Annotated in this window: 55 protein-coding genes and 7 pseudogenes (2 of these 62 cut by a window edge); 11 read left to right on the forward strand and 51 right to left on the reverse strand. The window is 34.2% G+C overall.

Features of this window, described 5'->3' with window-relative positions; translation table 11 throughout:
- On the reverse strand, nt 1-1,026 hold the 5' portion of the coding sequence (locus tag ACLBXA_RS12995) for an MDR family MFS transporter (RefSeq protein ID WP_447617240.1). 450 nt of this gene lie to the left of the window's left edge; only the first 1,026 of its 1,476 coding nucleotides appear in the window; its start codon is at nt 1,024-1,026; the stop codon falls past the left edge of the window.
- A 141-nt stretch (nt 1,027-1,167) separates the two neighbouring features.
- Here ACLBXA_RS12995 and ACLBXA_RS13000 point away from each other — a divergent pair, with 141 nt between their 5' ends.
- Nucleotides 1,168-1,743, forward strand: a complete 576-nt coding sequence (locus ACLBXA_RS13000) for a TetR/AcrR family transcriptional regulator (RefSeq protein WP_086402440.1) — start codon at nt 1,168-1,170, stop codon at nt 1,741-1,743.
- A 293-nt stretch (nt 1,744-2,036) separates the two neighbouring features.
- Here ACLBXA_RS13000 and ACLBXA_RS13005 read toward each other — a convergent pair whose 3' ends face one another.
- A complete protein-coding gene (locus ACLBXA_RS13005; RefSeq protein ID WP_000394753.1) occupies nt 2,037-2,192 on the reverse strand; it encodes a hypothetical protein in 156 nt (51 codons plus the stop codon).
- A gap of 296 nt (nt 2,193-2,488) precedes the next feature.
- On the reverse strand, nt 2,489-3,256 hold the full coding sequence (locus ACLBXA_RS13010; protein ID WP_000348458.1) for a TSUP family transporter: 768 nt from the start codon (nt 3,254-3,256) through the stop codon (nt 2,489-2,491).
- 248 nt (nt 3,257-3,504) lie between these two features.
- Between ACLBXA_RS13010 and ACLBXA_RS13015 the strand changes: the two genes are divergently transcribed.
- Nucleotides 3,505-4,290, forward strand: coding sequence for a TrmB family transcriptional regulator (locus ACLBXA_RS13015; RefSeq protein ID WP_000384618.1), 786 nt, complete (start codon nt 3,505-3,507; stop codon nt 4,288-4,290).
- 159 nt (nt 4,291-4,449) lie between these two features.
- Here the strand turns inward: ACLBXA_RS13015 and ACLBXA_RS13020 are convergent, their stop codons facing one another.
- The 6 genes from ACLBXA_RS13020 to ACLBXA_RS13045 form a co-directional block, all read right to left on the reverse strand.
- Nucleotides 4,450-5,298, reverse strand: coding sequence for a hypothetical protein (locus tag ACLBXA_RS13020; RefSeq protein WP_000908107.1), 849 nt, complete (start codon nt 5,296-5,298; stop codon nt 4,450-4,452).
- A 115-nt stretch (nt 5,299-5,413) separates the two neighbouring features.
- Nucleotides 5,414-6,703, reverse strand: coding sequence for a replicative DNA helicase (dnaB, locus tag ACLBXA_RS13025; RefSeq protein ID WP_242297671.1), 1,290 nt, complete (start codon nt 6,701-6,703; stop codon nt 5,414-5,416).
- The gene (locus ACLBXA_RS13030) at nt 6,700-7,560 is read right to left on the reverse strand and encodes a DnaD domain-containing protein (RefSeq protein WP_000312179.1); all 861 of its coding nucleotides are present in this window, start codon (nt 7,558-7,560) and stop codon (nt 6,700-6,702) included. Before ACLBXA_RS13030 ends, dnaB begins: the two co-directional genes overlap by 4 nt.
- 197 nt (nt 7,561-7,757) lie before the next feature.
- Complete coding sequence (locus ACLBXA_RS13035) at nt 7,758-8,084, reverse strand: nucleoside triphosphate pyrophosphohydrolase (protein WP_098900000.1); 327 nt, start codon at nt 8,082-8,084, stop codon at nt 7,758-7,760.
- Between the two features lie 144 nt (nt 8,085-8,228).
- Nucleotides 8,229-9,068 carry a toll/interleukin-1 receptor domain-containing protein gene (locus tag ACLBXA_RS13040; protein WP_061660157.1) on the reverse strand — a complete coding sequence of 280 codons (840 nt, stop codon included), beginning with the start codon at nt 9,066-9,068 and terminating at the stop codon, nt 8,229-8,231.
- Nucleotides 9,069-9,100: 32 nt separating this feature from the next.
- Complete coding sequence (locus tag ACLBXA_RS13045) at nt 9,101-9,745, reverse strand: hypothetical protein (protein ID WP_061660156.1); 645 nt, start codon at nt 9,743-9,745, stop codon at nt 9,101-9,103.
- A 615-nt stretch (nt 9,746-10,360) separates the two neighbouring features.
- Between ACLBXA_RS13045 and ACLBXA_RS13050 the strand changes: the two genes are divergently transcribed.
- Entirely contained in the window at nt 10,361-10,726 is a 366-nt protein-coding gene (locus tag ACLBXA_RS13050) for a type II toxin-antitoxin system RelE/ParE family toxin (RefSeq protein WP_061660155.1), read from the forward strand.
- A gap of 148 nt (nt 10,727-10,874) precedes the next feature.
- Complete coding sequence (locus ACLBXA_RS13055) at nt 10,875-11,144, forward strand: helix-turn-helix domain-containing protein (protein ID WP_098899998.1); 270 nt, start codon at nt 10,875-10,877, stop codon at nt 11,142-11,144.
- 1,116 nt (nt 11,145-12,260) lie between these two features.
- On the opposite strand, the gene dcm is transcribed toward ACLBXA_RS13055, so the two are convergent.
- Nucleotides 12,261-13,544 carry a DNA (cytosine-5-)-methyltransferase gene (gene dcm, locus ACLBXA_RS13060; RefSeq protein ID WP_000241631.1) on the reverse strand — a complete coding sequence of 428 codons (1,284 nt, stop codon included), beginning with the start codon at nt 13,542-13,544 and terminating at the stop codon, nt 12,261-12,263.
- A 340-nt stretch (nt 13,545-13,884) separates the two neighbouring features.
- Here dcm and ACLBXA_RS13065 point away from each other — a divergent pair, with 340 nt between their 5' ends.
- Nucleotides 13,885-15,276 carry a Sau3AI family type II restriction endonuclease gene (locus tag ACLBXA_RS13065; protein WP_447617241.1) on the forward strand — a complete coding sequence of 464 codons (1,392 nt, stop codon included), beginning with the start codon at nt 13,885-13,887 and terminating at the stop codon, nt 15,274-15,276.
- A gap of 230 nt (nt 15,277-15,506) precedes the next feature.
- Here ACLBXA_RS13065 and ACLBXA_RS13070 read toward each other — a convergent pair whose 3' ends face one another.
- The 4 genes from ACLBXA_RS13070 to ACLBXA_RS13085 all read right to left on the reverse strand — a co-directional run bounded on the left by ACLBXA_RS13070 (nt 15,507) and on the right by ACLBXA_RS13085 (nt 19,565).
- The gene (locus ACLBXA_RS13070; RefSeq protein WP_061660999.1) at nt 15,507-16,175 is read right to left on the reverse strand and encodes a BglII/BstYI family type II restriction endonuclease; all 669 of its coding nucleotides are present in this window, start codon (nt 16,173-16,175) and stop codon (nt 15,507-15,509) included.
- 138 nt (nt 16,176-16,313) lie between these two features.
- Entirely contained in the window at nt 16,314-17,282 is a 969-nt protein-coding gene (locus ACLBXA_RS13075; RefSeq protein ID WP_242297673.1) for a tripartite tricarboxylate transporter substrate binding protein, read from the reverse strand.
- Nucleotides 17,279-17,956, reverse strand: a complete 678-nt coding sequence (locus tag ACLBXA_RS13080) for a response regulator (protein ID WP_000921512.1) — start codon at nt 17,954-17,956, stop codon at nt 17,279-17,281. Before ACLBXA_RS13080 ends, ACLBXA_RS13075 begins: the two co-directional genes overlap by 4 nt.
- A 19-nt stretch (nt 17,957-17,975) precedes the next feature.
- Nucleotides 17,976-19,565 carry an ATP-binding protein gene (locus ACLBXA_RS13085; protein WP_242297675.1) on the reverse strand — a complete coding sequence of 530 codons (1,590 nt, stop codon included), beginning with the start codon at nt 19,563-19,565 and terminating at the stop codon, nt 17,976-17,978.
- 224 nt (nt 19,566-19,789) lie between these two features.
- Between ACLBXA_RS13085 and ACLBXA_RS13090 the strand changes: the two genes are divergently transcribed.
- Both ACLBXA_RS13090 and ACLBXA_RS13095 read left to right on the forward strand, forming a co-directional pair.
- A complete protein-coding gene (locus ACLBXA_RS13090; RefSeq protein WP_000035834.1) occupies nt 19,790-21,112 on the forward strand; it encodes an MFS transporter in 1,323 nt (440 codons plus the stop codon).
- Between the two features lie 140 nt (nt 21,113-21,252).
- Nucleotides 21,253-21,459 (forward strand): annotated as a pseudogene (locus ACLBXA_RS13095) (tyrosine-type recombinase/integrase); the annotation flags it as partial.
- Nucleotides 21,460-21,543: 84 nt separating this feature from the next.
- Here the strand turns inward: ACLBXA_RS13095 and ACLBXA_RS13100 are convergent.
- From ACLBXA_RS13100 to ACLBXA_RS13185, 18 genes and pseudogenes are all read right to left on the reverse strand, one after another.
- Nucleotides 21,544-21,825 carry a hypothetical protein gene (locus ACLBXA_RS13100; protein ID WP_000242739.1) on the reverse strand — a complete coding sequence of 94 codons (282 nt, stop codon included), beginning with the start codon at nt 21,823-21,825 and terminating at the stop codon, nt 21,544-21,546.
- Nucleotides 21,826-21,846: 21 nt separating this feature from the next.
- Nucleotides 21,847-22,038: a DUF4176 domain-containing protein gene (locus tag ACLBXA_RS13105; RefSeq protein ID WP_000639126.1), complete on the reverse strand. Its 192-nt coding sequence runs from the start codon at nt 22,036-22,038 to the stop codon at nt 21,847-21,849.
- Nucleotides 22,039-22,142: 104 nt separating this feature from the next.
- Nucleotides 22,143-22,289, reverse strand: a complete 147-nt coding sequence (locus ACLBXA_RS13110) for a hypothetical protein (protein ID WP_000620647.1) — start codon at nt 22,287-22,289, stop codon at nt 22,143-22,145.
- A gap of 73 nt (nt 22,290-22,362) precedes the next feature.
- Nucleotides 22,363-23,013, reverse strand: a complete 651-nt coding sequence (locus ACLBXA_RS13115) for a Yip1 family protein (RefSeq protein WP_000449709.1) — start codon at nt 23,011-23,013, stop codon at nt 22,363-22,365.
- Nucleotides 23,014-23,425: 412 nt separating this feature from the next.
- Nucleotides 23,426-24,097: a hypothetical protein gene (locus ACLBXA_RS13120; RefSeq protein WP_242297677.1), complete on the reverse strand. Its 672-nt coding sequence runs from the start codon at nt 24,095-24,097 to the stop codon at nt 23,426-23,428.
- A gap of 221 nt (nt 24,098-24,318) precedes the next feature.
- On the reverse strand, nt 24,319-24,699 hold the full coding sequence (gene cdiI / locus ACLBXA_RS13125) for a ribonuclease toxin immunity protein CdiI (protein WP_098578397.1): 381 nt from the start codon (nt 24,697-24,699) through the stop codon (nt 24,319-24,321).
- Between the two features lie 27 nt (nt 24,700-24,726).
- Entirely contained in the window at nt 24,727-25,077 is a 351-nt protein-coding gene (locus ACLBXA_RS13130) for a CdiA family toxin C-terminal domain-containing protein (RefSeq protein WP_001999206.1), read from the reverse strand.
- Nucleotides 25,078-25,301: 224 nt separating this feature from the next.
- Nucleotides 25,302-25,747 (reverse strand): annotated as a pseudogene (locus ACLBXA_RS13135) (SMI1/KNR4 family protein).
- A gap of 18 nt (nt 25,748-25,765) precedes the next feature.
- Nucleotides 25,766-26,218, reverse strand: a complete 453-nt coding sequence (locus ACLBXA_RS13140; protein WP_447617242.1) for a YrhA family protein — start codon at nt 26,216-26,218, stop codon at nt 25,766-25,768.
- Nucleotides 26,197-26,322 carry a hypothetical protein gene (locus ACLBXA_RS13145; RefSeq protein ID WP_447617243.1) on the reverse strand — a complete coding sequence of 42 codons (126 nt, stop codon included), beginning with the start codon at nt 26,320-26,322 and terminating at the stop codon, nt 26,197-26,199. Before ACLBXA_RS13145 ends, ACLBXA_RS13140 begins: the two co-directional genes overlap by 22 nt.
- A 36-nt stretch (nt 26,323-26,358) precedes the next feature.
- Complete coding sequence (locus tag ACLBXA_RS13150) at nt 26,359-26,931, reverse strand: imm11 family protein (protein ID WP_000707085.1); 573 nt, start codon at nt 26,929-26,931, stop codon at nt 26,359-26,361.
- A gap of 34 nt (nt 26,932-26,965) precedes the next feature.
- Entirely contained in the window at nt 26,966-28,591 is a 1,626-nt protein-coding gene (locus tag ACLBXA_RS13155; RefSeq protein WP_447617244.1) for an AHH domain-containing protein, read from the reverse strand.
- Complete coding sequence (locus ACLBXA_RS13160) at nt 28,588-28,950, reverse strand: DUF3958 family protein (protein WP_000076127.1); 363 nt, start codon at nt 28,948-28,950, stop codon at nt 28,588-28,590. Before ACLBXA_RS13160 ends, ACLBXA_RS13155 begins: the two co-directional genes overlap by 4 nt.
- A gap of 40 nt (nt 28,951-28,990) precedes the next feature.
- A complete protein-coding gene (locus ACLBXA_RS13165) occupies nt 28,991-29,266 on the reverse strand; it encodes a TIGR04197 family type VII secretion effector (RefSeq protein ID WP_000529661.1) in 276 nt (91 codons plus the stop codon).
- 162 nt (nt 29,267-29,428) lie between these two features.
- On the reverse strand, nt 29,429-29,725 hold the full coding sequence (locus tag ACLBXA_RS13170) for a WXG100 family type VII secretion target (protein WP_086413382.1): 297 nt from the start codon (nt 29,723-29,725) through the stop codon (nt 29,429-29,431).
- 111 nt (nt 29,726-29,836) lie between these two features.
- Nucleotides 29,837-29,938: pseudogene (locus ACLBXA_RS13175) on the reverse strand (ornithine cyclodeaminase); the annotation flags it as partial.
- A gap of 26 nt (nt 29,939-29,964) precedes the next feature.
- Nucleotides 29,965-31,326: pseudogene (locus ACLBXA_RS13180) on the reverse strand (IS3 family transposase).
- Nucleotides 31,327-31,403: 77 nt separating this feature from the next.
- A complete protein-coding gene (locus ACLBXA_RS13185) occupies nt 31,404-31,733 on the reverse strand; it encodes a hypothetical protein (protein ID WP_000566275.1) in 330 nt (109 codons plus the stop codon).
- A 139-nt stretch (nt 31,734-31,872) separates the two neighbouring features.
- On the opposite strand from ACLBXA_RS13185, the pseudogene ACLBXA_RS13190 reads away from it, so the two are divergent.
- Together ACLBXA_RS13190 and ACLBXA_RS13195 are read left to right on the forward strand one after the other, a co-directional pair.
- Nucleotides 31,873-31,989 (forward strand): annotated as a pseudogene (locus tag ACLBXA_RS13190) (transposase); the annotation flags it as partial.
- A 479-nt stretch (nt 31,990-32,468) separates the two neighbouring features.
- A complete protein-coding gene (locus ACLBXA_RS13195; protein ID WP_000473828.1) occupies nt 32,469-32,618 on the forward strand; it encodes a hypothetical protein in 150 nt (49 codons plus the stop codon).
- 39 nt (nt 32,619-32,657) lie between these two features.
- Here the strand turns inward: ACLBXA_RS13195 and ACLBXA_RS13200 are convergent.
- From ACLBXA_RS13200 to ACLBXA_RS13225, 6 genes and pseudogenes are all read right to left on the reverse strand, one after another.
- Nucleotides 32,658-32,991 (reverse strand): annotated as a pseudogene (locus tag ACLBXA_RS13200) (DDE-type integrase/transposase/recombinase); the annotation flags it as partial.
- Nucleotides 32,992-33,072: 81 nt separating this feature from the next.
- A complete protein-coding gene (locus tag ACLBXA_RS13205; RefSeq protein ID WP_001005923.1) occupies nt 33,073-33,306 on the reverse strand; it encodes a hypothetical protein in 234 nt (77 codons plus the stop codon).
- A gap of 280 nt (nt 33,307-33,586) precedes the next feature.
- Nucleotides 33,587-34,066, reverse strand: coding sequence for a DinB family protein (locus ACLBXA_RS13210; RefSeq protein WP_001033111.1), 480 nt, complete (start codon nt 34,064-34,066; stop codon nt 33,587-33,589).
- A 27-nt stretch (nt 34,067-34,093) separates the two neighbouring features.
- Complete coding sequence (locus ACLBXA_RS13215) at nt 34,094-35,326, reverse strand: MFS transporter (RefSeq protein WP_000937089.1); 1,233 nt, start codon at nt 35,324-35,326, stop codon at nt 34,094-34,096.
- Between the two features lie 11 nt (nt 35,327-35,337).
- Nucleotides 35,338-36,453, reverse strand: a complete 1,116-nt coding sequence (locus ACLBXA_RS13220; RefSeq protein ID WP_000802789.1) for a HesA/MoeB/ThiF family protein — start codon at nt 36,451-36,453, stop codon at nt 35,338-35,340.
- Nucleotides 36,454-36,745: 292 nt separating this feature from the next.
- A complete protein-coding gene (locus ACLBXA_RS13225) occupies nt 36,746-37,546 on the reverse strand; it encodes an isocitrate lyase/PEP mutase family protein (protein ID WP_000394562.1) in 801 nt (266 codons plus the stop codon).
- A gap of 122 nt (nt 37,547-37,668) precedes the next feature.
- On the opposite strand from ACLBXA_RS13225, the gene ACLBXA_RS13230 reads away from it, so the two are divergent.
- Entirely contained in the window at nt 37,669-39,570 is a 1,902-nt protein-coding gene (locus ACLBXA_RS13230) for an FAD/NAD(P)-binding protein (protein ID WP_000684560.1), read from the forward strand.
- A gap of 35 nt (nt 39,571-39,605) precedes the next feature.
- Here the strand turns inward: ACLBXA_RS13230 and purB are convergent, their stop codons facing one another.
- From purB to ACLBXA_RS13295, 13 genes and pseudogenes are all read right to left on the reverse strand, one after another.
- Nucleotides 39,606-40,961: an adenylosuccinate lyase gene (gene purB / locus ACLBXA_RS13235; RefSeq protein ID WP_001089379.1), complete on the reverse strand. Its 1,356-nt coding sequence runs from the start codon at nt 40,959-40,961 to the stop codon at nt 39,606-39,608.
- 838 nt (nt 40,962-41,799) lie between these two features.
- Nucleotides 41,800-44,781, reverse strand: a pseudogene (locus ACLBXA_RS13240) (non-ribosomal peptide synthetase family protein); the annotation flags it as partial.
- Between the two features lie 1,242 nt (nt 44,782-46,023).
- Complete coding sequence (locus ACLBXA_RS13245) at nt 46,024-46,548, reverse strand: nuclear transport factor 2 family protein (protein WP_000764209.1); 525 nt, start codon at nt 46,546-46,548, stop codon at nt 46,024-46,026.
- Between the two features lie 146 nt (nt 46,549-46,694).
- Complete coding sequence (locus ACLBXA_RS13250) at nt 46,695-47,087, reverse strand: nuclear transport factor 2 family protein (protein WP_150158748.1); 393 nt, start codon at nt 47,085-47,087, stop codon at nt 46,695-46,697.
- Between the two features lie 4 nt (nt 47,088-47,091).
- Nucleotides 47,092-47,913: a cytoplasmic protein gene (locus ACLBXA_RS13255; RefSeq protein ID WP_098829679.1), complete on the reverse strand. Its 822-nt coding sequence runs from the start codon at nt 47,911-47,913 to the stop codon at nt 47,092-47,094.
- A gap of 325 nt (nt 47,914-48,238) precedes the next feature.
- Entirely contained in the window at nt 48,239-48,859 is a 621-nt protein-coding gene (locus ACLBXA_RS13260) for a DsbA family protein (RefSeq protein WP_199664997.1), read from the reverse strand.
- 607 nt (nt 48,860-49,466) lie between these two features.
- Nucleotides 49,467-50,438: an ABC transporter ATP-binding protein gene (locus ACLBXA_RS13265; protein ID WP_000544137.1), complete on the reverse strand. Its 972-nt coding sequence runs from the start codon at nt 50,436-50,438 to the stop codon at nt 49,467-49,469.
- Nucleotides 50,431-51,423: an ABC transporter ATP-binding protein gene (locus ACLBXA_RS13270; RefSeq protein WP_086402842.1), complete on the reverse strand. Its 993-nt coding sequence runs from the start codon at nt 51,421-51,423 to the stop codon at nt 50,431-50,433. The genes ACLBXA_RS13265 and ACLBXA_RS13270 overlap by 8 nt, the downstream gene beginning before the upstream one ends.
- Nucleotides 51,424-51,449: 26 nt before the next feature.
- Nucleotides 51,450-52,301 carry an ABC transporter permease gene (locus ACLBXA_RS13275; RefSeq protein ID WP_001065307.1) on the reverse strand — a complete coding sequence of 284 codons (852 nt, stop codon included), beginning with the start codon at nt 52,299-52,301 and terminating at the stop codon, nt 51,450-51,452.
- Nucleotides 52,302-52,307: 6 nt separating this feature from the next.
- Entirely contained in the window at nt 52,308-53,258 is a 951-nt protein-coding gene (locus ACLBXA_RS13280; RefSeq protein WP_098286263.1) for an ABC transporter permease, read from the reverse strand.
- 101 nt (nt 53,259-53,359) lie between these two features.
- A complete protein-coding gene (locus ACLBXA_RS13285) occupies nt 53,360-54,946 on the reverse strand; it encodes an ABC transporter substrate-binding protein (protein WP_000823570.1) in 1,587 nt (528 codons plus the stop codon).
- A 202-nt stretch (nt 54,947-55,148) separates the two neighbouring features.
- On the reverse strand, nt 55,149-56,126 hold the full coding sequence (locus tag ACLBXA_RS13290; RefSeq protein WP_086391008.1) for an ornithine cyclodeaminase family protein: 978 nt from the start codon (nt 56,124-56,126) through the stop codon (nt 55,149-55,151).
- 163 nt (nt 56,127-56,289) lie between these two features.
- Nucleotides 56,290-57,294 (reverse strand): proline racemase family protein, encoded by a 1,005-nt coding sequence (locus ACLBXA_RS13295; protein ID WP_447617245.1) that lies wholly within the window; start codon nt 57,292-57,294, stop codon nt 56,290-56,292.
- A 208-nt stretch (nt 57,295-57,502) separates the two neighbouring features.
- On the opposite strand from ACLBXA_RS13295, the gene ACLBXA_RS13300 reads away from it, so the two are divergent.
- Nucleotides 57,503-57,671 carry the 5' portion of a YflJ family protein gene (locus ACLBXA_RS13300; RefSeq protein WP_242297927.1) on the forward strand. Its footprint extends 62 nt past the window's final position, so 169 of the gene's 231 nt are visible here — the first part of the coding sequence; the start codon lies at nt 57,503-57,505; its stop codon lies off the right edge, out of view.

The raw sequence follows: 57,671 nt of genomic DNA on the forward strand, positions 1-57,671 counted from the left end.
AATAACTTTCGGACTAAATTTATCAAATAGTTTACCTGCGATTGGTCCCATTATGGCGCTAATAACACTTCCCGGAAGCATGATAATTCCTGATTTAAAAGCTGTAACGAGTAAAACGGTTTGCAGGAACATCGGTAATAAAGTCATCGTTGAAAATAGCGACATCATCACAATGACAATTAATCCAACTGATAATGTAAACATCGGAACTTTAAATGCTCGTAATTCTAAAATTGGATTCTCAATTTTCAATTGTCGAACGGCAAAAATACATAATGAGATAAGCCCAACAATTAAAGTGCCATACACTTTTGCATCGGACCATCCTAAATCACCCGATGCACTAAAGCTATACACAAACCCGCCAAATCCTAACGTCGATAAAAGGATAGATGGATAATCTACTTTTGGCCTTGTTAACTCTGAAACATTTTGAATGTACTTCATCCCAATCATAATGGAAATGATCACGATCGGAATAACAATATAGAATAACCAGCGCCAATTGAGTGAGTCTACGATTACTCCAGATAATGTAGGACCAATTGCTGGAGCTGCCATCATGACAAGTGCGATTAATCCCATTGTGGCACCACGTTTTTCAGGCGGACAAATAAGTAAAATCGTATTCATTAATAACGGTGAGATTAACCCCGTCGCTACAGCTTGGACGATACGGCCGATTAATAAAACGGAAAATGTCGGTGCGAATCCCGCAATTAATGTACCAGCTAAAAACGTTACCATAGCGATCAAAAACATTTGTCTCGTTGTGAGCCATTGCTGAAGTAACGCTGTAATTGGGACTAAAACCCCAACCACCAACATGTAAGCTGTAGAAAGCCATTGAATCGTTGAAGCTGTTACATCAAATTCTTTCATTAATACCGTTAACGCATTACCAAGTAATGTTTCATTTAATAATGCAACCATTGCCCCTAAAAGTAATGCAATTAAAATAGGGGTATGTTTCATATTAGAAGTATCAACTTTGCCACTTGCTGGGCTCTTAGTTGTCATATTCATTTGCAAATTCTCCTCCTGTTTCTTACTAAAAAACTTTAAATACACCAGAACACATGTAATATAATATACATATGTAGATTAAAAAGGGAGAATCAATTTTCAGCCACTGTATATTTAATCTACAAAAAAGGAGAATTGTAGATGAACGATAATGAAAAACAAATTGATTTACGTATTAGACGTACACATAAATTACTATGGGATTCCTTATTTGAATTAATGACACAATCAAAACAGAAATATAGTACGATCACAATTAACCAAATATGTGACCGCGCGATGGTACACCGAACAACCTTTTATAAACACTTTGAAGATAAAGATGCTTTATTAGCATTTGGATTTAAACGATACAGCAAGATGATTGCTGAAATACCCGTTTCAGATCGATTAAGTAAACCATTTCAAGTAATGGAACAATTTCTACACCATGAAGAAATCGGTAAAATATTAGAAACGCAAATGTCTGATGAACAATTTATTAACCGGACACAGTATTTAAGTCACGAAACGAGAAAACAAGAAATAGAAGCGTTACATCAACTGCGCAAAAATCATACGATGCCAAATGATCTAATCATTGAATTTTATTCAGGGGCAATTACCTCATTAAGCGCATGGTGGTTTAAAAATGAAAGAAAAGTTTCTGCTGCTGAAATGGATAAGTATCTCCACCAACTTATTAACCGGGATATTTTTCAGTTTGAAAAAGAATAAGACTACACCTTTTCAATCATGCAATAAAGTGAAAATTTAATCGGCCCTCACCAATCGGACTTTAACGGACAGCCCGACCCCCACCTAACTTCTTTGCTTCCACTGAATTTTGAGGTGGGGGTCTTACTGCCCGTTAAAGCGGGATCAAATTGACCACAAAATAGGAATATGATATATTTTCCGTAGAATACTATATAAGTATGACATCAAATAAAATGGCATATAATAAAAAGAAGAGATGCGCTAACATCTCTTCCCTAACTGCTACCGCTTAGGGTGGTGGTTATTATAAGCTATTTCTTTTTGCGGAACCCACCCTTTTGCTTGTGACGGCGCGGAGTGGGTTTTTTGTTGTCCTTATCCAGAAGTTGCTTCCGCAAAAAATACGCTGAAACTTCGCGCACAGTCGCTTTGACAAACTCTTTTACAAGGTCAAACAAAAACTCCATATTATCACCTCCTTTCCTTCCGAATAGAAAGAAGGGATAACCATCCACCCTCACAATATGCAGTTGACTTTATTTTATCAAATGATTGTAAAGATATTATGTAAACAAAACAAATGAAATTTTACATAGAAAAATATGAGTTTATATTATTTTCATTCTCTTCACTTAGATTTTCTTTTTAGATGCTATCTTCAAATAAGGTAGCATCTAAAAAATGTTAAAAGGAATCTCTCCTTAGTATCTTCTTATACTCGATGTAGTTTGCATACTTGACCTTTTCTAAGTTCTTTAATTACTTACTGAATATAGTCATACAGATTTTTCGCTAACAATAAACAAGTTACCGTAATGAAAAGAGCACGAACATACCCGCTCCCTTTTTTTATAGCAAATTTGGAGCCAACAATCCCTCCAGCAATTTGAGCAATCCCCATTATAAAACCATACGCATAGTTTACTTGCCCTACATACATAAACATCAACAATGCACCAACATTACTTCCTAAATTAAGAAGCTTCGCATTACCTGCTGCTTTTAAAAAATCATACCCAATAAATAAAAGAGAAAACATTAAAAATGAACCTGTTCCAGGACCTAGAAATCCATCATAAAAACCAATAGCAAAAACAAAAAAAGTAAAAATAATGACGTGTCGACCAGACAATTTTTTATGAGTGGAAATACTACCCCAATCCTTTTTGAATATCGTATAAATAGCGACCGCACCAAGCATGATCAGCATTAATGGCTTCAATACTTCTGGATTCATTAAATGAACAGTCCATGCCCCTATTATGGAACCTATGAAAGTGAGCGGAACTAATTTAAACGCCGATTTCAAATCAAGATTACCAGAACGATAAAATACAATATTACTAGTTGCACTTCCCATTGTCGACGCTAGTTTATTCGTAGCTACTGCACTTGCTGGATTCAGTCCTGTAAATAATAAAGCTGGTAAAGCAATGAGTCCACCACCACCTACAACTGAATCAATAAATGCAGCTACAAATCCAAAAACAATCAAAATCATTAATACAGATGGGTCTAAATAAAAATCCATACTATTAACCTCCCCTTTAGTCACTATTCGAATAGTAACTAATAATTTGCTAAATGTAAACAGTTATTGTAACGTTAAAATATAAAGTGAAACTTTAATCAGTGGGGCCACTGATTATTAGTTGAACCAATCGGGCTTTTACGGGCAGCCCGACCCCCACCTAACTTCTTTGCTTCCGCTGAATTTTGAGGTGGGAGTCTTACTGCCCGTTAAAGCGGGATAAAAGCAAACATCGGAGGACGAAAAAAGTGGACTACATAGTGCAACAGCTTAAAAAAATTGGTTTCAATGAATATGAAGCTAAATCTTATGTATCTCTTGTTAAACAAGGGCCTGTCACAGCCTACCAAGTGAGTAAGGATTCGGGTGTCCCAAGAGCGCGAATTTATGAGATTTTAGGTAACCTTGTAGAAAAAGGAATTGTCATGAAGGAAGAAATAAATGACACCACTCGCTATTCACCTCTACCTGTTGAAATCTTTTTACAGAAGGCGCAAACAGAATGGCAGTCTACTTACGAAGGAATAAGTGATTCATTAAAAAAACTAGAAACTTCCGAGGAAAAAACGGATAATCGAGTGATTACTTTAAAAGACAATCAAACAATCATTAGCTATTGTCAGGCATTAATAAAAAAAGCAGAACGACGTATTGTCATTTCAATGTGGGATGAGATGTATGAAGCGTTAAAAGAAGATCTATCTGAAGTAGCTGATAAAGTTACAATACAAGGTATTACCCTGCATGTTGAAAATCCAATTAAAAATCTAGAAGCCCATCGCATAACACCTTATACAGAAACCTTGTCTACAGAACATTGGTTTATTTTATCGATAGATTCTAAAGAGATGATTTATGGACCATCACTTGAAGAGCGTAATATTGCTTTTTATACAGATGACCCCGTTCATATATACTTATTAGAGGATTACGTATGGCATGATGTTTTAGTGAATCGACTTGTCCGACGTAGCCAAGATGACTTGCAGCAATGGATCACTGCGGAGAGAAGATCTTTCTTTATGGGGAAATAAGGAGTATATTGAAGAGCAAATCAAAAAGTTTGCGTATTAAACCTAACAACTTCTCCTTATAAAAATAGCCAACTATTACATAATAGTCGGCTATTTTTATATAAATTTATACAGACACTGCCATTTTCCCTTTGCAAAATATTCCCATTAATGCAGCGATTAATGAGATAAACGCTTCTCCCACTCTTTCACCTTTTCAATTGTTACATCTAATTTCTTAGCCACTTCCTCTATACTCATTCCTTTAAAGAGCATTCCAGCTGCCGAAAGGGCTTTATCAATTTCTTCTTGCTTCTCCTGTTCATATAAACGGCCCACTTTTGTCATCCGTAACCACTCCTTTACTTTTTTCGCGTAGTCTTCATCAATAAATTTATCTGTAGCTACAAGAATTCCGGCAATAACTTGAATTTGTTCTTGCTCATCGGAGATACATTTTGCTACTTCTATCGTCTTCTCAATTAAAATTTGTCTTTTTTCTCTGCTATGCATAAGTGGTACAAGTATCAATTTCATGGTTTCTTCATCCGTCAAAGATTTTCCTTCTTCCATTTTTTTAATAACCTTTTGAAGGATAGCATCACCATTATATTCGCTTAGTAAAACCGCTTTGGAATTTAAACGTATACTAGATACATCTATTTCTTCTATTGGATTCATTACCTCACTTGTATAAATAACCACGATTCGAATATCCGGTAACTCTTTATTCTTATTATAATAACGATACATAATTTGATTTGCATAATCCATATACTTCAAATGGTTTTCAAGGAAACGGGTATTACTTTCATACTCTAACATTAAAATTGAACCATCTTCCATTTCAAATAAAGTATCTGAGCGCCTTTGATCTGCACGAACTCTCGAGAATTCATTTAATAACAGCTCTTTTATTTTTGGAAAGCCTTTTAATCCATATGCTTCAAGCCCTTTATCCCTATAACATTCACTTAAAAACTTCATAAGAATATCTTTATTATGATAAGAAATATCATTCCCTGCCAATAGCTAATCCCCCTTAACTATTAGTTACCATTTTCTTTATTATATAACTTATGAAATTAGCATTACAACTTTGGTTCACATGCAGATACTATTTTCAAAACAACTTGCCCTTTCACTACTTTACCCCCTCCACAAACTGCCCAAACTCCTTCAAAAACCTCAATTTAAAACTCCCCACAGGCCCATTCCGATGCTTTGCCACATGAATCTCCGTCATCTCTTTCTGCACCGTTTCCTTATCATAATAATCCTCGCGATACATAAGCATAATAACATCCGCATCTTGCTCAATTTGTCCTGTCTCTCTTAAATCAGATAAAAGAGGGCGCTTATCTTGCCGTGCTTCTACCGAACGAGATAATTGTGACAATGCTACTACACAAACATTTAATTCCCGCGCTAATAACTTAAGCTTACGAGAAATCTCACTAATCTCTTGAAATCGATTTCCCTTATGCTTCGGATCGCCCGTAATAAGCTGCAAGTAATCTACAATAACTAAAACCTTCTTATCACCATGCTTCCTCTTTAACTTACGAGTTTGCATCCAAATATCTTGCACCGCAACACCTGCGTTATCGTAAATCTCAAATGGTAATTCCCCGATTTCCGCAAACGCCTTACTCACCTTTTCCCAGTCCTCTATCGCAAAACGATGCTTCGGATTTTTCAGCCTACCTCCTGACACTTCAGCTATGCAAGACGCCATCCTTTTTAACAATTGCTTACTACCCATCTCTAACGAAAACAATCCAACCGCCACTCCAGACTTCGCCGCATGCAGTCCAACATTTAGGGCAAACGCAGTCTTCCCCATCGAAGGACGCGCACCAAGAACGACAAAATCACCTTCCTGCAATCCGCACGTCATTTTATTTAGCGATGTATAACCAGTCTCAATACCAGTAATCTCTTTCGCATCTTGATGAAGCTCTTCATATAAATCAACTAGCGCATCCTTCAAATCAAACTCACATACACAGTCCTTTTCCTCTAACTCACAAAGTGCCGTAATCGTCTCACCAATAATTTTCTCATTCTTCTCCGTAATAAGACGCTCTCCCATCTTGTGCCCGAGAACACCCGCCTGATACATTTTCCAGGCACCTCGAACAAGCCCCTCATAATAAGAGAAGTTAGCAATTGTAGGCACACCATCCATTAACCCTATAAAATATTCCATTCCCCCGATCCCCTCTAAAAACTTCGGATCTACCCTAGAAATGAACGTCACAAGATCAATCGGTTGCCCCTCTTCTTCCATTTTCCGCATTAACTGAAATATAGACTTGTGCACTGACAGAGAAAAATACTGCTCCGTCAAACGGCACTCCTTAATAAGCTCTCCATCAATTAATAGAGAACCTAACACCGTCTTTTCCGCCTCCACATTTTGAATACTCATGGCCGCCACCCGCGCTCCGCTAAAAAGCGCTGCAACTCTTCCTCAGACGGCGCATTCTTCTCCCACTCCTCACACCTCGCCAAAAACTCCTCCGTCTCCCCCGTACTAACAGACGACTCCTTCTTCCGAAAGCTCGCCGTATCCGCCTCAACCTCACACACTTTCGTAAATCCTTTCCCGTGCCACCCTCTCAAAATCCCCTTCACATAAGCAACCGTCCGCTTATTATTCTCAAACGCAATTTGAAGAGCCTTCAGCACAAGCTCCTCTGACAAATCTTCCATCCACGCACTCAGTTCCTCCACAGTATGCGGAGACAAACTACCGAAATGCTCCTCATAAAAAGAAAACACGCGACGTCCCGTTTCCTCCTCTATAACCTCTTCTTCCTCTGTCTCCTCGCAAACTGGCTCGACATCATCCACAGCCAAATCACTCGGCATGCCGAAATGCGCTAACAGCATCGGAACATTCAGCTCTTCCTCAACGCACTTCTGAAGAAACATATGTACAAACTCCTTATTCTTCACACCCTTAAGCTCACGAAGCACACACTTCTCCACATTCGTATTCGTCACCGGATTATAACGAAGCCAATTTAAAACGAATAACTCCCGAGTATCCGCATCATAAAGAATCTTCCCATAATCAATGAAGCGCTGCACAAGCTTATCAACAGTCTCTCGATTATAACCCGTCTCCATCTCAGCTAACCGCTTCGGAAAAGGAAAAATCCCACACTGCGTCGTCTTCGAACAAGTTAATAAGTACACATAAAAATACCGCTCCTCCGGCGTCAAATCCAAAACAAAATCATCCTGCCAAAAATTCACCTGCACAGTACGATATACCGCCATCCCAATTCCTCCCGTCCTAATTCAAAAATGAAAAATTCCTCTTTGTACTATATATAGGAAGGAGGGCCGGGTTTTTGGCGTGTTATTTCAAATTTTTTTTCGACTCCTACTACGGTGTTTGTTGGTGTTTTTGTTTTGTTATGCTTTTTCTTAGTGATTTATTACTTGGTAGGGGCTTGTAAGGGGCTTAGGAGGGGCTAATTATCGGTTACTTCAATTAGAAACACTCGATCTGAAAAGCCACCTCGTTCTTCTGCTTTCTTTTTTCGGATGTTGTTGATTTCTTCTAGTGTTGAGCCCTCGTGTTCGGCTAGGGCGTTGATTAGTTCTAGGAGATCGGATAGTTCTTCTAGTTTATGTTCTTTTGTGTCTGCTTCTAGATATTCGGTTAGTTCTTCTTGTGTTTTTTTGCAGAGTTCCTCTATGTATTCATCTTCGTTTAGGATTCTAGTTGTGGGTGTTTTTCCGTTGGATTTTATTATTTGTGGGATTTTGTTTCGGATTAGTTTGTTGTAGGTTAGCATGTGGGTTTCCTCCGTTAGGTTTTTCTTCTATTATAATGGAAAAGCAGTTTAACTGGCTGTTAAACTGCTTTATTGTTTCTTTTATATTGTTTTCTTCTTTGGGTATAAAGAGAGGGGAATTCAATTTCTCCTTTTATAAACACCTTATTTTATACTCTCCATATATCTTTTTAATGTAGGAATTATCTCTTTAGCTATTGTTTCTAAATCTTCATTTGTACGTTTTAAATACTTAATATCATCGAATAAAAAGTCTATTTTTTCTATATCAACATCTTGATGAACCACAGCAATGGTTAATACATCCCGTTTTGAAGCGTATCTATTTGCAAATTTATTTAGCTCTAAATCGCACCAATTAGAATTAATAAAATCATTTGTAATCCAAAAAATAACTCCTGTCGACTGTTTAATTCCTTTTTGAATTGCCTTGACAATAGATTCACCATAATCAATATTTACTTTATCAAACCATACAGGTAATCCAGCACCATTGATGTAAGGAATTAAATCTTCAACCTCACTTTTATTTTTAGAAGAGTGACTTAAAAAAATAGGCATTTGATTTCCAAGTGGTTTATCTATAATATAACCTAGCTTTTCTATTTCACTTTTCTCAGCAAATGGGAATAGAAATTCACTTTTCATCGCCTTTTCTACATCACACTCTCCAACTAAAGTTTGACTATTAAATCTTCTATTACCTATCTCTTGCTGTAATTCATGGAATGTAATATCTGGACGATAACGCAAACCTTCTCCTAGCATCAAATTTTTCATAACCTCAATATGGTCTTCCTGAGGATTATCGTAACTTAATACAATATAAAATTCTAAATTATATGGAATTGAATTGGTCAATAAATTTACCATCTGAAGAGATGTCGCATCTTGTTCACTTAACAACTCTTTCAAAGCTGGGATTAATGGTTTTCTTATACCATAATCGCATTCCCAAACATAATCTTTATCTAATTTCTTCATATTCTTCACCCAATTTTATATAAATTTAATAATTAGTTATTAGCAAATATATTATCAAGCAATTCCGACCTTAATTTATTCTTATACCCCTCTGCTACATCAAAATATCTATCATACCTGTTTATTTTATACGCATAAATTAAATTCGAACGATTATCAGTACCTATAATATAGATTTTTACACCTCTAATTGCTAAAATATCCCCTAAATTTTCAACATTATCATTTGTTGAAGTAATTGCAACTTTTTCATTAGGAAAATATATTCTCGGCTCAGCATTCTTACCATCAATTCTTGGACGAATCTCAACGTCGACTAACTTAGAAACAATTTTCAACCCTTCTTCATTAATCTCCAGTGTAAATTTTGGGTCTAACTTCTTTAATAAGTAAATTAGTGGAGTAATTATAGAGTCAGATTCACTATGATAATTCTTTAAACATTCAATCAAGGTATATTGAACCCCTTTTGTCTCAATTATTTGGTAAAGTTCCTCTTGAACATTTTCAGCAATAATAAATTTCTCTATTGCTATAAAATTCTTTTCGATAGCCTCCCTAATCAAAGACTTATATTCATCCTTATAAACCGCTCCTCTACTATCGTTATAAAGAACCTTATAATTAAAATCTTCACCTACTGCAGCCTGCTTAAGAAACAATTCTTCAATGTCCAACTTACTCAGCCCCTTTTATATAACTCTAATCATTTTACATTTCCAAAATTTATCATCATCCTTATTATAGCAATTTTTCATAGATTTATTGATTAATTCTTTGATATTAATTTGAAACTTAAATGTACTAATAATTCTCTAAGAGAATTACACTTTCAAAGTTTCTTTTATATAGAAAAAAGACACCCTTCGTGACTGCTAGGTGTCTAAAAAACATTTTATACTTTATATATGTCACCATTAATCAACAGCAGTAATTTTAGATCTTCTCTTTATAATAATATCAGCGAAGTAGTACATTATTGCTTATAAAAATCCTTCCGCGACACATATAAGAAAGACTTTAATTATAGCTACATTGATACTAAAAAAAGAAAACATCTTATCACATAGCCATCTTTTGGTGAATTTCAGACCTTTTTATGTATAGGTTTATAAATGTAAGATATTTTTCAGGTACTTCTACATAAATGAGTGCGTTGAAGACGAAAAGTTGGTATGTGGGAATATTTGAATTTGATAAAGTCAGAGGTTTTCCTCTTTGACCTTTGGTAACATGTATGTTACCATCAAAAAGAATTACTATAAAAATTCCATACAGAGGAGACTGAGAATATGGGGAAAAAACGTATTACTCAGTATCCGAATCTCGTTTTTGCAGAAGCGGTATTAGCAATGATCAATGCTCCAAGTGAGGAGGTAAAAGTGAAGGTAAGAGAATCATTATTTTTGTTAAATGCTAATGGAACAAATAATGATCATTTGCAGGGGCGAATTGAAATGACACATAGAGATAAAATTTGGGAAATGAAATTTAAAGATAAATCCAAAACAGAGTGGCGGATTTTGTTTAAAAAGATTTCTCATAAAACTAATCCGCCGCAATATGCGCTGTTACATATGTTTAGAAAAACAACCAAACCTATTACAAAACGAGATTTAGATACTGCAGAACGTGTTGCTAAAAGAGAAGGATTTTAATCCTTCTCTGGCAGTGACACCCTAAAAAACTCTCGTATGGATTAGAATATAATTGCTTGATAAAGGAAGTTACAGAAATGGAGTGGAGCTGAATCGGATGTATTGGAAAGAATGAAAGAAATTTAATTAAAGGAGTGGATTAAAATATATGAAAGAGGATAGCAAAGAGTATGATATCTCCGAATTCATGGATGTTCCTAAAGAGTATTATTCAATATCAGAGCCTAAGCTTGAAATAACAGAAGTAATAAAAGAAGCTTTAAAAGAAAAAAACTTATCAATTAGAAACTTAGGTAAAAATATAGGGTTGAAACACCCTCAAATTATAAGAGTTACGAGTGCTAATAATTACAATATAGATACTTTGCTTAAAATATTAGATGGATTAGATTTAAAAATAGAGATTAAACCTAAATAAAGAGAGAATAGACTAAAAAGCATACCTGATTTAAGGTAATATACAAATGATTTTTTCGGGAAGATATTAAAAGAAAATATTTGATAGGTTTTTGATATAGCGGATACTCTAAGGAGATGTACAAATGATTTTTTCGGGAAGATATTAAAAGAAAATATTTGATAGGTTTTTGATATAGAAAATAAACATTATGAAACGTTATAGACACAGTTAATATATTTTAATTAATGTTTTTAGCTAAAATTATTAATAAGAAAAGGAGGTGATATTTTCCCATCACCTCCTTTTTATTTTGAAAAATAATATCTGGTTAATCTATTTTCAAAGTAATGTAAATCCAGCTTAGACAATCCTATTTTATCTCAAATCCATAGTAGCTATCTGGCTCAACAATGAATCTATAGAATTGTCTTTGAATTCAAATTAAACTTTATTAAGTGCTATATAACGATGTGAAAAACGTCAATTTTAAAATAGCATATGAAAGCATATACTTTAAGTCGTAATTAACTATGACTATTAATCAATATTTAATTTCTAAATAACATATAGGAGTAACAAAGTACATACTGAAAGTAAAATCGTATTTTTTATTACCATCAACTATAATAATTTTGAATTTCCATTCTTTGCAGGTTGTTTCTCTTACCATCGCTAATGAAAATGCTCTCGAAATGTACGTAGAAAAAAATGTTTCTGAATCAGAAATCTAAATATAGAGAAATCCTTCTATTGAATCTGGAGCCATAAAAATTGTACAGAACGGTTATGCAAAATAAAGAATTACAATGCTTTATTTTAACTTCACGTCTAAATACCTATAAATATACATTCTATGATGTTTTTTCAAATTATTAATTATCATTAATAATTTGTTTATGATTTCCTGTTAAATATATTTAATCTGACATGTGATATTTTAGATAATAAAAAAGCACTCTAATAGAGTGCTTTTTTATTGTTCTTGATTTTCTTCTGGCTTCGTAGGACCAAAATAAAAATAACCCTCCATTTTCTCGAAATACACTCTCTCAATTCTATTTATCCGCTTCGTACATTTATTCTTTACAAAAAAAAGTATAGTGAACTAATTCACTATACTCCTTTCTTCATTTATTAAAATAAACTCAACTGCACAATACTATCCATCTTCTCTTCTTCTTCGTTAATCTCTAAAATCCTTTGACCCATTTGCTTCACCAAATCAACCACTAAAGCATTTCCCATACAAAAGTATCTGTTTCTTTGTGGCATTCCTGTATTCGTCCAGTCCATCGGGAAGCCATTTAACAATTCACATTCAACTGGTGTTAAATATCTTAGTCTTTTTGTATAAGGATCTTCGATTACATGTGAACTCCTATTACATGTTCCTTCACTTGTTAACATTGTACGTCCAGGCTTATTTAAATCATCCGGGAAAGCCATTCCTCCCTCAGAATAGAAATATTTATGCCCCGTCGCCTTTGATACTCTTTCTTCTTTTTTAGGTCCTTTAAGGTACTTAAGTTCCTCAAATTCCGTTCTTCCCTTTTTGTTAACCTTATCCATTTTCAAATAATATGATTCATCTGCAGGACCAAATTTATCATATACTTTTTGAACAACTTCACCTAAAGTCTCTGGACTTTCAGTTACTGGAACTAATTCTTCCGTATATACTTGTCCATCCATCATTACGCCAGAATTATAGTATTCAGCTTTAAATGTATCAGAAACCTCAATAATATCGACCGGCAACTCAAATTGCCCTCTTTTTTTGTTTTCCTCAGGCGCTTCATGCACTTTAAAAATCGGAGCGAAGAATCCATTTTCACACAATATCTCTAAAGGCTTCATTTTACTTTGAACAGATGTGAAATGAGATTCTTTTAAATACGCAAAAATAAATACTCTTCGTCTTCTTTGAGAATTTCCATAATCAGCAGCGTTAATGACTCTCCATTCCACTACATAACCTGCATCTCTAAAGCTAGCCAGCATAATAGAAAAATCACGACCTCTTTGTTTTGCAGGTGACTTCAATAATCTATCTACATTCTCTAACAAAACAAATCTTGGCTTTCGAGAATTAACTATATTCATTATCTCCCAAAAAAGAACACCTTTTTTCCCTTGTATTCCTTTTTCATTCGATAAAGTACGTGCTACAGAATAGTCCTGGCAAGGGAATCCTCCTACTAATAAATCATGCTCAGGTATTTCCGGCCAAGCTTCCGCTATATCTCTATTTACATGTATTCCTTTATTTTCAAAGCGAGTTGCATAACAATTAAATGCATGTTGTGCTTTAGTTGAGGGCTCCCACTGGTTTCCCCAAAGAACTTCAAAGTTTTCGTTTGCTTCTAGTCCTAATCTAAAACCTCCTACTCCCGCGAAAAGTTCTACTACTTTCACCATAAATACACGAACATCCTTTCGGTATTTTATTTATCTATGCTTCATTATAATAAAAAGTGAGGAAAAGATCAACTATAACATTTCAAGAACCGTACTTTTTTGTATTTCCTTGTTTGGCTTGTACCAATTAAGAAAATTGTTCGCACTTTATCAATATTATAAAGGACATAACTCATATTGAATAAATTCAATATAACTGTTATCTAATAATATAAACTGTCTTTTCCCTCTTATAAATTTTACTTATATAAATTTGAAACAGCTTTTTATTATAGCATAACTTTAATATGTATTGTTTAAAATCATACACCGCAGCACTGGATACAGAAAGGAGATTATTATGGACTACACTACAATAGAAGAACTAATGAAAAAAGCACATGAAGCTGAAGGAAAAACATTTGGTGAAATCGACACAACTGACCGACTCGCAAATGCAAAATCAAAAGGTGGGCTAGGGCAAGTAATCGAGGAAAGCTTCTTTGGATATGAAGTAAATTCAAACGCAGAAGCTGACTTTAAACACCTTGGTATTGAACTCAAAGTAACTGCATTTAAACAAAATAAAAACGGTTCATTATCAGCCAAAGAACGGCTAGTCTTAAATATTATCAACTACATGGAAGAAGTTCATACACATTTTGAGACATCAAGCTTTTGGAAAAAAAACGAAAAGCTACTACTAATGTTCTATGAATGGGTACCTGGCGTAGACCGTAAAGATTTTCATATTACAAAAAGCCTTCTGTTCACCTATCCTGAAGCTGATTTAGAAATAATTAAACAAGACTGGGAAACCATCGTAAATAAAATTCGTGCCGGCAAAGCACATGAATTATCTGAAGGTGATACAAACTATTTAGGAGCTTGTACAAAAGGTTCCAATAAAAATTCACTTCGCTCACAACCGCATTCTGAAATTCCAGCAATGCAAAGAGCTTTTTCGTTAAAGCCTTCTTATATGACAGCACTAGTTCGCAGGTATCACCTAAACGAAGAACTAGTAAATTTTACAACAACAAATGAACTAAAAGGAAAATCTTTAGAAGAAATCCTTTATTCAAAATTTGAAAATTACATAGGCTTAACTGATCAAGAAATCGCTCAAGAATTATCTATCGAGTACAAACCTACAACCAAGAACTTTGTTCCATTACTAGTAAGCTCTTTACTTGGTATTAAAGGAACTCGACTCGATAAAATTGAAGAATTTGCAAAAGCCAATATAGAGTTCAAAACAATTCGTTTAGAACCAAACGGAAAGCCAGAACAAAGCATGTCATTTGAAACGATTGATTTTCATCAATGGACAAACGAATCATGGGAAGAAAGCGAAATTCGAGAACGCTTCTATCAAACCAAATTTTTATTCGTAATTTTTGAATTTAACCAAACAAAAAAAGAAAACCCAAACCGTAAACTCTACTTTAAAGGCATTAAGCTTTGGAACATGCCTGTCCCTACAATAGAAAAAGAAATACGTGAACTATGGGAAGAAGTTAATAAAGTTATAAATGAAGGTATTCAAATTGAATATAAAAAACGTGGTGATAAAGTCGTCGAAACAAATAACCTACCAAAAATAAACTTCAACGGTGTCGCGCATATTAGACCAAAAGCCCGCAACGGTGCCGATAAAGTAACTTTACCTGATGGCCAGCAAATTACAAAGCAGTGTTATTGGTTAAATAATTCATACATAGCTAATATTATTACTGATAAAAAATCATAAAGATTTAATTTATAAAGAAATTACCATTCATGATAAAAAGCAGATATCAATTTTATCCCTAAAGATATCTGCTTTTATCAATTTGTTACGATTTTACAAATAGTATCTCTAATGACCGATTATCTAGTTATTCCAACATTAATTGAAGTTGAAATCCCTAATAATATAATTAATAATTGATGAATATTTAAAAAACAATCCCAATAAAAATAAGTACTTTCCCTAACCTTTTATACTTTTAAATCATTTATGTATCCTTTCACTATCTCACAATGCTGAGGATATGTATCTTTTAGTGCTCCTTTCAAAACTTTTAAATCTTCTGTAATATCTTTTACATTCCAGGCTGTAGAGCCATCATCAAAAAGTCCAATAACTAGTGTTGGAACAGTAACAGATAGTTTTGCAGCTGGTATTTCCCTTATTGTTTTTTCATAATTTGAAACACCACTATCAATTCTCTTACAAAGTTCATAAGAAGGAACAATTAAAATACATATATCTGTTAAATCATAAGAAAAGCTGAGTTGAAACTTGAAGTAGTTACGATAACTGGAAGCAACGTTACCAAACTCAACTTCAATTTGAAGTTTAAGAATAACTTCTCCTGTATCAGGATCAATATAGTATTTTCGAAAATCAGAGCGTAATGCATCATCAGATGTATTCGGTGTAGCTCGAGGCTCTTTTTCCCAGCCAAGCTCTTCGAATCTCAAAAGAAAATAAGTATTCATTATCTGCTGTATAACTTCCAGCTGTGACTGACTGCCCGATTTCCCCTTGTATATTGGAACAGGGCAATCACGACAAACCATTATCAATTCGTTATATGCAGCTTCAAAACGGGGATGTTGCAAAATCTCTTCTGCATACCTATAAGAATATGTTTCTACTTTCATTTTTCTATCTCCCTAAATATCTTAGTTACAATACTTCTCTAGCATTTAATTAATTTGCTACTCCCAAAGTATACCTTAAAATTCAGCATTATTAACATTGAATATACTAATTTTTACAAACAAACCAATAGAAGGGTGTTAATTACTAAATCTAACCATCCCCCCATACCACCCACTACTCTCCTCCAAAAACCCCCTACTCTCCCCACTATCCTTATAATAAGAATTCCAACCCCGCTCCCTCAAAATCCCCTTCCAACTATCACTCTCCACCATCCGTTTAATCACACCATCCCAATAAGCAACCTCTTCCTCTGTCATATCTTTCGGACCCATAATACCTTTCCAGTGCTGGAAGATAACGTTGATTCCTTGTTCTTTCCATGTTGGGATTTCTGGTAGTCGGTCTAGCCGTTTTGGTGCGGATACGGCTAGTATTTTTATTTTGCCGGATTTGTATTGTTTTTCGGCTTCGGATAGGGTCATGGTTGCGGCGCTGATTTGTTTGTTCGTTAGGGCATTTATGATTTTTTCTTTGTTTTCGTAGACGAAGAATTGTAGTTCGGCAGGGTTTATGCCGAACGCTTTGCTTACTTGTACGAAGGATAGGTGATCGTCGTTCCCTAGGCCGGGGGCAACGCCGATTTTGAAGTTTTTCTTATCTTGTTTTAGTTGTTCCATGAGTTGTTTTGCGTTTTCTATGTTTGATTCTTTTGAGACGACAACGACTTCCCAGTCCGATGCGAGTGTTGCGAGCGGTGTGAAGTCTTTATATGTTAGTTTACTGTGGCCTAGTAGGTTGTTCGTTATGAGTAAGCTTGAGTTGATCGCGAGTACGTGACCGCCTTTTTGTTTCGTATATTTCCATCCGACATCACCGCTGCCACCAACTTTGTTTGTGACAGTGATTGGTTTTGTGAAGATTTTTTCTTCCGTCAGTGTTTTTTGCATCGCTCGTGCTGTTAAGTCCCATCCTGCTCCTTGAACGTTCGGCGCAACGATTTCTACTTTGTCGATGTTTACTTTATTTGTTTCGGATTTCTCCGAGGAACAACCAGCTATTACTCCTGTCATGATCCATATACATAGTAATAATCGTTTTTTCATAGTCCTCGTCCTATGCGATATTTTCGTTCTGGTCGTCCGATAATGCCGTATGTGTACTCTACTGTGCATTCGTTTGTCGCTACTAAGTATTCTAAATATCTTCTTGCGGTTGTTCTGGATGCACCCATTTGTTCTCCCATTTCTTCTATTGTAATTCCCTCTTCGAACCCTTTTATAATGCCTTTCACTTTTTGCAGTGTTAACGGATCCACACCTGTCGGTAAGTTTTTTATGTCTTGTATTTGCGAAGTGCCGAAAAAGTTATCGATGAGTGCTTGATTTACTTCATTGTTACTATGTAATAATTGCTTCTTTCTTTTATAGTCTTCAATTGTGCGAACAAATTTTTCTAACGTGACCGGTTTTATAAGGTAGTTACTTACGCCGTTTCGAATTGCTTTTTCTAGCATATGGTTTTCATTTGCCGCTGTAACCATAATGACGTCAACGTTTGGAAAGTCAGCATGAATTTTCGGTAATAAGTCTGTGCCGATTCCGTCTGGTAAATAATTATCTAATAGAAGCAAATCGATTTCTTCCTTTTGTAATAGTTCCATCGTTTCTTTCGCGTTCAATGCTTTTCCAATCACTTTTACGTCCTTTATTTTTAATAAAAACTCTTCCTGAATTTGCGCGACGCGAAAATCATCTTCTGCAATTGCAACCTTCAACATATGCCCATCCCCCTGTTTGTCATGTACTTTCTCTCAATGTTTTCGGAAGGTAAATTGTAAAAATAGCTCCCCCATTTTTCTCGTTTTGAATTTCAATTGTTCCCCCTAGTAGATCTACCTTTTCTTTCACGTTTGCTAGTCCGTAACCACGATCATTTCCTTTCGTTGAAAAACCTTTTTGAAAAATGGTCGTTATTTTTTCTTCTGGTATCCCTATCCCGCTATCTATCACTTCAAACACAATGTCATGCCCAATATCCGTAACAAAGAAAGAAACATTCTTCTCCTCTCGTTCACTCACCGCATCAAATGCATTGTCGATTATGTTTCCAAGGATTGTAATAAGGTGCGAAACTTTTATATGGTCTGGTAACGGATGAAGCGCACTATCTCCTTCAATATGAAAATCAATTTTCTTCTCAGACGCTGTTCCGATTTTTCCTAATAAAATAGCTTGTACTTTCGCATCGTGAATTTGATGGAATAAAATGTGGTTTTGGCTTTGATGAATGTTAGATTCTTGCTGGATAAATTCAATCGCTTCTTTGTAATGTCCTAGCTGAAGTAATCCTGATAAAACGAACAGCTTATTTGTGAATTCATGTGTTTGAGCGCGTAAGTCCTCCGAATACTTTCTTACCTCAGATATTGTATTCACTAAGTTTTGCAGTTCTGTTTTATCTCTAAAACTACATACAACTCCTACCGTACTGTTATTTTCAAGTATCGGTGTCATGTTTAAAATAAACACTTTATCTTGAAACGCGATTTCTTGATCGTTTTCTAGCACTCTTTCCATATTAAATTCTGGTAAAACTTTTGAAATGTGTTGCTGCATATAATCATCATGTACATGCAGCATTCCTTCTGCCGAGGTGTTCATCATCGTGATAAGGCCATTTTGATCAATGGCGATAATTCCTTCTTTTATAGATAGTAGTATTGCACTTCGTTCCCGGTATAGCGCTGCGATTTCATTCGGCTCTAAACCGAGTGTATCTTTACGAATACTACGTGCTAAAAGAATGCCACCAATGATTCCAGCTAGTAATACACCTAAGGAAAAGAGGATAATTTCTTTCGTTCTGCTTAATATGTTATATTCGATACCTTTTATTGAAAACTCTACTGTTACAACGCCTACTACTTGATCGTAGTCTTCGTTATGAACAATAATAGGTGCCTTTGCCATTAAGGCTAGACCACTTTCACCATTTCCTTCAAGCGTATAGTACCCTCCAAAAGTGAGTGCCTCATAGTTATACGGGTTGTTACTCTTTGTTCCAATCAACTCAGAATTAGAATGGGAATACATAACCCCATAGCGATCTTCCACAATTACATAATCCGCACCAGCTTGCTCACGAACTTGTTCCGCAATGGATTGAATGCTACTTTTATGTTCGTTATATTGAAAAGCATCTTTTATAGCTGGCATAAAAGAAAGAGATTTAGCCGTTTGCAGTGCTAGCTGTTCCACTTGACGTTTCGTATCAACGGACTGAATGTAAACAAATATTCCTGCTAATAGGAGAACGACAAATAAAATTAACGTAATAATTAAGCTTACTATTTTCGTTTGCAATGATACTTTGCGTGATTTCTTCATATTTCATATCCTTTGATAAAATATTCAAAACTATCAATCTCCTTTTTCTATTATTATGACAAAACTGAAAATGAAGCAACTATTAAAAATATCCATGTACATAAAGTACAAAAAGAATAAAATTGTCATAATATTGAGATTTAAAATAAAGAACAGTACAATTCAAATACAATGAACACGCTTTCATATATACCTTTTATTACTAAGCAAGAGGAGGAATTAGTATGGCTCAAGCAAAATCTAACCGAGTCGCCGGCAATATCTTTAAAGGTTCTGTCGGCAATTTAATTGAATGGTACGACTGGTACGTTTACTCTGCTTTTGCTGTTTATTTTTCAGCAGAGTTCTTTCCTAAAGGTGATCCAACGAGTCAATTACTGAACACAGCAGCTATTTTCGCAGTTGGATTTTTAATGCGCCCTATCGGCAGTTTGCTAATGGGACGATATGCAGATCGGCACGGACGCCGGGCAGCATTAACTCTTTCCATTACGGTTATGGCCGGTGGTTCTTTAATTATCGCCTGTACACCTAGTTACGAAAGCATTGGGATTATGGCGCCGATCATCTTAGTTCTTGCCCGTTTATTACAAGGATTATCACTTGGCGGAGAGTATGGGACTTCCGCAACATATTTATCTGAAATGGCTAGTAGTGGCCGCCGTGGTTTTTATTCAAGTTTTCAATATGTAACGCTCGTTGCTGGACAAATGGTTGCGTTAGGCGTTCAAATTGTTCTTCAACAATTACTAAGCGAACCAGATATGAAAGCTTGGGGATGGCGTATTCCGTTCATTATTGGAGCAATGGGCGCAGTAGCTGTATTATGGCTTCGCCGCACGATGGATGAGTCGGAGCAATTCTCAAACATAAAATCACAAAAACGCGAAAGCGCAGGAACCATTAGCGCTCTTATGAAACATCCGAAAGCTGTATTAACAGTAGTCGGCCTAACATTAGGCGGCACTGTCGCATTTTATACGTACACAACATATTTACAAAAGTTCATGGTAAACACAGTCGGCCTTCCGAAAGAAGTTGTAAGCTGGATTAACTTTGTCGCACTACTTATATTCGTCGTACTTCAACCGATTGCAGGACTACTATCTGATAAAATCGGACGCCGTCCACTATTAATGGCTTTCGGTATTCTCGGAACGTTACTAACAGCACCGATCTTCTTCTTCATGGAAAAAACGACAGAACCAATCGTAGCATTTTTACTCATGATGGTCGGCCTCATTATCGTTACTGGTTACACATCAATTAACGCAATTGTAAAAGCCGAACTCTTCCCAACTGAAATTCGCGCACTTGGCGTAGGTTTACCATATGCACTAACAGTTGCGATATTCGGTGGAACAGCTGAGTTCATCGCATTATGGCTAAAGAGTATCGGAATGGAATCACTATTCTACTTCTACGTAGCTGGATGTATTGCAATCAGCTTTATTACGTATTGGCGTATGGATGAGTCATCGAAGACTTCGCAGATTGAGGCGGAGCTTGGTGGTGGGGATAGTTTAGTTAATAATAAATCTAGTTAAAATTATGTATTCTATGTTCTTCGTTTACCTGAACTCGATTTGCTTTATCTAAAAAAGCATAATTCATTAAGATATAATTTAAAAACCTCTACTTATATGTAGGGGTTTTTGTATGACGAAAAAACACGTATTATCGATAATTGCAAAAAGCCGGAGATTTTGCCAATGTAGAATCCATTGGTACTCACACCATGCGAAAAACCTTCGGCTATTGGTTCTATAAACAAACAAAAGATGTTGCTATGTTACAAGAAATTCTTAACCATAGCACACCACACATCCCCCTGAAATATATTGGAATTAATAAAGAAGAAAAAGATAATATTCTTGATACATTTCAAATTTAATTCACTTAAAATTACTATTTCAATCATCATAAAAAAGACCTTTTATTTTAAAATAAAAGGTCTTTTTTTATAAACATATATGTATTAAGATTTATATTTTTTTACTGTACAAGGAATAGTTACAATGTACAAATCTATAGCATAGATTGTAACCCAGATACCTTTACCTTCAGCTTCTAACTTTTTATCTAGTTGAGACAAATGCTCTGAAACTTTTCTTTTTCCCCATCTTCTAGGAAACCATTGAAAAACCTTAGGAACATTATATTTTTTATTATACCAAGTATTCAATCTCCAAAAAATGAAAAAAACCAAAACAATAATTATGATACGAAAAATATCAGAATATGAAATTCCTAAAACCATATTATATTTTCTCCATTTCCACTAAAACTCAGATAATTTACTTCTTAATTCTAATTCATCCTCTGTTTCGAAACCCTTAAATAATAAATGAATTATTTGATTATGATTAAAAAACACATTATATTCTTTTGATAAATTACCATGAGGATATGGACAAGAAACATAATCGCATAATTTATTATCAGCTTGTTGTTGCTTTCTTCCATAAATCATAAGAGGTTGATTAATTTCTTCTATAAGAGCTACAGAACCAATTGGTAATAATTAGCCTCCAATTGGAAAATAAGGGACAAACAAGGACAATCTACTCAGCTACCCTAAGATTTTAATGGTTTAATATTTTGATTTTCAAGTTTTCCTTCACAAATTCCTGTTAACACTGATAATAAGAAAAATAGGCCGTAACGAGCGATCAATTTGATCATAAAGGTCATACGCTTCGCCAAGTGGAACATCCGAATCATGTGGCTGTTCACCCTGTAACAATTACTAACAGCAAGTAGAAAACGTTTGGATAAATAAAAAGCAAATAAATTATTAAAAGATTGTAACCCCTACTATAAGAAATACTATTATTACTAAAGGAAGAATGATAATCATAAAGGATATTATTATTGTTAATAATGCTTTCCATGCTGAAAATTGGTGTGCTTCCCCTAAACATTTTAAGGAAATAATGATTGTCCAAATTCCAATAACTATATCAATTATGGCAAAAATAAGAAACAAAATCGTTAAAGTTATGCTACTATCCATTTCCGGTGTCTCACTCGTAAAGTTTTCTATCCCAAACAAGAAAAATGAAGGCACCCAAACTAATATAAGAGAATAAACGTAAGGGATATAAGAATAGGCAACTGAGTAACGTGTTTTTTCAAATGTACCTTGTCCACCAAGTTTTTTTGCCACCCAATTAAATAACGCTGGTAGCAAAAAATAATAAATTAAGAAAGCAACGAAGGTACCGAATATAACCATTGAGATTATTGAAACTGGACTACTTATTGAATCCCCCACATTTTTAGAAGATGCTCGATCTAAAGTCTGTACGAATGAGCCTAGTAAAATGAGTAAAAACACATTCTTAGGTTTGGATATAAAAATTTCTTTCATTGTATCACGTGGTTTTATCCAAATGGAGAACCAAGGATTAAGTGCACGTTTAAATTGATTTTCTGGAGTTTCCATATAAAAAACATTCCCCTTTCTTAAAACATATTAAATGCAAATCCCTAATTATCCCAATTTTGTACATATAAATATTAAAGCATAAATAGTCGATTATTTAAATGTAAATAATCAATTATTTAATTTCATCTGAAACTTAGGGGGAGTGCTTCTTAGCAATTACCTCTATATTTTCTTACATTTTTAACTATGGGCTGATTAGTTACTTTCATTTTTGAGTACCTCACATTCTTTAATACACGGGATAAACAGCTATAATCTTATCATCAATAAGAACAAACCTAATTTCCATTCCTTCAGATGTTTTACCAGAATATAATCTTCCACTTATACATCTTTTATTGCTATAAGCCTCGTGAATGGCTTCCATAAGAAGAATGCAATTATACACTTGAAATGCAACAAATCCTCTTTAAAAGCCTATACGTATTTTCCCTCCATCTTCTATATGCTTACGTAAATAATAATACTTATGGAGTTCTATAATCATATAAAACAAAGCAAACGAAAACACTGTGCATGCAGACATAAATACAATTGCCCCCATCTGTTGTGTTGCAATGCTAAGAATTATATTAGCAATTAACTGCCCCAATCCCGCTGCAATAGCTGCTACTTTTACACCACCAGTTTCTTTCGATGATTTTGATTTTTTTCTTGGTTCCTGAAGTTTTTCAATATGATTTTTATAAAAATGATACAAAGCGAAACTATACAAACCAAATGAAAGAATAAAATAGATGGGAGTTTGTAATTGTAACACTTCATAAGCATATTTTTGAGTTATAACCAATAATCCGACTGAACATATGGTGCCATATACTCCTCGAAATAGAGTGTATTGTAATTGTCGTTTCCGAGGATTGATAGCAATCCATATCGCCCACAAATTTAAAAAAACAACTGGAGGAGTTACTATATATACATAGAGTAATTGAAAAGGATTCGCGAATGCAGGCAAAAGAACAAACACGTCTGCCCCCAAAAGGACAAGAACAATTACGTGGACTCTTATTTCATTTACAGCATAAAGAGTCATATAGTATTCAAAAACTTTTTTATTAAAATTTATACTTTTTTTCATGTTAATTAAACCACCCTGCTACTGTTGACCAAGTTTTTTTCATTTCCCCTTTAATACATAATGAGTAAAATATGAATCGGTTAATTTTACTAAACATATTATGAGATTTTGTCGCGAATTTTCAAACATCAAATCTTTCTATTGAATATTAGCATATAATCAATTCTAATCATGAAACATTCTACCTTTTATAATGATTTTGGATAAGTTATAAATAGTCTCTACCTATTAATATTGTATAATTCAATAAATTTGTTAAGACTATCTTCTAATCTCTTAATTGTGTTTGGATACTTTTTTGAATAATCCTCACACATTTTTTTAAAATAATGATAAAATGTTTGATAATCAATTATTACCTCATCACCACTGTATAATACAAATTCTACCCCTTCAAATGAATCTCCATTGGCAATATCATACTCATCCAAATCTCCTGGAAAAGTACATGCGCCATATTCCTCTCCAAATCCTACTCCTTCACAAACTGAATTGATTACCTTTAAAAATCTTTCATCATCTACCATATTAAACACTGCTTGTATAGGAAAATGGGTTAAATCTAGTAAATCCTCATCTTTTAATCTAAATTCTCTTTGCATACATATCTCTCCTCGTATATCTTTAATTTATTCTGGAAAAAAAGAAGAGATTTCTCCACCTTTATGGTATCCTCTCCAAGTTATTTCTTTACCGTCAACACCCGCCCCTTCTCTCGAAAGAACTCCATCACTGGTTTTTAATTTAGCGTCATTAGCTGCTTCAATTCCACGGTTAATAAATTCCTTATCACTTATAATTTTAGGATCATAAATGTTGTTTGTGAATACTTTATTTCCATACTCTCCTGTAGGGGTGCCATCCATATTTAACTTAGGCATATTGTATTCTACTGTTTTTACACCTAGAATTTTTGAAGGTGATTCACTGACTATTTTTAATATTGTTTTTAAAGAACTCTTCACTGTTGTGTGCTCCATCAATACCTCTCCCTCTCCTTCTTGGAACAGAGGGATCTATATTTTTAATATGATTTTCTAATTTAGGAGTCGCTTTAAACTTTCAAGTGATTTAATGGTGAATGTTTTTGATACTTTTTACCTATTATGGACATTAAAAAAGCTTATGCAGGTTATACATAAGCTTTTTTACTCATGATTAGATATTTTTCAAATGCTACACCTTAATGCAAGTCTTAAAAAGATTAAATATAATAGTCAGGATTTTCATCCATTTTAATTAAAAATTCTTCTAAAGAATCCGCTATTTTCTCATCTTCAGAGTAAGTAGGACATTGACCTAATTCATTTTCCTCTTTAAATTTAATTGTTAAAAAGTTAAGTTCTGTTACTTCAAAAAACACTAATGAATCATCATCTAGGTTTGGATTATATTCATAAATATCTTGCCTTAAACGGAAATCTGCAACTGAAATCGGGTCCATAAATCTGTTGAAAAACGTTCTTGTATCAGACTTAAAAAACCACAACCTATTTCTTGATAAAAGCGTTTCAGTTCTTTTGGAAGTTCCATTTGTAATAAGCTTTCTGCCTCATCTATCTCATCTTGATATATAGGATAGAAAATAGGTTTTTGTTTAGAACGGACACTTCTGTCTGCTACAACATATTCTTTTAAAAAATTAAACATAATTTTTAATACCCCCTATTAAAGAAGGGTTATTTTTAACGCTTCCTCAAGCATTGTATTAAAATCATTATATGTGTTCATTACCGTACCAGATGGTTTATCAAGTTCTAAATAAGTACCGTCTGATAAGCTCTTACAAAACCACGCAATATTTGAATCGCCAAAGAAAAGATACTCTTTTTGAAATTCATTTTCATACCAAATCTCATTGGTTTCTATAAGCCCGCAAATTGATTCGTCCCTTTCTGTATCTAACAAATAAGAGTCAACTCCATAAAGTACTAGCCCGTTAAAATCTAATCCATTTACAGTTTTAAGAAACTCCTCATATTCACTCGGTAGGTCAACATTATAACTCTCTTTCATGCGTTCTCTTAATTTCTGAACTTCACTATCTGTTGCTGGTGTATTCAGTTTATCATTAAAACTTTTCTCTATTTTTTCAATTTCTAAAACCACATTTTTCCACATATAAATTTCACCATTGCTTCAGCTTGAATCAGTTCAAAAATTTCTTTTTCATTTCCCTCATAATTGTTTAACATTCTTAGAATTTTTAAATCCTTTACATCCATGTCACTAACTCCTATCAATTATTTTAGGACTTTCTTTTACATGTTTGCTTCTGAATCCCATACCTCGATAAATTCAAAACCTTTTAAATCACTTTCTAACACTGTATTTCTAAATTCATCTGATACAAAAACGGAAGGAATATGTAATATTTCATTTAAGTAAACTTTAAATATTGTTTGGTTCTTAACCATATTAGGTAAGAATGCGTATTTTTTGAAATCTATTACTAAGCCAGAACGTAGTTTCTTTAGTATAGCTTTCTCATAGTTAATAGCATCTAGTGCATTTAAAACGTTAATTATATAATACACTTCTCCCGTCACATCATGAATTAGGGGAAGAAATTCTACATTATCACCAAGTATAGACTCTAAAAATTTTTTAGCTTTCCCACTAACCATTGGCGTACCAACTTCTCCCCAAAAATGAGGCAAATCACTTTGATTTCCTTCTTCTACACATTTAATACGTATTTCTCCCCATGAATCAGATGCTTTTACTGCCGAGTCAATTTTCCCTTCAAAATACTTTTTAGAATCTTCTTCTAAGTTCAATAGTTGAAAGGATTCATAGTCATCAAATGAACTCTTTAATTCCCAAATTTTCATTTTTACTCTCCTTTGTTATTTTTCTATTATAAGATTACTCTTTCTTCGGTTTATTTAATTTTAATTCACCATTCAATAAACGTTCTCTTATATCATGTAAGGCGTCAACAGCATCTTCTTGAGTACCGCCCCGTTTCTTAACAAGACTTAATACTCTCTCTACTTCAAGTATATACTCTGAACTATGCTTTCCTATGTGTAAGACTTCAGTAGTCACGTATTTATTAACTTTATAAGGTAAAAATACTCCATTAGCCGCCGAATCATGGTCTATCCCAAATTCCTTTAATAATTTTTGTGCCTTTTCTGCCCTACTATCATTCCAAGGTGTTAGATGATGTGCTGCATTAGAATATGGGGGTGGTTCAATCCCTGTATCCTTAAGTTCTTCACGTAATATTTTAGATGCTGTATACGAATCAGGATACTCATTTTTCACTTCAACTCTATCAAGAACTTTATCCGCATAATCTTTTATTACTTCTTGTACACCTTTAACTCTACTTCTTCCACCAGTTTCAGAAAACATAAATGTATCACGGGCTTCTTGTAAAACTTCAAATGTTTTTATCTGATTGCTACCAAAGCCACTAGTACCTGCGAATGCAAATCGTTCTTTCAATGGTAAATGATTCGAAACAGACGAAATACCTTCTGAGAATTTTGTTAGATTTGCAGTAGTTGCTACCTTCGATACTTTACTTAATCCTTTATCACCAATAAGTCCTAATCCAACTTGTGTTAAAGCATAACTTCCCCATTTAGCACGACTTTCAGCATCTCCATTTATTACATCATTAATAAATGAATCTGACAATGCATTATACATCGTACTAAGGGTATCAATAGGGTGCAAAGCAGCGTTCCCCATGTTTTCCCACGTTTCCCAATCTCCTAAAGCTTTTATTCCGTCTATTGTATCGCTAACTGCTTGTCCCGTACCATCTACAATACCGTCCCATATTTTTTCACCAGTAGATTTTTCTGGTAGCTTACCACACATTTCACCTTCTTCAATTGAATTGGCAGCTTGTCGTGCCCTCTCTTCTGTAATCGCTTGAATTGAAGTTGTCCATTCCATATTCAACCCTTGCATACTAAATGTACCACTTGCAGGACTAAACCCTTTCCCACTTTGGACTTCCGCAAGACCTGCAGCAATACTCGCTGCTAATTGAATTGCTGTACTATAATTATTACTAGAGGTCTGATTGAATTGATACAAATGATCCAGCTTTTCTTGCAGTTTTTTCCTCATAACAATAAAAAGATTTACCATGGCATCCATACCCGGCATTGGCATAGCTTGATTGACAGCTTCCATACTTGTTTTCATTCGGTCAATTTCCCGAATTTGTTCTAATATCTCGTGTTCAATTACATCTGCCTGAGCTACCTGTGATTGAAAGTCACTTGGAAAAGCATCATTTTGACGGATTAATTCTTCACACAAATAAATGATTCCTTGTGCCAAAGGTCGAAAGGTTTGTACAAAAAATGCTTTTGCACTACTATATGTTTGCCCTTGTAAAACAGTATCAACTGCAAAAGCGTCAATCGACTGAATGGCTTGTTCCATACCTTGAATAGTAGCGGTACATACAGCATTCATGCTTTGAGTTTGGCTTCGTACCTCTCCCAAATACATATTTAAACTCATGCATTGACCTCCCTTGTTAATTGTTGTTGTTGATAGGAAAGGGCGTTTTCTAAATCATTAAGGTCTCGTCTTTCTTTAAGCAACGTTTCTTTTTTGTTTTCCAATTCAAATGTGACTTTTCGTTCAATATGTTGTGCATCTTGATACGTATTCATAAAAAACTGGGACATTTCTCTATCACCATGCCAAGTTCCTAAAATTCGATCAAACAAACGACGATTTCGACTTCTACATTCATAAAAATCTGCTTCCGCTTGTTCTTGAGCTTGAATCGCAGATTGATTTCGGTCTTGTTCTTCAAATACACTTCGTAACTTTTGATTTACTTGATTAATTTGTTTTTCAATATCTTGACTCATCTTTTTCCTCCTACTATTTTACTTTACGTAGGTTGTCACATTAGCGAAAAGTATTGTGAAGTTCGTTATCCATTCTCTCAAATTCATTAGATACCGAATGAATATTATCAACCGCTTGTTGAAAGGCAGCGGAAAATTGTTTCGTCAAGTCTAACATTTGTTGATTCGCTTCTTGTGCTTTGAAGTTAACAGATAATGTTGTACGCGTCGCCTTTGTTATAGAACGAGTTGTTACACTTTGAATCCTATCAGAGGCTGATTCCATTTTCGTAGCAATTTGCGTTGCTGTTTGTAAATTACTTTGAAATTGTCCCATTCTTTCAAACCCTTTCTATAAGTTTTCCAAACGCATCAAAGAAATCTCATAAAATATATATCCCTATCAATATCACTCGCTCTAGGCATGCAATCAAATGAGCCATACAATATAAGCTGTATGGCTCATTTGAAATGCTTGTTATATAGATTATGACAATTTTTATTTCAAACCGAAATTACGTGATAATTCTTCATCATGAGAAGCAACAGCTTCTGCAGTTTTATTCAGCTGCATATTAATTTCTTGTAATAGCTGTGCAAAGTTTTGTACTTTTGGCTTTAATTCATTGAACTGTTGATCAAAACCTTCGAAAGCACGACCTTCCCATTCTCCTCTTAATTCATTTTGCAAGTTTTGTAGTTGACTTAAAATGTCCTCAATTTGATTTGCACCTTGTCCATATTGAGCCGCTTTTGATTTAAGCTCCTCTGGTGACATACGAATTTGTCCAGCCATTTTCATTTCCCCTTTAATACATAATAAGCAAAATATATTTTGGTTAATTTTACTAAATAGATTATAATGTATTATTTTGAACTTTTAAACACTTTATCTTTCTATTGAATATTAGAATATTAATATTCTACTTTTTCTTGCTTTACAAGATTTTATGCAAAAAAGACCACCAAAAGGCAGTCCCTCAAAACTCAATCCCATCCCTGAACTGACCCCATAAAGTTAGACAGGTCGTTTCATTAGGCAGCCTTTAGGGCATGAGTTCGATATTGTACCGGACTCATGCCTTTTAGTTTTGCCTTAATTCTTTTGTGATTATAATAATCGATATATTTTTCAAATTCTTGTTTAAAGTGTTCTATGCTTTCAAAATCTTTTAGATAAAGAAATTCAGTTTTCATAATACCAAAGAAACTTTCAATAACCGCATTATCGTAACAGTTCCCTTTACGAGACATACTTTGCGTAATCTTGCGTTCCTTTAGGGCGTGACGATACTTCTTCATTTGATAATGCCAGCCTTGATCAGAGTGAATAAGGAGTTCGTCTTCTTCTGTCAATTGTTGAAAAGACTTCTCCAACATCTTCGATACAAGTGAATAGGTTGGTCTTGAATCAATTGTATAAGCGATTATCTCTCCATTAAATAGATCTAACATCGGTGATAAGTAGAGCTTCTCGCCACATAATTTAAATTCTGTTATGTCTGTAACCCATTTTTCGTTCGGCTTTTCAGCTTTAAAATTACGTTCTAAAATATTTGGCGCAATCTTACCTACTTGTCCTTTATACGAGCGATATTTTTTCATACGAACTAGACTCTTTAAACCTAACTCTTTCATAATTCGTTGAACTTTTTTATGGTTGATTTTGTGTCCTTCGTTCATTAACTCATCGCGAATACGGCGATATCCATAACGACCTTGGTGTTCATCGTAAATGTTTTGAATTAAGGATCTTTAGCTCTTTATCTTTATCTGGTCGATTAGAATTCTGTATCCAGTAATAATATGTACTTCGTGGGAGTTCTGCTAATTTTAAAAGTGCCTGCACCGGAAATGCTTTCCTTAGTTCATAGATTACTTGCGCCTTATCTTGTTTGGTGATTTTTCCTTGTTTTGAACTAAGGCATTCAACTTTTTTAAATAAGCATTCTCCATACGCAAACGCTCCAATTCAGCTTGTAATGTTTCTACTGACTCTTCTGTTTGTGTTTGTTTCTTAATTGATTTTTGATTGTCCTTAGTCATAGATTGACGCCCCTTTTTCTTCGATTTAAGGGCGTCTACTCCTTTTTGATGTAGCTGAATACGCCATTTTCTAATAAGTCCAGGTGAAGAAATATTAAAAATGACTGCCGTTTCGTTTGGAGACGTCCCATTTTCGAACATATAATTTAGTACGTCTAGTTTATACTGTGCAGAATACGTTGTATAGCCTTTTTCAAAGGCCAGGATTCCATGATATTCAAATTGTTTTATCCACATGCGAACCACTTCGTGATTCGCTCCCAATGATTTCGCAATATCTTTTATACTCTCACTTCCATCTTGATAATGTATTACTGCATTCATTTTGTCTTCTGAAGTAAATTTAGTCATAAAAAAACTACACCTCCAATTGTTAGACTGTGTCTAACAATTGGGGTGCAGTTTTTTTATTGTTTCTTGCAAGTAAATTATTTATATTCCTGTCTATATAATTTAAACGAATAAATAGCTCCAATAAAAAATACAAAAGCTTCAAATAATATAAAGATTTGACGGAAATTCTCAATATCTTTACCAACTAAAGAAATAAATATAGCATTCATTAGAATTTGAGTAGTAAACATACGAGAAGTAATTTTTAAATAAATAGCATTTGTGCTTTCATCTGGTTTACCAATTTTTTTGTAAATAATAATAAGTGCAATTACTGAACCCAAAAATAGAAGTGCTGTAATTCCTACAACGATATTGAAATTGCCTGTACTTTCTAACATCCATTTATTTAATAGATCAATCATTATTATCTTCCTTTCCTACATAAGAGAATATTTCGTCCTTCTTTTTCACTATAATAAAAAAAGAAAAAGGAAAACATCGAACTTTCTTACAAACATTCGTGTATTCTTACAGTTTTGTCATTTTGTAAATGTATTCATCGCCTTGCCTTTCACTATTTTCTTTAGAAAACATAGTGAATTACGAGAAAGAGCGCTACAAGATCAACTTCCAAGGAGTAGTGCACTAAAACTCTTAATTAATGCAATTAGTTTGTTTTAAAGTAGTAAGTGGACAATACTTCTTAGTTGTAGAAAGTATCGAGATCCCTGTGCCAATTCCAGCGTTTGCTGCAGCTCTATTAATTGGTTTAGGAATAATCCTGCTTTGTTCTTAATTTAAGGAACTCCAAACAGCCCTACCTTTCAATTGATAAACCCTCAAGTGTATGAATGCTTGGAGGTTTCTTATAAAAAAAAGACGCCATAAGGCGCCCCCACAATTGGGTAGATAAGACTTTAGTTTTCCAATCTAAAGAAGTTTTGTATCAGCTCTTTGAGAGTATATCATAATATTCGGTTCATTTATTATGTATTTTTACATACCTATAAAAATCCCTCTATTTTCCACTTAATAAAATGAATTACCAATATTAATAAGATTCAAATAAACTTTTCTACAAATTCAAAACATTTACAAAATAAGAAAAGTGATATATTTAAGGTGCAAGTTATAAAAAATATTAAGGGGGATTTATTATGTTCAAGAAATTAGTAGTTGGAGCATTAGCAACTGGTATTAGCTTAATTGTTAGTGCATTTGGAACACCGTTTAATAATAGGATGCAGGTGTTAGCCATGTTACATAGTAAATTCGTTGAAGATTCGGTTCTGGTGCAAAAATGTTAGTTGAAAACATAGAATAGCAATTTTCTCTTCATTTCTATCTTATGAAGCTAAGCCAAACCATTTAGGAATAAATTCTTTCTGATTTTGGACAGACTTGTCCGGTAAAACAAGTTGCCCGTTTTTTATCATATGCATAGATTCGACACCACTCAATATAGAGATTGCTGTTTTAAATGACTTGAATCTCTACAGGATAGGCAGGGTTCTTATCTACTGTTATCACACGAGGTTTAGAAACATGCGAAAAAGCCAAGGCTTTCTTGAAAAAGCGCTTGACTGCTGGTTTATCTCTTGATTTACTTAGATAAAAATCAATTGTATTACCCTCTGAATCAACTGCACAATATAACTATATCCATTGACCTTTTACTTTTCTTTCAACTTAGGTCTTATATCTTTCTGTAACGTTTGTGAGGGATTTAAGTGTCAATTCTTTGTACGATAAATTTCAATGTTAAAATCCGCTTTTTTCTTTTTTCTTTTCTTCAGACCCTCTTATTGATTCTTCTAAACACTTCAATAATACGTCTTCACTTTTGCATCGAATAGCTTCATAAATTTTAGGTCCAATGTTCTCAGGCAATTGCCTAACTGCAACATAGAATCCACTAAACAACATTTCTAATTCACTTGCTGTAAACTCATACTTCTTTAACTCGCCTTCCGATTTGCGTACAGATTCATTCACCAGAGCATTCTGTGTTATATCTAACAAACATATTAAATAATCGTATAAACTTGCATTTTCTTATATATATTCAATAACTTGCAAACGTTCATTAGGAAATCTTCTCAACGCTTCCATTTTTATCTGTCTATAACTCGGAGTGTGCTCATGAATATCTGTTAAAAACTCTTCAGTGCTCATAACTCTTCCCCCTACATACTCATGTTATATATTTTAACATGTATAACTCGTCAGAAATAGAAACATTTATTTAGAATGCTAACGGATAACCATTTTTAATTTAATCCCATAGATGAGGTCTTTTTAAACCTAAAGCCCTCATATCTCTTAATAATTGCCCTGTATGTACGGCTTCATGATACGCCATTCTCATTAACATATCTCCAAGGTTTCTAGTATATCCTACATCTGAGCGATCTATTTTTATATTTTCAAGATCTTCCTCATTTAATCCCATTATAAAATCTAAGAAATTTTTTCGATAAGGTTTTGCAAAATCAACCTCATCTTGAATGGTTGTAAAATCGCGTGTATTGAAAGGATTTGGTTCATCATCGCTATAGGGCAAACTTTTTCTAGTCTTTAAAATTTCAAGATATAAATATTCAGCTTCTAAAACATGCCGTACTTGTTCTAATATAGTCATTGAAGATGAATCAGCCCTATGAAATAAAACCTCACTGGGAATAGAACTCCATAAATTTAAACTTCTCCGGCGTACTTCATTAGAATTCATAATTATTAGTTCAATTTTGTTCATAAAATAACTCCCTTTACACTTAACTAATTACAATGCTGTATCATTTTGAATCTTATCTAATCTTTTTCTATCAAATAAACCAAGACTTACACCTACGATTGATGATACTATCGCGAAAGCACCTGCAACTAAGAAGATTGACAAAACATTTATTGACTCAGCCAAAAAGCCAGCTATCATAGCACTAAAAGGTAAAGCTAAAAATGCTACCATTCTAGTAGAACTGATAACTCTTCCGAGCAACTTGCTAGGTACAGTCTCTTGTCGCAATGTAAACCAATTAATAGCTAATAAAGTAACTGATCCTTTAATAAAAATTTGACAGAATACTAAAATTACTAAGCTGAATTGAGAGAAGTACAGGAGCATCTGGGCAAGTCCTATAACAATCCCTGAATAAATAATAACATTTCCTCTTGGAATATGTTTAAATTTACTTGCAAAATAAACAGCCAAAATTGGTCCAATTGCCTGTAATGAAAAAATTAATCCAATATTTATAGGACTCAAGCCTAGATAATCTTTCAAGTAATACATAAAAAGAGATTCTACAGCTCCAAATCCTATATTAATACCAAAAATAACTAGAGAACCAACTAAGATAATTTTCGTTCCAAAGACATATCTTAGTCCTTCAACAATAGGTTTTACTAATTCAGGGCGTTTCTTCTCTTCTTCAGCAAAATCTCTAAATTTTAAAAATAAAAATATTGTTCCTGATAAAAAGAAGGCCACACTTGTTATTAATAAAACATTCGAATTCCCAAAAAGCGCTATTGCAATCCCCGCTACGGCAGGTCCCAAGAATGTGATAATCGTTTCGCTTAGTCTAAAGAATGAGTTACCTTGAATAAGATCCTCTTTAGATAAGATTTCAGGAACTGCAGATTCAAAACTAGGATGATGAAAAGCTGCTAAAGCAGATAAGGTAAAAGCGGCAATATATATAACTATTATGCTGTTATAACCACTTAAAAAAAGTATAGGAACTACGAGTACAAAAAGCGCTGAAGCATAGTCTCCTATTATCATTATCTTCTTTTTAGACATTTGGTCTGCTAATGCCCCACCTATTAAACTAAAAATAACTTGGGCTCCAAGCTCTAATGCTAGTACGAAGGCCATTTTACTTGGAGAATGGGTTAAATCATAAACAATTAATGGAATTGCTATAGTGAAGAACCACATTCCTAATTTACTTATTGTCATCCCAGAAAAAAGTATTACATAATTCTTATTTAAAAAAACTTTAGGTAGCATATCAAATCACTTCACTTCACTTTTAACTTCACTTCACTTTTAACTACTTGACCACAGAGAGGACAATCTAACATTTTTTCCCACGAAGAAACAGTATTAGTTTCTAGGGTTAAAAAGTCCACTTCCATAACTTTCCCTAAAGAAATAGGTTGTGCAATCTGCGTTAAAATTTTTAATGCTTCATTAACAATTGTTCCAGCTACAATAGCTACGTTTGGACTTATAGCAGCATTGTTTCTAGTAAACTCCATGTTATTCATAGCTTCTAATTGCTCGTCTTGTTTATCGTTTAATTGTCTTGCATAATTAATGTGACATTGTACACAACCTGTCTTAGAAGGAATCATAGAAAAGAATCTACCACGAGTATTTAATACTCCACCATAAACCATTGGCAGATTACATTTAACCACACCTTCGTTTACCCAGTTTGCAATATGTAATGTTGGCTTATCTGCAACACATATCACAAGCTCAGTTCCTTCAATATGTTCAATCACATCTTGAGGTGACTCTATTTTCTTATTTATAATTTGAAGATCCACATTAGGGTTGAATTGGGATATTCGCTTTTTAGCCATTTCAACCTTACTATTCCCTATATCTGATTCCGAATAAAGCAACTGTCTATTAAAATTACTTAATTCAATATTATCAAAGTCCAGAGCTTTTATATTATGAAATCCTAATGCTGCCAAATGATACAGTACTTGTGTTCCAAGTCCTCCTACACCAAGAAGTGCAATAGGCGTTTCTAAAATCTTTTCTTGAATTTTATATTTATCTTCTCCGAATTTCGTGAATAGTGAAAAATAATTTATATTCGCTTTATATCTTTCTAAGGTGTAATCATTGAGTTCTGGTACAATTGAATTATCTTCTAAATAACCTTCATTTCCTAAAACTTTTATAGCCTCAATAATTTCATTTGAACTAATATCAGGAAATTCTTTTTGTACTTCTTGAACGATGTTTGGAATGTTTCTCTGGCCATCTAATTTATTTATTAGAAATGAGATGCTACCAGTAGGGTCTGGAATTATACCTGCTAAACCTTCTTCTTCACCAATTTGAATTTCTTTATTTAGGAAAAAATAAGGGATAGTTTCTTTAAATTTTGGTTTCATTTTATAACATCTCCTTAATTAATTGATTAATTAAAAAATTAAGAAGAACCGGAAATCCGGTTCTTCTTAATGACTTAACCTGGTACATTAGTAAGTGCATTAGCAGCAACTACTTTTTTAGAAGCTTTTTTTACTTTAACGATCATATGTAATCACCTCCTACATTTGATAAATCTAGCATAACACACAAAAAAGAGAAATTACATAATAGTCTGATAGTTTCAGGTTGAGAAACTTTTTTTTGAAAATTATAGAAATAACTATTTTTAGTAGTTTATTCACCTGTAAAAAATCAATCCATAAGCAAGTTTAAGTCTTGATAGGTTAAGTTTCCATTTGAATGTAATAATTTCCCCTGTTTAAAGGTGCTGCTTATCTTATCAAGGTTTGTTAGAATATTCCTAAAAGCTGAAGATCCAAGACTCACTCTCTCAATTTTTAGTGTCTTTATGTTTTGCATGGAATTTAAGTTTTCACTTTGAAGCAAATTTATAGGTAACTCTATATTTTCTCTAAGTACTTTTATTGTCTCAATATCCTTAACTCCAGGAATAAAAATACAATCTGCTCCGGATTTTTTATATTCTTCTGCACGAACGATTACATCCTTAATACGATCTTTTAAATCGCCAATATCTAGCCAAAAACTATCAATTCTTGCATTTATGAAAAGATGAGGCGAATAAGCTTTAATAAAGTCTAAAATGACCTTTTGCTCATTAATTTCTCTTAAATACGTACCTCTCCCATCCTCTATATTTATACCTACCACTTCAAATTTTTCTAACTCATTTAATATTTTTCGTAAATCAAAAATATTAGCGGCATATCCTCCTTCAATATCAGCTGAAACAGGAAGTTTGGTATTTTTCGAGATATTACTAATGGAATTTAACATTAACTCTAAAGGAATCTTCTCGCCATCTGGATAACCTAAGGTTGCTGCGATACCAGCACTAGTAGTCCCAATCGCTTGAAAATCGTTTCTCTCAAAAATCTTAGCACTTGATGCATCCCATGCATTTGGAAGCATTAATGGATTGTTTTGATCATGTAACGTTCGAAATAACTTAATTTTCTCTTTAAATTCCAATTTAAACACCCTTTAGTAAATTATTTTTTTAGTTTTACACTTGACTTTTTTTGCACCTACTAGTTATGTTGTTTTACATAACGGATTAAATTAGATCTTGCAGAAAGGATAGGTGTGAGTATATGAAAATTGCGATAGTAGGTTTAGGACCAAGAGGTATATCAGTATTTGAAAGAATAGTCTCTAATATTTTATCTGAATTAAAATCAGAATCTTATGAAATTTCCTTGGTTGATCCACATCCTCCAGGTGGAGCTGTATGGAGAACAGACCAGTCACCTCAACTTTTAATGAATACAGTGGCTTCGCAAATAACTTTATTTACTGATGATAGCGTCCAGTGTCGGGGTCCTATCGTTAATGGGCCTAGTCTATTAGAATGGGCAAATGAATTAAGGGATAAAATTGACACTTTGGATATGCCCACCGTTATTACAGAAGAAATTTATTCCTTAGAACCTAACTCTTACCCTACAAGAGCTCTATACGGCTATTATCTTAAAGATTCATTTAATACTATTCTTGAAGAATTACCCTCAAATATTAAGATTAACTTAATTCAAGACACATTAATTAATCTCTATCCGAACAATGAAGATTATACTTTATTTCTTAATAAGTCTTTAACACCAATTAAAGCTGAAAAGGTTATCTTTACAACTGGGCACTCAGATCAGAAATTAACTTCAGCTGAAGAACATTTCTTTGAGTTTGCTAATAGTAACAACCTAAATTACTTCCCACCATCCAATCCAGCAGATGTTAATTTAGATTCAATAGAACCTAAAACTCCCGTAATAATAAGGGGATTAGGCCTTAATTTTTTTGATTACATGTCACTTTTAACAAGTGGGAGAGATGGAAAGTTTGAAGAAATTAATGACAAATTAAATTACATTCCCTCTGGTAAAGAACCTTTATTAATTGCAGGTTCTAGGCGAGGCTTACCTTATCACTCTAGGGGACAAAATCAAAAAGGTTCTTCAGAAAGACATATCCCACTATTTCTAAAAAATGAAGTTATCGAGCAGTTAAAACATAAAAATAACCTAAGCTTTAAAAAAGAGATATGGCCTTTCGTAAAATTGGAAGTTGAAAGTATCTATTATACAACTTTAATTCGCAATCTCTATGGAATAGAAAAATCTTGTCAGTTCCTTTACGAGTTTGTTAATTGTGCCATAGAATACCATAAGGATCTTTTAATCAACTTTGGAGTAAAATCAGAACTATTTTTTGATTGGCACAAAATTAGTTGTCCTTATGGTGATAAAAAATTTAATTCAATAACAGACTTTCATAATTGGTTAGATACTTACTTACATAATGATATTAACGAAGCAAACCTGGGTAATAAAAACAGTCCACTAAAAGCCGCATTAGATGTTTTAAGGGATATCCGAAACGAAATAAGAATACTTGTTGATCATGGAGGAATAAATGCTGAATCTTATAAAGAAGAGTTACGCAATTGGTATACACCTTTAAACGCATTTCTTTCAATTGGCCCTCCTGTTCAAAGAATCAAAGAATTGAGGGCATTAATAAGAGCCGGAATTTTAGTTTTAGTTGGACCTGAAGCAACTGTAGCTACTTCACCTATAAATAAAGATTTTAAAATTAGCTCTAACCGTGTTAAGGATTCGATATTTCATGCAAAGAACCTAATTGATGCTAGACTACCCTCAGTTAATATAAATCAAAGTAAAAATATTTTAATCTCAAATATGTTAAAAGCAGGTCTAGCCTCAGAATTTAAGATTGCAACGAACAATAATTATATTTTTGAAAGTGGAGGTTTAGCAGTGACTCCCCCCCCAAATAGATTAATAGATAAAAACGGTAAAGTTAATCCTAATTTATACTCCTTTGGAATTCCAACAGAAGGCGTTCATTGGGTAACTGCTGCGGGAGCGCGACCAGGGGTTAATTCTGTAACACTCCTTGAATCCGATTCAATTGCAAGAGATGTTCTAGGCTGCAATATTACAATTAATAATGTGTATAAGCAGACCATTAGCTGAGGAATTATTCCTCAGCTAATGGTCTTAAATTGGTTTTATGTATAACTCAACCACTTGTTATAAACATCATCAACAAACTTTTCACTCAACCCTGTGTATGATTCTGGATTAGTAAGGGAATTTATCTCTTCATCGCTAAAATACTTCTTAATTTCATTGTCTTCTAATAAAATATCTTTTAAATCTTTGTCTTCTTCAAAAGCTCTCATTGTTAATTCGTACAATAAATCATGGGCAGTAGTTCTACCAATTATCTTCCCCAATTCTAACATTACGTTCTCAGATACTATTAAACCTTTGGTAAGAAAAAGATTCTTTTTCATTTGTTCTTCATTTACTATTAAGTTTGTTAAGACATTTTTAAGTTGTTCTAATGCGCCGCTTAAAGTTATGCAAATTTCCGAAATATAAGACCATTCAGATTGCCAAAATGTAACATCTCTTTCGTGTTTCTGAATCATACTGTCAATAGCTAAAGTTGATTTTCTATTGACTATTTTAGTTAATCCCACAATATAAGAGCAAGTCATAGGATTTCTTTTATGCGGCATAGTGCTACTTCCTACTTTACCAGAATGGTACCCCTCTTCTACTTCTCTAATCTCTGTTCCTTGAAGGCTTATTATTTCTTCTGCAACTTTAGCTGTAGTTGCTCCAATCATATTTAAAATCATGCTAAATTCTGCAAATCGGTCTCTAGACGTGTGCCAAGATACTAAGGGTTCAATTAGGTTTAAATTTTTTACATACTCTTTTCTAACAGCTAACCCTTGCGCTCCTAATGAAGCTAAAGTACCAACTGCACCTCCCAGTTGCCCCACTAAATATCGGTCTGCACCTTGTTGTAACCTTTCTAAGTGACGACCAAGTTCATCTGACCATATAGATATCTTATATCCAAAAGTAATCGGTAAGGCATGCTGACCTAACGTTCTGCCTGGCATTACTGTTGACTTATATTGCTGGCTTAATCTCAAACATATCTTTAATATTTCTTGAGTTTGATTATAAATAAGTTCATGAGCACCTTTAATTTGCAGGGTAAGTCCCGTGTCAATTATATCTTGTGTTGTTGCTCCCCAATGAATGTACTTACGTGATTCTTCATCACATAAACTCTCGAACTCATGTAGGAATGCTACAAAGGGGTGTCCAGTTTTTTTCATTCCTTCTCTAATCTTATTAAAATCAAGTTTATTTTGGTCAGCTGCATTTGCAATATTAGTCGCTGCATTTTGAGGTATAATACCTAATTTAGCTTCAGCTTTTGCTAAGGCAACTTCTGAATTAAGCCACAATTGTATTAAATTCTCGTCTGAAAAATTTGTTCTCATTTGTTTTGTACCAAACTGGTCCTTAAAGATTTCAGAATCAATTGGTGTCGAATTCATTAGTATCACCTTTCTTTTTCATTAATTTAAGATAAAATATCTACTATTGATATTAGCATATTAATGTAAGTAATTTGTCTTAAAATTGATTTTATATATTTTTGAAACCTAAAATGAAAAGGAATACGGGAACAAAAGAACAAAAAAACACAACAGATAAAAGATTCTTTTCGTAACAAACGAAGGGATCTTTTATCTGTTGTAAGAACCATGGGTTCCCAAGAATACTTCACCTATCATTTATTCATTTCCTGTTCCCAATTATCAACTTAAATATCCGCTACTCCCTGTTCCAATGGCTACACATCTCCTTTTGTTACTGTAGCTTGTTCATATAACGTGTTTAACGATGTTATTCCCCATAAAGAAAAAGATAATCCACTTAAAATTGTAATCTCGATGACAGTTTTCCCCTTACCTTATATAACGTAGAAAGCTGAAAAAGTACTTGTTATATTGTTATTATTCCTTCATACTCGTCTCTACATAGTCTAAATTCAATTCATTAAATTCTTCTAATGTATCTAACGCTCTAACGTATTCTATGGGGGTATTTCCTTCTTTGTTGGATAATAGCTTGTTGTATTTTCCCATCTGTTTGCAATTTTTCGACAGCAATGTCTCATACGATATGAAAAACTCTACTAGGGTGTCTTTTACCCAATATTCAAAAGGTTACATGTGTTTGCTGACTAAAAATTATTTCCTTATAAAGGATAGAATCACAATAATTATGCATATAATTCCGCCTAAAAGCTTGTCCTATTTCAGTGATTTTGTCTAAAAAATTTTGCGTATTTTTTTAACTGTGTTCCTTTAAAATTTCTCATGAGTCTGTTCAGTTTTTTAAAGTGTAACTTTGTTTAAAAAGCTTTGCAACAGAATTACTACCAGTAACACTCGTCATATAATTAATAATTTGTTGTATATATTCAATATTAATAATAGGCCATTGAATACCTAATAATTTTAGTGTTTTTTGAGTTTCAGTCGAATCAAGATTTATTGGTTTATAACAATTATCTTTTGGTTCTTCAAATGTCATGAGGTTTTGAATATCTTCCTGTTTCTTTTTATCTTTAGAAAGTTCTAAAATAAATTGTTGATACTCTGTTTCAGAAATTACTTTAATTGGATATCCCATTGAATTTAGTAATTTTACAAGTACATTTAAATTTAACGTAAGATGATTGTATATATGATTTACGCAATTTTTGCTATTTTCATGTATTTCATTTGAAGTTACAAACCCTGTGATAATTTTGCTGCAATAATCTACAGGTGTAAACTCAACTTCACTTGATAATAATACATCTGTCACGATACCATATTGTAATATAAATTTTAATTTGCTCATAAATGCATTTTCGGTGAAGTTATATTGATGTTGTCCATCAATATATCTATTTGTAAGATTTCCTACTCTATAAATAGTAGCATCTGTTCCCGTTAATATTGCCTTGAATATTTCATATTCCGCCAAAAATTTACTTTTCACATACACATTATCTTTGTAATTTTGTTTTACATAAAAATCGCTTTCTTTAAATATTGTTTCCGTTTCATTTAATACAAATTGTCCGGCTACACCAGTTGTAGATATATGATGTAAATCCTTAGTATCACCAACAAATGCAAGAAGTTCTTTTACCGCCTGGACATTTGCTCTTTCAAATTCACTATACTCGCCAAAATGTTTTGTTAAAGCTGCAGCATGAATAACAGTTGATATTTGTTGATGAAGCTCCTTATATAATTCGTTTTCTAATCCCATATTTTGTTTAGCTAAATCACCTTGTACAATAAAGATACGTTGATTTACTAAAGATTGATAGCTTACAAATTTATTTTTAAAATAAAATTTTAACATGTGTAATAAACGATTATTTGCCTCTTGTTTATTTTCCCCACGAACTAAACAATATATCTTACATTCTGTAGTATCCAATAGTTGTTCTAGTAGGTGAATACCTAAGAATCCTGTAGCACCTGTTAAAAGTATTTTGCTATTATTACTAAATTCGTGTCTTTTTGTTTTCTTTAGCTTCTTTGGAGGAGTTGTCAATTTAATATCTAATGTATCTGAATGTGAATTTACTTTATATCCATATTGAATTTTTTTAGCTATATTATTAATTGTTTTTAATTCAAAGTAATCTTTAATAGTTACATTCCAACCTTCAGAAAATGTTTTTACTAAAGTACTCATAATTTTTAAAGAGTGCCCACCTAGATCAAAAAAATTATCATTTATCCCAATGACAGAGGAGTCAATCCCTAATACCTCTGACCAAATTTCTACCATTTTTTGCTCTACTCTATTCCGAGGTGCTATATATCCCTCGTTCGTTTGTATAATAGAGGCCCATGCAGGTAAAGCATCTTTATCTACCTTCCCATTAACAGTTAATGGCAATGATTCTATCTTGATAAAATGAGCCGGGACCATATAATTTGGAAGATGTACCCCTACATGTTTTCTCCACTCTTGTGTATCTCCTTCGCCCACAATATAGGCTACTAAGATGTTATCTCCAAATGAATCTTCTTGCGCTACCACAGTAACTTCTTTAATGTCTGGATGATTTCCTAATATTGTTTCAATTTCACCTAACTCAATTCGAAATCCTCTAATCTTAACTTGTTTATCAGCTCTTCCTATATATTCTATATTTCCATCAGGTAAATATTTAACTAAATCACCAGTCCGATATAATCTATCATTAGAGCTATTCTTGAATGGGTGTGGGATAAATGAGGCCTTTGTTAATTCAGGTTGATTCAAATATCCTCGTGCTAATGCGATACCTCCTATATAAAGTTCACCTACTGTCCCAATAGGGACAAGTTTTTTAGCTTCATTTAATACATATACCTCTACATTGGGAATGGACCGCCCAATAGGAGGTGCTCCATCTCCTTTGTATATTCCCGCAACGGTATAAACTGTAGTTTCTGTTGGACCATACGCATTAATAAAAAGGTGATTTTGCATCCATCGTTTTGCCACTTGTTCAATACAGGCTGATCCCGCAGAAATAACAACCTGTAAATCTTTAAATACAGATTCATCTAACAAATTAAGTACCGTAGGGGGTAAAAGTGCATGTGTAATTTTATTTTTTTGCAAGAACTGAGTAAGTGGTTCAACTGGCATAATATCGTGTTGACTACATACATATAAAGTTCCACCTGAAACTAGGCTAGTAAATATCTCAAATACTGAAGCATCAAATGATAATGAGGCAAATTGAATATTTCTACTGTCTGAATTCATTTTTGTTAAATTAATACTAGAAATAATAAAGTTACATAAGCTTTTTTGTTCAATTAATACCCCTTTGGGTTTTCCTGTAGATCCAGATGTATAGATTACATATGCCAAATTATCTGGTTTAACTTCAATTGTAGGATTTATATTTTTTTCTCTCGAAATATTCATTTCATGTTCTTTTATATTAATACAGTCTATTTCTTTAGGTATCCACTGTGTTGGATGGTTTTGGGTTAGCAATACTTGTATGTTGGCATCTTTCAAGATATATTTAAGCCTCTTTGTTGGATATGCGGGATCTAGTGGGACATATGCGCCACCAGCTTTTATTATTCCTAATATACTTACAATCATCTCTAAAGAACGTTCTATATAAACCCCTACCATACTTTCAGGGCCTATGTTTCGTTTTTGTAGATAAAAAGCTAATTGATTTACTTTTTCATTTAATTCCTTATAAGTTAACTGTTGATCTTTATATACCAACGCAACAGAATCTGGATTCTGAATTACTTGCTGTTCAAATAATTTTTGAACAGTGTGTTCTGGTCTGTTTGATAATTTAAGATTAGTATTCATTATATCACTCCTTGAATATTATATTTAACAGTACTCATAGCGGTCCCAACAACAAAGCGCGAATTTCGTACGCTCAGGAATTATAAAGATTATAGCCTTAGCGTACAGAATCTATGAAATGTTGGTGCTACCCCATAAGGAAAACGTAAACAATCTCATTAGGCATATTAACTTTTAGGGGCAATGCCTTAATAAGTCAATTATATAACAAGTATTAACATTTGAAGATTTAAATTTTAAAAATTTAGTCAATTAAGAAAACAGAATGATTCATTGTATTTGCATCCCTAAAAAAATCCCATCTGTTCATTTTGTACAAAAAACTTTAAATCAACATTGATATTATAATGAATTAGTTAAATTATAAATATAAGTAAATAGCGAAGAATATTGCATTCTTACTGAAAGATATATATATTTATCTAAAAATAATATATGCATTAAATATATACATATAGTTATACGCATCTATTAATAAATCCATCATCATCTTTTCTTTTTAAAGTGTTCCAAATATAAATTAATGTATAATTTATATATAACAAAGAAAAAAGTACCTACTCTTATAGGTACTTTTTTCTATTTTGATTAATTGTGCATCTAGTTACAATTGCGACTTCATTTATATTTGAACAAAGGTTAACTAAAATGAGTGGGTCTATAAAAGATTACTATTTAAATAATATAAAAATAGATTGTTCAAATTAAGAATTCTAAAGATCCTAGATTATGCCTAAACAGATAAGTAACTAACCATCTCTACACTCGATACCACAGAAAGACTGCCAGTAATGGTGGTCTTTTTAAATTGGTGAGATTGTACTAGGTTGAGCAAAAAAATGGAACCGAAAAAGTTATTTCTAATGAGGATAGCCTTCTTATGATGAAGTTTAATTCAGTGGATCTGCAAGCAAACATAAAAGAAGGAAAAAATTACAATTTTACTTTACGTGGATATAGAGTACCTATACTTTCATGGTTTCCAAATTTAGATGGTGCCGAACCACAAAATTAGCACTATTCTTTAATAAAAAATCCTACTCATTTTTTACTGAGTAGGATTTTTTATTAAAGAGCTATTTCGTATTAATTTGTGCCATCATTTAATATGCTATTTTTAAATGATTTCCAAATTTGATAACTAATTATCTAAATTTCTAAATTCTATACAGCACTATCAATTAAACAATTATTAAATATATCTTCTATCTAAAACATCGTATTATCATTAGCTGCTTCACTTGGAATCTCTTGAATTACATCCCAGTGTTCGACAATCTTTCCATCCTTGATACGAAATATATCCACTATAGCAACTCCCTTATCTTGAGAATTAGTACGAGAATGTACATGAAGAGCAACCGTATCCCCTTCAGCTACTACACGTTTAATCTCTGCAGAGGAATTAGGATTTTTAACAAAATCCTCCTTAAAGAAATCCATGAAGGCTTTTCTTCCATCAGCAACAAAAGGATTATGTTGCTTATACTCTTCACCTACATATTTAGGGATAATATCGATATTATGTTTGTTAAAAACTTCATTATAGAAATCAACTACCATCTTTTTATTCTTTTCATTTTCTTTTACTTCTTTTGATACAGAAGCAACATTTTCGCTCTTAATTGAGTTCCCTTTGTTATTACCGGTGGAAGCTTGATATACCAAAGTCGAAACTACTCCTAAAATAAATACAGAAATAATTGTTATGATTAAACTTTTCTCTAATTTCATATATACCTACCTCTTCTACTTAAATAAGTTTTCTTCTATAAAAAGTTTGAAGAAGGAGAAACCTTCCCAAAAATGTAATGTCAGGGGTAATGTTAGGAATTTCATTTATCCTCCCCCTATACAAGGCATATTAGAAACGATTAACTCTAACTTAATACCTCATTAACAGTTGCACTGTCCACAATTTGAATAAACTTCTTAACCTTATCGTTCTCATCAAACTTATAAAGATGACAAAAATCTGCTACAAATGACTTCCCTGTAGCTTTATATGTTCCACTATATTTTCCATACACAATAACAGTATTGTTATTAAAAGCATAAATTTCATCTTTTGCACTATAGTTATCCCATTCCGTACCAAGACGTTCATGTACGTTCTTCACTACTTCATCTGGACCAATATAAGTACCCGCATATGGAAACCCAGCAGCTTCTGTCCAAGATACATTTTCACTTAAATACGTTTTGAACGTATCCAATTTCCCTTCGCCAGTTAACACATACGTTTCATGTAATAGCTTTTGATATTTATTCATATCATTAACCCCAAGGCATTTCTTTTGTTACAACTTTTGCACTTAATTCTAATACACCTTTATTTGCATAGCCTGGATATGCTGCATCAAGTCTTGCTACAAAATCTTTTGAAGTTTTACTTTCCTCAGAAGCTTGAATCGCAGTTCTTAGATAATCCATTGTCGCAGTAAGTGCTTGACTATTTAAGGATTTTTCAATTGATCCATGGCTAGGTACAATGATGTCAGCATGTAATGCTTGTAACACTTTCAAGTTTTCAATCCAAGCCTCCATTGCCGCTTTTGAGCTAGTATCAGCTAAGAATACATGGATTTCGTTAAATACATCAATACCACCAATTAATACTTTCAGCTCTTTATTAAATAAGCTAGTTCTGTAATGATCTAAGCCTACTAGTTCAAATGTTAACCCCTGAAAATCAATTGTTTTTTCTTTAAACACTTGAGGTAATACCACGTTATTCGGTGCATTTTCTCCAAGGGCGTCTTTCCAAACTTTTAATTTCCCTAAGACAGAATGAACGATATGTTCAACAGTAGACTCTGTTGCATACGCTATAGCTTCTGGGTAAACGGCTTTAATGCTCTCTAATCCAAAGTAGTAGTCTGGATCCCCATGAATAATAAAGATTTTATCTAAAGATAAGTCGTTTTTTTTCAGATACTCAACAATTTCTTTCGAATCAGATTGAGTAAATTTTGAGTTTATTAAAAATGCATGTCCTGCTTTCTCAACTAATGTTGCTGTGACCATAAAGCTTTTTTCGTCCGAACTAAACACCGTTAATTTCACATCTTTTTGATTTGTATCGATTGTTTTAAACATAGTATGTTATTCTCCTTTTGTTAAAGTTATTAACTAATCATCATATTTTTATCTTGTTCCGATAAAGTGAAACTTTAATCAGTGGGGGTTTTGTTCATCCCCCACTGATTATTAGTTGAACCAATCGGACTTTTACGGACAGTTGATCCCCCACCTAACTTCTTTGCTTCCACTGAATTTTGAGGTGGGGGTCTTACCGCCCGTTAAAGCGGGATAAAATCTCCCACTCCCATTTATCTGAAAGTGTAATAGTACTGGCGAATATTCCGGAGATGAATGTCAGGTGGCCTAAGATAACATGTTTGCTACTATATCCTAAATTTTCTTAATATAAATTTTTAAAACGCGCTTCAATTTTACCTGGCGTCATTACGCCACCACCAATAGGAATAATTTGATTATCCTTTTGTAAAAGTAATGAAGGATAGCTATTAACACCAAGCTGTCGAACTTTATTGAAATCATTTTGGACATCTAATATTGTTTCTTGAGCGTTTAAACGTTTTAATACTTGTTCAGGGTCCAAACCATGCTCGATTGCAATTTTGCGATATGTTTCAGGATCACTCAGACTTTGGCCCTCATAATAAAACGCTTTTTGCATAGCCGAAGTGAATTCTAATAAACGGTCTGGCGCTAATGAGCGTAAAGCTGAAAAACCAATTGCAGCATCTTTCGAATTCATTTTAAAAGTCCCTTCCTCCACCAATTTTTGATAGGAAGGACCAAATTCAGCACCTGTAAGTTGATTAATTCTTTTATTTCCCTCTTCTATATATGAGAAGTTTTTCATTGGTAAATTATCTAAAAATAACCCTCCACATAAAACTGTTAATGGCACTTCAGTGTGGTTTTTGTAAAATCCTTTAATACTTTCTGAAAAACCATAGCACCATCCACAATATGCATCCCATACGTAAATAAGGTTATCTTGTTTCGTCTCCATTTAAATCTCCTACCTTTTTTTATTATCCAGCTCAACTAAATTTTTGGTTTATATAAGTACATCTTTTTATACCTTGTTCTTTTTTAGATACCTTACTATATTTCCCCAAAACTAATATTTCCAAAGAAAGATCCACCAAGGTTTTTAACAAAAGATAACGTTGCACCTTATTGCCCCGTAACAGAAAATACTAAAGCTTGGAATATGCATTGATTTGAATGTGTTAGTAACTTTCTACACCGGGTGGCAACGTATGGACCACCATCCTTAATTAAATATATAAATCATATTTTTAGCAGATATTAGTTGTAACTAAATTGATTACATCTTTATGTAACTATTTTAGTTACAACTAATATAGAAGTCAATTCTTTTTTTCAAAAACATTAAATTTCTACATTAAGTTACAACCAATCCCACTCTTTACAAAAATATATCAACGTTTATTCAATTATATCAATCGTAACTCCGAATATATCAACGTTTCGACACAACATATCGATTTACCGACAAATTTCGAGCGCGCTATCTCCTAAACTAACAACCAATCCCACACCACGTCCACCTACAAAGAAAAAAGCACCAGGTCCCCCCTAGTGCTCTCCCTCTAAAACAAATGACAAGCCACCTCATGCCCCTTCTCAATCTCCACCATCTTCGGTACTTCCTGTGCACATTTTTCAGTGGCGAATTTGCAGCGCGTTCTGAATTTGCAGCCGGATGGTGAGTTTAGTGGGCTTGGTACTTCTCCCTCTAGGATGATCCGTTCTTTGCCTGTGTTTGTTGGATCTGGTTCTGGCATAGATGAAAGTAGTGCTTGTGTGTATGGATGTGCCGGTTTTGTGTATAGGTCTTCACTGTCGGCAATTTCTACTATGTTTCCTAAGTACATGACTCCGATTCGGTCTGATATGTGCCTTACCATAGATAGGTCATGTGCGATGAATAAGTATGTGACGCCTGTTTCTTCTTGAATGTCTTGCAGCATGTTTACGACTTGTGCTTGGACTGAGACATCGAGTGCTGAGATTGGTTCGTCACATAAGATAAAGTCTGGTTTTACAGATAGTGCCCGCGCGATGCTAATGCGCTGGCGCTGGCCTCCGCTAAATTCGTGCGGATAGCGATATAAATGTTCTTCTTTTAAACCTACCTTTTTCAGAAGGTCTAAAATGATTTCTTTTTGTTCTTCTTTTTCGTAGGAACCGTGAATGTTCATCGGTTCGCTAATAATTTGGAATACATTCATTGCCGGGTTTAATGATGCGTATGGATCTTGGAAAATGATTTGCATTCTTTTTCGATATTCTTTTAGTTCACTTTCCTTTAAACTTGCGATATCTTTTCCGTCAAACAAAACGTTACCTGAAGTGACATCATGTAAGCGAATGATACTTCTTCCTGTCGTTGATTTTCCACAGCCAGATTCCCCTACTAACCCGAATGTTTCACCCTTTTTAATAGTGAAGCTTAAGTCATCGACTGCTTTTAATTGCTCTGTTTTTCTGCCGAATAGTCCTTTTTTAATAGGAAAATACTTTTTTAAGTTCCGAACTTCAATTAAGTTTTCTTCATGCATGTGAATCACCTACTGTCTTATCGTTTAACCAGCACATGGAACGTCTTTCGTTTCCGATTTCAAAATATGGCGGACGTTCTTTTTCACAAATGTCCATCGCATGCGGGCAACGCTCTGCGAATGGGCAACCTTGTGGCGGGTTTAATAAGTTTGGCGTTACACCTTGAATAGGAGCGAGTCTTTCTTTTACGCCGTTCGCTATTTTTGGCAAAGAGTTTAATAGCCCTTTCGTATATGGATGATTCGGCGATTGGAAAATATCAAGTACAGGTCCTTCTTCCATAATAAGCCCGCCGTACATAACGATAACGCGCGTACAGTTTTGCGCGACGATTCCTAAGTCATGCGTAATAAGAAGTAACGCCATATTCGTTTCGTTCTTTAAGTTTTTCATTAAATCTAGTATTTGCGCCTGTATCGTTACATCAAGTGCAGTCGTCGGTTCGTCAGCAATAAGAAGGTCCGGATTACAAGACATCGCCATTGCGATCATAACCCGCTGCTTCATACCACCGCTTAGTTCATGCGGATATTGTTTTACCCTTTCTTCTGGTGACGAAAGGCCGACTTGTTTTAACAAGTTGATCGCAATCTGCTCTGCTTCTTTCTTTTTCACTTTTTGATGACGTATAATTACTTCCGTCATTTGTTTCCCAATTTTCACGACTGGATTTAGCGCTGACATTGGGTCTTGAGAGATAAGTGAAATTTGATTTCCTCTAATAGAACGTAATTCTTTTTCAGATTTAGAAAGTATGTTTTCATTATGAAAAAGGATTTCCCCTTCTTTCACTTTTCCTGGTGACGTAACGAGAGACATAACAGACTTCGCCATTACACTCTTCCCGCTTCCAGATTCCCCAACGATACCAACTACTTCTCCTTTATGTAAACGAAATGTAACGCCGCGAACCGCTTCTACTTCTCCGCTTTCTATGAAAAAAGAAGTCTTTAAATTATTCACTTCTAATAGTTTTTCAGACACGTTTCTCACTCCTTTCACGTAACACTTTAGTTTTCATTTCCAGCTCCTTTTGGCGCGAAAGCTTTCTTCAATGCTTCACCAATTACGTTAAAACTAAGTACCGTTAAAAGGATAAGGAATCCTGGGAAGAGCGTTAAATACCAAGCTTCGCCAATATACCCTTGCGCATTGTTTAGCATGCTGCCCCAAGAAGAATCTGGTTCTCTAATACCTAATCCTAAGAAGCTAAGTGATGATTCCATTAAAATCGATGTCGCAATTGTTAATGTCGCAGCGATAATAATGGTTGATAAAATGTTTGGAATGATATGTCTTACAATAATTGCAAGTGATTTCTGTCCAGATACTTTTGCATACAAAACGTACTCACGCTCTTTTACAGATAGCGTTTCTGCCCTTACAATACGAGCGGTGTCCATCCATGTTAGTAATCCAATAATAAGAACTAACGTCGTAATCCCTGGTTTTAAATAAGCATTTAATAACAGCATTAAGAAGAATGATGGAATTGACATAAGTACTTCTACAATTCGCATTAAGAAGTTGTCTAACTTTCCGCCATAATATCCACTAATTGTTCCAACTGCGGTTCCGATTGTAATAGATACAACCATTGCAAGAAAACCAACCGCAAGCGAAACGCGTCCGCCATATAATGCCCTCGTTAAGTAATCCCTTCCGTAATCATCCGTGCCGAAAGGATGACTCATACTCGGTTCTTGTAAACGATCTGGAATCGACATTTTGCTAGGATCGTATGGCGATACGAATGCAAAAATGGATGCGATCGTTAAAACCGCAAGTATAATAACTCCCATTAGTACAAACTTATTTTTCGTAAAACTACTTTTTATCGTTTGAAATCTCCTATTATTCATTCCAAATCACCCCCTCATTCGAATGCGCGGATCTACTACGCCATATAAAATATCAGCAATTAAGTTACCGAGAATTAACATGAATGATGATAATAATGTAATTGCCATGATAATCGGATAATCAAATCTAAAAATAGCATTTACCCCGAGCGAACCAAGTCCTGGCCATGAGAATACTGTTTCCGTAATAAACGCCCCGCCTACTAAACTTGGAATAGATAACCCGAAAATTGTAATGATCGGTATTAATACATTTCGAAGTACGTGATTAAATAAAACGGTCTTCTTTGAAGCACCGTACGCATATTGAATTTGTACGTAGTCTTCTTCTAATTGCTGAATCGTACTTGAACGAATATATCTCATATAAACAGAGACGTTTTGGAACGCAAGCACCATACAAGGTAAAATGCCGTGTTGGACAATATCCCAGACAGAGTCTTTACCAACGGTGCGCATACCCATGCTCGGAAGAAGGTTCAACTTTAAAGAGAATAAGTAAATTAATAGTAAAGCGAACCAAAAGACTGGCATTGAAATTCCCACATAAGAGATAAAGTTCACAATGCGATCAAAGATAGAATTCTTTTTCACACCTGTAAGTAGTCCAAGCGGGATTGCGATTACAAATGAGACGAGTAAAGACGATCCCATTAAGCCGATTGTCGCAGGTAACCTTTCTACAATAAGATCTAGAACAGGACGATGGTTTTGAAGTGAATAACCAAAGTTCCCTGTTAAAATATTTTTTAACCATAAAATATACTGCATATAAATTGGTTGATCTAGCCCTAAACTTGTGCGAATACGCTCAACATCAATTGGACTCATATTCGGCGTGACAAAGTTTCGAACCGGATCGCCCGGTGCTAGTTTTATTAATAGAAAAGAAATAATAGAAATAACAAATAAAAGCGGAATTGCATTTAAAAGCCTCTTCCCAATTACTTTATACACAAACTTCCCCCCTCAAGGTAAAGTGAAACTTTCATTAGCCTACATCAATTAGGCTTTAACTTGATAAAGAAGCTGATTTCCACCAGCTTCTTTATTGTTTCTTATTTCACTTCATAAATCTTAGATAGATCTTCAAACATTGTGACAGGAATTGCTTTCGCTTCTTTTAATCCATCAAACTTTTTATCTACTGCAATAACTGCTTTCGGATACGCGATTGGTAGATAAGGTACGTCTTCTCTAGCTGTCTCTTGAATTTTATGGTATAGCTCTGCGCGTTTTGTTTTATCTGTCTCAACTGCAGCTTCTTCCCATAACTTATCGAAATCAGCGTTTTTATATCGTGCATAATTGTATTCAGCATTGCTTAAGAATAAGCTCTTATATGAATCTGGCTCAGGTCCCATTATGTAACCACCAAATGTAATGTCATATTCTTTATTCTCTTTATCTAAGCCTTTTTCACTTGCCGCACTAGCATCTAATGCATTTAGTTCAACTTCTAAGCCAACTTCTTTTAATTTTTGTTGTGTATATAACGCTAAGCTTTCCATAATTTTATTATTCGTTACATACATCACACGTACTTTTTCCTTATCTTTCACGCCAGCTTTTGCTAATAAATCTTTCGCTTCTTTTTTATCATACTTATAGTCTTTAATATCTTTCGCATAATACATAGCGTCTGGCGTTAAGATTGAATTTGCTGGTTCTGCAAATTCACCTGAAACGAATGCTGAGTTAATCATTTCTTTCTTATCTAACGCATGTGCAATTGCTTGGCGCACTTCTTTTTTCTTCATAAGATCAGTATTCATGTTATAAGATAAGTAGAATAATCTACCTTCAGGGAATGTCACCATTGAGAAGTTCCCAGTGCTATCTAGTTTCTTAAAGTCTTGCGGCTCAATCATCTTCATGTTGATTTGACCATTTTGCAGTGAAACATTTGCTGTATTACGGTCTTTTACAACGCGGTATACGATAGAGTCTAATTTAGCTTTCCCACCTACATAATCATCAAATCGATCTAATGCAACGTACTCATCTGATTTATACTCTTTAAACTTAAACGGTCCTGAACCTACAGGCTGTAAGTTTTTCTTACTCTTCGCTAAATCTGCTTCCCCTTCAAATACATGTTTCGGAATTGGGAAGAAATCATTCATCACACCTTCGAAAGATGCGCTTACTTGTGGTAAAACGAATTGAGTTGTTAACTCATCTACCTTTTTCACCTCAAGCGGCTTTCCTTTAAAAATAAAGTTTTCACGACTTGAGCTATTTTGCTTCTCATCCAAAATAGATTGGAATGTAAATGCTATATCGTCTGATGTAATTTTCTTACCATCATGCCATTTCAAATTATCTTTTAACTTCAGTGTCCACGTTAATTGATCTTCTGAAGGCGTAAAGCTCTCAGCAAGAACAAACTTTTTCTTACCGTCTTCCATATGATATAGCGGCGCATATAAAGCCTGCTGCACAGTTAATGACACACGATCATTCGCATAAAGCGGATTCATCGTATCTGGATTATCGCTAACACCAATCGTTAACGTTCCTCCATCTTTCGGAGTCCCTGATTTACTAGTGCCCGCTTGCTTCGAATCTTTTTCCCCTGAACAAGCAGCTAATGCAATAAGTAGTATTAGAACAAATGGTAATGCAAATAATTTCCGTTTCATCTTTCGGCCCCCTCAAACTAGTTATACCCATAAGAAAACTCGGAATTAATCCCGAGTTTTCTTATAAGTTTTAAATTACCACTACCTGTATGTAAAGTCAAACTTTTTTGTAAATGTGGAAAGTTTGCAATCTACTAATACATTCTTGCCATAAAATATATTTATAAGGATGATAAAATAAAAAGACCACCAAAAGGCAGTCTCAAAACTCAATCTTACTCCCTACTCCTTGCTCCACCGCTCTCTCATACAAATACTTCGCAACGATAATATCCACTACTGCCAAACCAACTGATTTGAAAATAGTAATCTCTTCATCGCTTTCGCGGCCTGCTTTTTCCTCGCTTATAATTTGACCAAGTTCAGCGTGAATGGCGTTCGCTTTGAATAGACCTTCTTTTATCGGAACTTGAAGGTCTCCTGTTTCGTCTAGTGCTGCTTCTTTTGATTCGACTACTACTTTGTTTGCGCTTGTGATGGCGTGTGAGGGTAGTTCTTGCATGCTCGGTCTGAATGAGCCGACGGCGTTTACGTGGACGCCTTTTTGTAGTGTTTCTGAGAAGACTGGTGTGGTTGCGTTCGTAGTTGTGACGATGATGTCTGCTTCACGTATTGCTTCATTTGGATCCCTGTAAACGTAAGCAGGTTTACCAAATTTCTCTTGTATATATTGCGCAAATGCATATGCTTTTTCTTCTGTTCGATTGTATAAAATGACTTTTTCGATATCTCTAACTGCAAATATTGCTTCGGCAATTCCTTTCGCTTGTTCGCCCGTGCCGATAATGCATAAAGTTTTTGCGTTATGACGAGCTAAATATTTTGTCGCTACTCCTGATAAGGCGCCCGTTCGGATCATCGTTAAGTACGATCCTTCTAGAAGTGCGAGCGGTTCTCCCGTTTGAAAGTCTGATAGCATCACAATCCCATTGATTGTTTTCTTTCCTATCTGTTTATTTTGCGGGACTACCGTTACTATTTTTACTCCAAGTGCCTCAAGCCCTTCCGCTACTGAAGGCATAATTAATGCCGTATTTTGCTCATTCGCAAATGGTAATGAGCCTCTTATTGGTGTAATCGTTCTTTCTGCGGAAAATTCTTTTAAAGCAAGCGCCGCGTATTCAATAACTTCATTCATATTTACTAAGTTTCTTTGTTCGTTCGCGCTTATAACTAGCATATCTTTCCACCCCCTTCTTCTATCCCGTATTAACGGGCAGTAAGACTCCCATCTAAAAATTCAGTTGGACAAAGAAGTTACACGGGAGATCAACTGCCCGTAAAAACCCGATTGGTTCAACTAATAATCAGTGAGGAACCCCTCCACTGATTAAAGTTTCACTTTATCCTAACAAAAATCCTCGGTTCAAATCATCTCTCGGATCTACAACGAACTGATGAAACCCTGTAATAAATGCATGCCCCGTTACTTTCGGAACGACAGCTTCATATGTACCTACCGCTGTTACCGACAATACTTCTCCCTCGAATTTCCCATCAGTAATGCATTCGTGGACGAAGATTTCTTCTTTTTGTAAGGCATCTTTTTCAAAAAGAGTTGCGATTCTCGCTGAAGTTCCTGTACCGCAAGGAGAACGATCTACTTGCCCATCAGCAAAAATCGTTACATTTCGTAGCGTAGCACCTTTGTCTTTCGGTTCATCTGAAAAGATAACGCCGTATATTCCTTTTAAACTTTCTTCAAGTGGATGCTTCACTTCCATTTTGCTCTCTATATAATGTTTAATTTTACCGCCCCACGTTTGAATAGCGGGCAAGTCTTTAAAATCAACTTTCAAACCAAATTCTTTACAGTCTACAACAGCGTAAAATGCTCCTCCAAACGCGATATCTACTTGAAATTCATAGTTATCTATTTTAATAGGAACGTCTTTTTTGTATACAAATGAAGGAACATTTTCAAATGATACAGATTCTACTTCACTCCCGTTATATTTTGCATACGCAATAACTTCTCCGGCTGGGCTATCAATAATGAAATTTTGTTTTTCACCCTTTACTTCAAACATGCCTGTTTCAATTCCAACTGTAATGACAGCAATAATGCCATGACCACACATCGTACTCCAGCCTTCATTGTGCATAAATAAAACACCAAAATCAGCGTGAGCACTTGCAGGCGGGGTAATAATACAACCATACATCCCGTGATGCCCCCTCGGTTCATACATAAGAACCTCACGAAGATGGTCCAAATGTTCCATACAGTACGCGCGTCTTTCCAGCTGCGTTTCTCCTTTTATTTCTGGCACGCCGCCCGTAATAATTCGAAGCGGCTCCCCAGCTACGTGTGCATCAATTGTCGTGTACACTTTACTAACCTTCATTTCTATCTCTCCCCTATACGTTGATACTATTTCCAACGCAAGTATCATGCCAAATCGTATAGCATTCCTTTTTTCAAATCCCCTGGACAATGTGTATTCTTTTTTCAACAAATTCATATACAACTGTCTACTTTTTTATACACGGCTTGGACGTTACGCTATAAAACACCTCGATAACTTTGCAATTTCACTGGTACACACATGTAGGATTCCTTTTATCATTATTATTTTCAATGTAAAGTTACTTCGCTCCCAAACATATACTGTTCAAAAGCAAAAAGGAAGTGATCCAATGTACTACGGAACAAAAGGCTGGTACGTAGCTGAACTAAAAAAATTAGGCGTACGCTATCATGAAGGACGAAAACTAGAAAGTT

The sequence above is a fragment of the Bacillus sp. D48C genome, assembly GCF_053345735.1.

Excerpts from the sequence above, each read along its gene's own strand:
- ACLBXA_RS13295 (WP_447617245.1), bottom strand. The coding sequence starts at position 57,294 with ATGAAGGTTAGTAAAGTGTACACGACAATTGATGCACACGTAGCTGGG.
- cdiI (WP_098578397.1), bottom strand. The coding sequence starts at position 24,699 with ATGCAAAGAGAATTTAGATTAAAAGATGAGGATTTACTAGATTTAACC.
- ACLBXA_RS13185 (WP_000566275.1), bottom strand. The coding sequence starts at position 31,733 with ATGATTGATCTATTAAATAAATGGATGTTAGAAAGTACAGGCAATTTC.
- ACLBXA_RS13230 (WP_000684560.1), top strand. The coding sequence starts at position 37,669 with ATGAAAATTGCGATAGTAGGTTTAGGACCAAGAGGTATATCAGTATTT.
- ACLBXA_RS13210 (WP_001033111.1), bottom strand. The coding sequence starts at position 34,066 with ATGAACAAAATTGAACTAATAATTATGAATTCTAATGAAGTACGCCGG.
- dcm (WP_000241631.1), bottom strand. The coding sequence starts at position 13,544 with ATGGTGAAAGTAGTAGAACTTTTCGCGGGAGTAGGAGGTTTTAGATTA.
- ACLBXA_RS13030 (WP_000312179.1), bottom strand. The coding sequence starts at position 7,560 with ATGGCGGTATATCGTACTGTGCAGGTGAATTTTTGGCAGGATGATTTT.
- ACLBXA_RS13275 (WP_001065307.1), bottom strand. The coding sequence starts at position 52,301 with ATGAATAATAGGAGATTTCAAACGATAAAAAGTAGTTTTACGAAAAAT.
- ACLBXA_RS13035 (WP_098900000.1), bottom strand. The coding sequence starts at position 8,084 with ATGCTAACCTACAACAAACTAATCCGAAACAAAATCCCACAAATAATA.
- dnaB (WP_242297671.1), bottom strand. The coding sequence starts at position 6,703 with ATGAGTATTCAAAATGTGGAGGCGGAAAAGACGGTGTTAGGTTCTCTA.
- ACLBXA_RS13010 (WP_000348458.1), bottom strand. The coding sequence starts at position 3,256 with ATGGATTTTTATTTAGACCCATCTGTATTAATGATTTTGATTGTTTTT.
- ACLBXA_RS13130 (WP_001999206.1), bottom strand. The coding sequence starts at position 25,077 with ATGGAGCACACAACAGTGAAGAGTTCTTTAAAAACAATATTAAAAATA.
- ACLBXA_RS13215 (WP_000937089.1), bottom strand. The coding sequence starts at position 35,326 with ATGCTACCTAAAGTTTTTTTAAATAAGAATTATGTAATACTTTTTTCT.
- ACLBXA_RS13145 (WP_447617243.1), bottom strand. The coding sequence starts at position 26,322 with ATGGATGTAAAGGATTTAAAAATTCTAAGAATGTTAAACAATTATGAG.
- ACLBXA_RS13155 (WP_447617244.1), bottom strand. The coding sequence starts at position 28,591 with ATGAGTTTAAATATGTATTTGGGAGAGGTACGAAGCCAAACTCAAAGC.
- ACLBXA_RS13085 (WP_242297675.1), bottom strand. The coding sequence starts at position 19,565 with ATGAAGAAATCACGCAAAGTATCATTGCAAACGAAAATAGTAAGCTTA.
- ACLBXA_RS13110 (WP_000620647.1), bottom strand. The coding sequence starts at position 22,289 with ATGATTCGGATGTTCCACTTGGCGAAGCGTATGACCTTTATGATCAAA.
- ACLBXA_RS13055 (WP_098899998.1), top strand. The coding sequence starts at position 10,875 with ATGAAAGAGGATAGCAAAGAGTATGATATCTCCGAATTCATGGATGTT.
- ACLBXA_RS13290 (WP_086391008.1), bottom strand. The coding sequence starts at position 56,126 with ATGCTAGTTATAAGCGCGAACGAACAAAGAAACTTAGTAAATATGAAT.
- ACLBXA_RS13220 (WP_000802789.1), bottom strand. The coding sequence starts at position 36,453 with ATGAAACCAAAATTTAAAGAAACTATCCCTTATTTTTTCCTAAATAAA.
- ACLBXA_RS13040 (WP_061660157.1), bottom strand. The coding sequence starts at position 9,068 with ATGAAGAAATTAGATAAAGATTATGTTTGGGAATGCGATTATGGTATA.
- ACLBXA_RS13140 (WP_447617242.1), bottom strand. The coding sequence starts at position 26,218 with ATGTGGAAAAATGTGGTTTTAGAAATTGAAAAAATAGAGAAAAGTTTT.
- ACLBXA_RS13005 (WP_000394753.1), bottom strand. The coding sequence starts at position 2,192 with ATGGAGTTTTTGTTTGACCTTGTAAAAGAGTTTGTCAAAGCGACTGTG.
- ACLBXA_RS13160 (WP_000076127.1), bottom strand. The coding sequence starts at position 28,950 with ATGAGTCAAGATATTGAAAAACAAATTAATCAAGTAAATCAAAAGTTA.
- ACLBXA_RS13255 (WP_098829679.1), bottom strand. The coding sequence starts at position 47,913 with ATGTTTAAAACAATCGATACAAATCAAAAAGATGTGAAATTAACGGTG.
- ACLBXA_RS13075 (WP_242297673.1), bottom strand. The coding sequence starts at position 17,282 with ATGAAAAAACGATTATTACTATGTATATGGATCATGACAGGAGTAATA.
- ACLBXA_RS13000 (WP_086402440.1), top strand. The coding sequence starts at position 1,168 with ATGAACGATAATGAAAAACAAATTGATTTACGTATTAGACGTACACAT.
- ACLBXA_RS13105 (WP_000639126.1), bottom strand. The coding sequence starts at position 22,038 with ATGATTTATGGAAGAAAGCAACAACAAGCTGATAATAAATTATGCGAT.
- ACLBXA_RS13170 (WP_086413382.1), bottom strand. The coding sequence starts at position 29,725 with ATGGCTGGACAAATTCGTATGTCACCAGAGGAGCTTAAATCAAAAGCG.
- ACLBXA_RS13100 (WP_000242739.1), bottom strand. The coding sequence starts at position 21,825 with ATGGTTTTAGGAATTTCATATTCTGATATTTTTCGTATCATAATTATT.
- ACLBXA_RS13265 (WP_000544137.1), bottom strand. The coding sequence starts at position 50,438 with ATGCATGAAGAAAACTTAATTGAAGTTCGGAACTTAAAAAAGTATTTT.
- purB (WP_001089379.1), bottom strand. The coding sequence starts at position 40,961 with ATGAATTCGACACCAATTGATTCTGAAATCTTTAAGGACCAGTTTGGT.
- ACLBXA_RS13195 (WP_000473828.1), top strand. The coding sequence starts at position 32,469 with ATGTTCAAGAAATTAGTAGTTGGAGCATTAGCAACTGGTATTAGCTTA.
- ACLBXA_RS13080 (WP_000921512.1), bottom strand. The coding sequence starts at position 17,956 with ATGTTGAAGGTTGCAATTGCAGAAGATGATTTTCGCGTCGCGCAAATT.
- ACLBXA_RS13285 (WP_000823570.1), bottom strand. The coding sequence starts at position 54,946 with ATGAAACGGAAATTATTTGCATTACCATTTGTTCTAATACTACTTATT.
- ACLBXA_RS13245 (WP_000764209.1), bottom strand. The coding sequence starts at position 46,548 with ATGAAATTAGAGAAAAGTTTAATCATAACAATTATTTCTGTATTTATT.
- ACLBXA_RS13260 (WP_199664997.1), bottom strand. The coding sequence starts at position 48,859 with ATGGAGACGAAACAAGATAACCTTATTTACGTATGGGATGCATATTGT.
- ACLBXA_RS13065 (WP_447617241.1), top strand. The coding sequence starts at position 13,885 with ATGGACTACACTACAATAGAAGAACTAATGAAAAAAGCACATGAAGCT.
- ACLBXA_RS13120 (WP_242297677.1), bottom strand. The coding sequence starts at position 24,097 with ATGAAAAAAAGTATAAATTTTAATAAAAAAGTTTTTGAATACTATATG.
- ACLBXA_RS13165 (WP_000529661.1), bottom strand. The coding sequence starts at position 29,266 with ATGGGACAATTTCAAAGTAATTTACAAACAGCAACGCAAATTGCTACG.
- ACLBXA_RS13150 (WP_000707085.1), bottom strand. The coding sequence starts at position 26,931 with ATGAAAATTTGGGAATTAAAGAGTTCATTTGATGACTATGAATCCTTT.
- ACLBXA_RS13090 (WP_000035834.1), top strand. The coding sequence starts at position 19,790 with ATGGCTCAAGCAAAATCTAACCGAGTCGCCGGCAATATCTTTAAAGGT.
- ACLBXA_RS13250 (WP_150158748.1), bottom strand. The coding sequence starts at position 47,087 with ATGAATAAATATCAAAAGCTATTACATGAAACGTATGTGTTAACTGGC.
- ACLBXA_RS13070 (WP_061660999.1), bottom strand. The coding sequence starts at position 16,175 with ATGAAAGTAGAAACATATTCTTATAGGTATGCAGAAGAGATTTTGCAA.
- ACLBXA_RS13050 (WP_061660155.1), top strand. The coding sequence starts at position 10,361 with ATGGGGAAAAAACGTATTACTCAGTATCCGAATCTCGTTTTTGCAGAA.
- ACLBXA_RS13115 (WP_000449709.1), bottom strand. The coding sequence starts at position 23,013 with ATGGAAACTCCAGAAAATCAATTTAAACGTGCACTTAATCCTTGGTTC.